This window comes from Flavihumibacter petaseus NBRC 106054, assembly GCF_000974785.1.
Lineage (GTDB): Bacteria > Bacteroidota > Bacteroidia > Chitinophagales > Chitinophagaceae > Flavihumibacter > Flavihumibacter petaseus.
In genome coordinates, this window is the sequence record NZ_BBWV01000002.1 from 692,060 (window position 1) to 749,730 (window position 57,671).

The window sequence follows — 57,671 nt, forward strand, 5'->3', positions numbered from 1 at the left end:
AACGACCCAGTCGTTTACGTTCTATCCCAGGCAGGGACGGTTCCGCGGCTTTTACAGTTGTAATTCCGGCAGCAACTTTGATCGCTCTGCCACCCGTGATGAACTGAAACCAATCAAACTCTACTGGAATGGATACGAAGACGAGTTCGGACAGGCGTGGCTCGTCACCCGCTTCGGACCCAATGACCCGGATACACAGGCGTCTTACTTCAGGCCAACCAGCTGGTGATAGATGGTAAATTCATGCAGTTGTTTGTTCCTCATTCATGCGTTGCAATGTGCTGTATATATGTTTTGTACCGGGACCTGTGCATTGGATAAAGCCAGAAGTATCCAGGGCGAAAAGAGATGCCGGTTTTTAAGTAGCTTAAAGGGCAAAACTGGCCGATGGAAAAGTTGACTGCAAAAGCCTTTATAACAGCATTGAAAGTGCTTCAATCTGATGACGAGCTGAAGAAGATCGGCCGGTATTTCAAAACAGGTAAAGGCGGTAATGCAGAAGGCGATAAGTTCATTGGTGTAAAGATGGGAGAGGTGTTTGCGCTGGCCAGGGCATATACGAAAATGCCACTGGCAGAAGTCGAACGCCTGCTGGAAAGTCCACTGCATGAGGCCCGTGTGGGCGCCGTCAGCATCATGGATTTTCAGGCCAGGGACAAAAAGACAAAAGAAGAGCAACGTAAAGCATTGTTTGATCTCTATATCCGGCGTCACGACCGGATCAACAACTGGGACCTGGTTGACCGGGCTGCTCCCCATGTGGTCGGATTGTACCTGGTTGATAAGCCCCGCAAGATCCTTTACACGCTTGCGAAATCTGCCAGCCCCTGGGAACGGCGCACTTCGATAGTAGCCACCTGGATGTTCATCCGCCAAAAGGAAACAGCCGATACTTTCAAACTCGCTGAAATTTTATTGAAAGACAGCGAGGAGACCATTCACAAGGCGATCGGCAGCTGGTTGCGCACCGCAGGTACAGTCGACAAGGCGGCATTGCAAACTTTTCTCAACACCCATGGCGCGGAAATGCCCAGGATTGCGTTGCGTTATGCCATTGAGCATTTTTCTCCAAAGGAGCGGGAGAAGTATCTCAATTTGTGAAGCGAATGGTATTGTAACGCCGTTTACACCCTGGTTTAAGCCGTTTACAGCAGCTTTCTTCGGGTTGCCTTCGGCTCAGGTCCGGCATTTCAGAGGAGTGCTTCGTTAAATTAACGAACGAGACCCGAACGAATCCCTTTCCAGACCCGCAGGTCGCAAAGCAACCTACCCATAAACCACAAAGAACTTACTTCAGCCGATATACCCCGGTAACGGCGAGAGGTAAACGCCAGCTGAATTAGAATTCAAAATTAGTACCAGTCTTTTATTTTTCGTCAGGATTGGGACGATGTTGCACTTTTCCTGGGACGAGGTAGCACTTTTGCCGGGATGAGGTTGCTCTTTTCCTGGGACGAGTCGGTGAAACCCTTGATTTGACCTCGGTTCACGGTCTATGTTCCCTATGTAGAACCTCGTGTTGACCTCGGAATCCGAGGTGTTCGCCTCTGTTTTAGAGGTAAACCCGAGTACCCCGCGTAGTAAATCTGAGGTCCAACTGAGGTTGAACAGAGGTAGCAAAGAGGTCGGGGAATAACTCAGAATAGTGCTCGGATCTTCCCGTTGGCCCTAAATTTTCCTGGCCTGAAAAAAGCTCAAAAATGGCCTTATCCTAGTGTCAACCCGGCCTCCTCCCCGGGTAAAGGCACCCCTTTACACGGGAATGACACTAGGATAAGGCCATTTTTAGACTTATTTGAAGCTGCCTTATGCCTGCCCTGAATAGCTATACAGGTTAAAGAATAAATCCTGATTTGGCTTGACACATTGTTTTGGTTCCTCTGCCAATCGGGAAGTTTTTGCGTACTTCCGGCCGCAGGCCGCCAAACTTATCGGGTACTGGATAACGACTACATTAGCTGAACGAAAACACGCCTGATACCAGGTAAGTTTTAATCTTTGCGGCTTGGCCCCTTTGCGTGCATTGCGCGAAATAAAAGTTCGCGTGAAAAACCTGCCCGCAAAAACACAACCAGCGTGAAAAACGGACCGGCACTATTAAAATTCGCGTGAACCTATGGCACAAGGATATCCTTCAGCAAAGCGTAAGACCGCTTCCTTGCTTCCTGGTCATAGAGATTGGTTGTCACCATGATCTCATCGAGTTTTGTCACTTTCAGAAAGTTATCGAACTGCGCTGCGAGCTTTTCCGGCCCGCCGACGAAGGAGTATGCCGTCATCTGCTTCACGGCTGCAGCCTCATGTGGTTCCCAGACTTCGTCGATATCTTCTACTGGCGGTTGCAATCCGCGGCGGTTGTTCCGGATAATTCCCAGGAACATCTGGTACACGCTGCTGGCCAGGAATTTTGCTTCTTCATCAGTCGGTGCGGCAACCACATTCACACAGGCCATTACATAGGGTTTGGCGAGGTGAACAGATGGTTGAAACCGTTGCCGGTAGATCTCGATTGCGGTAAGAAACTGTGCCGGTGCAAAATGTGAGGCAAAGGCGTAGGGAAGACCCATTTCGGCGGCCAGATACGCACTGTCGGTACTACTGCCCAGGATCCAGAACGGAACAGATAACCCTTCAGCGGGAAAAGCGCGCACACGGGTATCCGGACTGCTGTTGGTAAAATACCCTTCGAGTTCCTCAATATGCGCTTTAAAATCGTACAGGCCGTTGCCCAGGTGGCGGCGAAGGGCTGCTGCCGTTAGTTGATCCGTTCCCGGCGCGCGGCCCAGTCCGAGATCGATCCTGCCGGGGTACAGCGTTTCCAGGGTCCCGAACTGTTCAGCGATCACCAGCGGCGAGTGATTGGGTAGCATAATGCCGCCGGAACCCACGCGGATGGTGGAGGTAGCGCCTGCCACATGCCCGATCAATACGGCAGTTGCCGCACTGGCAATATTCGCCATGTTATGATGTTCAGCCAGCCAGAATCTTTCGTAGCCGAGTGTTTCCGTAAACCGGGCCAGGTCAACGGTGCGCTCCAAAGCAGTGGCGGCTGTTCCTCCCTGCGTGATTACCGCAAGGTCAAGCACTGAAATTTTGATGGGCTTCATGGTTAATGGAGTAACAGCAATTGGTATTTTTTGTTCGGTGTTACCTGTTCCTGCTGGCGGATTCATGGCTATCTTGGGCAACAAAATATCCGTTGCATGATAAACAGGATTTTACTGATTGCGCTGGTCTTCCTGGTCAAATGGACAGTTGCCCAGCAGGCAAGGCCCAATATCATTTTCATACTTTCTGATGATCACACCAGCCAGGCCATCAGCGCATATGGCAGCAAACTCACCGAGACGCCCAATATTGACCGCATTGCAAAAGAAGGCGCGCTTTTTCGGAATAATTTCATCACTAATTCCATCTGCGGACCGAGCCGCGCCTGTTTTCTGACTGGCCGTTACAGTCACCTTAACGGATACAAACTCAACGAAAAGACGTTTGATCCCAATCAGCCGGTATTTCCTGAAAAATTACAGGCTGCAGGTTACCAGACTGCATGGATTGGAAAAGTGCATTTAAAGCCGATGGCCAATGGCTTCAATTACTGGAAGGTGCTTGACAGCCAGGGCGACTACTATAACCCGGATTTTATTACCAAAGATTCCGGGCGCAGCACCGCACATGGTTATGTAACCGATCTGATCACGGAGTTTTCCCTGCAATGGCTCAGCAAGCGCGACAAGCAGGCGCCGTTTTTTCTTGTTGTGGGGGAGAAAGCTACACACCGGGAATGGTTGCCTTCCCTGGAAGACCTGGGTAGTTTTGACGATAAGACTTTTCCGATCCCGGAAAATTTTTATGATGATTATTCCGGACGGGAAGCTGCAGCAAAACAGGATATGTCGATTGACAAAACAATGGTGCTGAAAAGTGATCTTAAGATCCATGTCGACTATACTACGATGCGTGATTACAAGCGGATGGACAGTGCCCAGCGCAAAATATTTGCCGGTTATTATGAAGGAAAGGTATCCCGTGAATTTGATTCGCTGAAACTCAGCGGCCGTGCGCTGGTGGAATGGAAATACCAGCGCTACCTGCGCGATTACCTCGCCACCGCAAAATCAATGGACCGGAATATCGGTCGCATCCTGCAGTGGGTTGATCAGCAGGGCCTGACGAACAATACCATTGTCATCTATGCTTCCGACCAGGGATTTTATCTCGGTGAACACGGCTGGTTCGACAAGCGGTTTATGTATGAGGAATCCCTGCGGACGCCTTTTGTGATGCGCTATCCCGGCCATATTCGTCCTGGTACAGTGGTGAATGGCTTTACCCTCGGGATCGACTGGGGCCCCACTTTGCTCGAAATGGCGGGACTTGCCCGGGACACCGGAATGCAGGGTCGGTCCTTTTATCCACTTGTAAAACAGGATGCGAAAAAGTCAACCTGGCGGGAAGCGATCTATTATCACTACTATGAATTTCCGGAGCCCCATCACGTATATCCGCATTTTGGTATCAGGACCTCACGGTATAAACTGATGCGGTTCTATGGCGGTATCAATACCTGGGAATTATATGATCTGCAGCAGGACCCGCAGGAAATGAAAAACATCTATAACGATCCCGCACAGTCGAAGAATATAATCCGGCTGAAGGAGCAGCTGCGCAGGGAGATTGACCATTACCGCGACACCGAAGCGGCAGCCATCCTGCAGCAATAGACAATTCCTGCGGGAATAGACAATTCATGCAGGAAATATAGCAACTCAGTCGGCAGGGGATTTTATCGCAGCGTAAGGCAGGATAGTTTTGCTGTCAAACCTTAGCTATGATCAAGAAAATCCTCATCTGGGTAGTTGCCGTAATCGCTGTTCTCATAGGTGGCGTTACTGTGGCAACCGGCTTCCGGCAACACCTTACCTATGAAGCGCCGCTGCCGGCTATCAGGGCTTCAAAAGATTCAGCTGTTATTCAGCGCGGCCGTCACATCGTGCTGGGTCCCGGGCATTGCGCCGACTGCCACAGCACCACTCCGAACAAAGATTCCATCCTGATAGCAGGGGGTGATCCTGTGTTGTCAGGCGGTTATGCTTTTAACCTCCCGTTCGGTAATTTCTATACCCGCAACCTTACACCTGATAAGGAAACAGGCCTGGGCAACCGATCTGATGCCGAAGTAGCGCGGATCATCCGATATGGCGTGCATGCCAATGGCGAGATGGTGCTGCCCTTCATGCCTTTCCAGCAAATGACAGACAGCGACCTGGAAGCAGTGATCAGCTACCTGCGCAGTGTTCCGGCGGTGCACAACAAGGTGCATGATCATGAATACAATTCCATCGGAAAAGTATTGCGTGCCTTCGTGCTGAAACCTGTGGGACCGTCAGAAGCGGTTAAACCTTATATCAAACCGGATACCACAGCAGATTATGGCAGGTACCTCACCATGAATATTGCCAATTGCAATGAGTGTCATACCAAGCGCGACGGCACCGGCAATTTTGTAGGAGAGCCGCTCGCAGGCGGAAATCCTTTCGAAGAAGAGGGTCTTCCCCCGTTAACGCCCCCCAACCTTACCCCCGATAGCAGCAGCCGCCTTTTCGGATGGTCGCAGGAAATGTTCATTCAGCGTTTCCGCATGGGCAAACTGATCGCACACAGCCATATGCCATGGACAGCTTTTGGCAAAATGACTGATGATGAGTTGAAGGCAATCTATAAATACCTGCGTACGGTGAAGCCGGCAAAAACCGCGGTCAATTGATCTTTTTGCCTTCCTTCAGCGCTTTGATCACCTGCTCAACGTTGGATTTGTTGGCCGGGTCGGGTGCCTGGGCCAGTGCTTTCTCTGCATAACTGATGGCTTTTTTGTTGTCGCCCTCAGCAGCAGATGCCCTGACCATACCCATGTTGGTGGTGAAAGTATTGGGATATTTTTCGTAGTTCTTTTTGAATGCGCTGATCGCTTCCTTATTCTTGTCCTGTGCCAGCAGTTGCCTGGCATAGGCATGCACCTGGTTCATATTGCCCATTGGTAATGCCTGGGCCATGAGCTTGGAAGCCTCCTCAGAACGGCCAAGTTTTTCGAGTATGCCGGCCTTGGTACTCAGCGTTGCAAAATTGGGCTGGCCGATAAAAACACCGCTGATGGACATGTCCGCCCACTGCAGTGCTTCTTCCAGGTTCACATTGTGCTGCAGGCAGTATGCTGCAGCCTGGTGCCAGGACTGCCAGCCCGGACTGAAGCTTTTTTCGCTGCGCAGTTCATTGCGGAAGGACGCGAGTTGCAACGGTATCAGATCGACGGAAACGGTGAAGGGTATGCGCCAGTTTTCCCATTTCAGTCCCACTTCAGCGCTGCTGTCGGTCTCAGCCGAAAAATCGTATACGAGATATTCTGTAAGCGGCTGGCCGGTCTGTTGTTTTACATCGAGGCGGAGAACATCTTCTTTCGGATCGTAAAAGAAGGAACCCCAACTGGTGCTGTTCCGCGAAAAGATCAGGGTGCATTTGTCTTCATACACCGCGATGTGAAAACCATAAGTGCCTGCGGGAAGCGGATGTCCATTGATGGCGACATCCGTGGAAAAGGTAAATGTGGTGTTTTCATTGGCTCCTGCGCGCCAGGGTGCCTGTTTGCTGGTGCCGAAGCCCAGGTCCGTAAATCCATAGGGCACCAGTTTGCCCCAGATGGCGCCCTGCCTGCCGCGCACAGCAGGCCGGTCATAATGGATCGTGATATCCGTGATGCCGATCGTTTCTCCTACGAGGGCACGTTTATTGCCACCATCAGGGGCAGTTTTCAATTGTGCGAAAGCGGGCTGCAGCAGAACGGCAAGCAGCAGGGATGCTCCAAAACAACGAAGCAAGTGCATAGCAGTTGGTTTTGCCAGAAAGCTACAGATTGTAGAGAAATCAGGAAACGGAAAGGGACAGGTGTATTTCTGTAAGGATAAATGGTAACTTCAACAGACGAGTTCCCGTTATGAAAAGATTACTCATCCTTCATCTGGTACTTAATATGGCCTTTTCTGCCGATGCGCAAACTTCACTGGCTGGTGATTATTACCTCCAGGGCGTACACGAAGTTGCTTCTGCTTTCCGGCTGAAGCCTGATTCAACTTTTGAATTTTTTTTCTCCTATGGCGCGCTCGACCGGACAGGCACGGGGCGATGGTCAGTAGCTGGCGGCCGCATTGTTTTTCAGTCCAGGCCATGGCCCGGCAGCGATTTCCGGTTGCTGGGTACTGATACTGAAGTGCCGGACGGTAACGGGGGCGGCACTGGTAATGGAAGTGGCTCTGGCAATAGCAAGTCTGCCAGCCAGAAGACTGACAACAAAAAAGCACCTCCGGTGATCATTGTCAAAGTGGAGGAAAAGAATACCATGATTCTTCCTTTCATTGACTGTTACCTGAAAAAGGGAAATGAAGCAGTAGAAGGGAAGATGCGGCAGGATGGGATGGCCGTTTTCCCGGCAGAAAAATATGCGTCCGGGCTTCCCGACAGCCTTATTCTTCAATTCCGGTTTTGCCCGGAACGCTACAGCCGGTTTGCGATCACCGACCCGAAAATCACCCTTTACCGGTTTTCCATTGAAACGTGGATGCCGGAATATTTTTTCACTGGTTTCAGCCTGTTGCCGCTAGCCGATGGTTCCGCGCTGGAAGGTGGTCACCCTTTATTGGAAGGGCAGGCGTTTACCTGGGTGCGTGAAAAGGAGCAGTAACAGTCAGCTATTTCAATTGCCTTAAGTAAAGTTGGATCGTGTTCTCGTATCCATAATACAGCGCATCACAAACCAGTGCATGGCCGATAGAAACTTCTGCCAGGTGCGGTACGTTCCTGGCGAAGAATTGCAGGTTTTGCAGATCCAGGTCATGACCCGCATTGATGCCGAGACCCAGTTCATGGGCTCTTTTTGCGGCAGCGGTAAAGGGCGCGACCGCTGCTTCGCGATCCAGGGCAAAATGCACGGCATAAGGTTCGGTATACAGCTCTACGCGGTCAGTTCCTGTTTCCGCAGCGCCATTGATCATGTTGATCACGGGATCAACAAAGATGGATGTGCGGATACCAGCGGCTTTAAAGACACCGATGATCTCTCGCAGGTAATCCGCATGCCGGAGCGTATCCCAGCCGTGATTAGACGTAATCTGTCCGAGCGCATCCGGTACCAGTGTTACCTGGTGCGGTTTCACTTCAAGAACCAGGTCGATGAATTTTTGTTCCTGGCAGTTACCCTCAATATTAAACTCGGTAGTGATCAACGGCCGTATTGCCCGCACATCGGCATAACGGATATGCCTTTCATCCGGACGGGGATGTACTGTTACACCATTGGCGCCGAATGCCTCTGCATCCATGGCTGCTTTAACGACGTCAGGATTGCTTCCACCGCGGCTGTTGCGCAACGTGGCAAATTTGTTGATGTTCACGGAGAGCTTGGTCATGCTACAAAGATAATATGCTGCGCGTGTTTTTCACGCGAACCTGGGTGTCACGCAAGGTCTCAGTTTTCAGACATGGATGCCCGGTTTCGCGCAAAGATGCAAAGGTGCAAAGGTGCAAAGGAGAGAAAGATTAGCACCCGACAAAAATTTCAGGCAATGCGTGAGTGAACAAGTGGCCTGTTTTCCACGAAAAATGGTAACAGTAAAAGATGTCTGTTGAAACACTTTTTTGCTTACATCACCTTCAACTATTACTAATGCTGCATCTATGACTGCAACAATTAAATCGGCATTATACAACTACAAACACAACTACAAACCCTACTACTACAACAACAACAACTACTACTACTACTTTGCGCCTTTGCACCTTTGCGCCTTGGCGTGAAAAAAGTACACCTGCGTGAAAAAGCGCAGCGCCCAAAAACTTCAGCAAAAAAAATCGCGAGAAACGCGCCCACAGCTACAAAGCATTTCACCGCGTCTTTTCTTCTACCAGCGTGCAACCAGCTTGAGGTTCAGCAACCGTGGCGTGAGCCGGTTGGGGATAGCATAGGTAGTATTGGCAAAATCCTTGATGAGCAGGTAAGAGATCGTATTGGGGCGGTCGATCACGTTATAGACTTCCAGCGTCGCCCAGATATTGTCGAAATCCCGGAAAGGGCTGTGGCTGCGCCGTTTGCTGCGATCGCTCGTGAGAAGCAGGGCGCTGAAACCGAGGTCGATCCGAAGGTAAGGGTCGATGATCAGAGCGTTCCTGTATTTCGCTGAATTGGGAATATTATAGGGGAGGTTGGAACCATAGATCGTGTTGACGTAGATCTTGAAATTCTTATTGGTACTGAGATAGTCCTGGAAGAAAATGCCGACAGTGATCAGGCGGTCTGTTGGCCGGCGCAGCCAGCCGTGCTGGGTAAGGGTGCTGTCCACCGGCTGGTTGAGTGAGTCAAGGGTATAGTTATAGAAGTAATCGTCTTTGATGTCTTCCCGCGTGCGCATGAAACCAAGACTGAAATAACTCTCTGCATCCTTCACGATATCGCCGATGATTCTGGTTTCGATACCTGCAGCATAGGCTTTGGCATTGTTTTCACCGTAGTATCGCATGCGTACATTGTCGATGTCATACGGCACTACATCCCAGAGTGATTTGTAGTATGCTTCAGCGGTCCATTTCAACTGGCGGCCAAAGGCATTGAAGTTGTAATCGAATCCGCCGCTTACCTGCCAGCTCTTCTGGGCTTTCAGGTCATAATTGACTGTTCCGTCATACCGCCGCATTTCGCGGTAGAAGGGAGGTTGCTGGTAGATGCCGGCGCTTCCGCGAAAGATGATGTCGCGTTTCCAGTTCCTGGGTTTCCAGGAAATGCCTGCGCGGGGAGAAATGAGGAATTCGTTGTTGAGGTCATTGTAGTTGAACCGCACACCGGCCTGGAGACTGAATCCGGAGGAGTCACCCAAAGCGAAATTGTCCTGGATAAAGGCGCTGTAGCGGTTTACGCCGAAATCAGCGGTTGATTTCAGGCGCTTGTACAAAGGCAGTGCGCCAGGCTGATAGGGAAGGGAATAACCTGCTGAATCCTGGTATTCGAATTCATTGAGATGGTCATCCACGAGTTGCCGGTCATAGGAGAGTCCCCAGTTGACAAAATGGTTGCCCACATCCCAGTATCCCTTATGCGAAAAATTCCAGACATCGATTTTCAGATCATTCCGGGCATAGTTCTGGAAGACACCGGCGCCGAGCGGATTGACGATCTCCCCGAAGTCATGTTTGCTTTCATCAAAAGATCTTTCCCCGAAAAGATAAGCACCTGTAATATCGATGTTTTCGTTCTCGCGGTCGCGGTACCAGGAACCCATCCATTTCAACCGGAGATTTTTGTGCACCTGCTGTTGCAGGGAGATGCCGGCCATCTGGGTGCGGTAACGATCCTCTTCTCTTCCATTGAAATAGATGTCGAGGCCCAGGTTTGCGGAGTAATAGGGAGAGAATACTGCCGCGGAGGGCTGGCTGAAAGTGGGTTGCAGCAGGAATTTGTTTCCTGAAAAGTTCGTCAGCAATTCAGCAGTCCACCGCGGACTGACCTGCCAGGTGAAAAGGCTTTGAAAGTCGACGGCAGAAGGAACATAGTTTCCCTTGGTTTCCTGGCTGCTCAGCAGGTTGCGGTTGTTGCGGTGGCGGGCGCCTACGAGGTAGCTGAACCTGCTGTTTTTGGTGCTGCCTTCCAGTTCAAGACCCTGTTCGAGTAAGCCGATATAAGCTGATCCCCCGAAGGTTTTTGGTTTTTTATAGGCAATGTCAAGTACGGAAGAAAGCTTGTCGCCGTATTTCGCCTGGAAGCCACCTTCATAGAAATTGACAGACCGGGTCATTTCCGGGTTGATGAAACTCAGGCCCTCCTGCTGGCCGTTCCTTACCAGGTAAGGACGATATACTTCAAAATCATTGACGTAAATGAGGTTCTCATCATAACTGCCTCCACGAACATTATAGTTGGAGGTGAGCTCATTGTTGGAACCGACAAAAACCTTGATGAGACTTTCGATGCCGCCACCAGGTGTGGGAATGTTGATGGCTTGTTTGGGATTGATGGTAACGAGCCCGGCTTCCCGGCGGGTGCGTTCGTCCGTTACCGTGACTTCCGGAAGTGCCGTACTGCTGCGGGTCATCCGGAGGGTGATGGTTTCTTCTTCCTTGTTGTTGAGGAGAAAATTCCTTTGTTCGGTTTGATACCCGGTATAAGTGAAGACCAGCGCAACTGCTTTTTCTGCAACTACCTGGATCCGGAAGCGGCCGGAATCATTGGTGCTGGTACCTGCGGTTTTACCGAGCAGGGTGATGCTTACACCCGGAAGGGGGCGGTCGTCTTCATTGACCACGATGCCGGTGATCGTTGCTTTTTTTGCCTGTGCCCATACCATGCAGGGCATAAGAAGGATCCCTGAGACAAGGACAGCGATATAATGGCGTAAGGTCACTTTTGTCCGGTTTGCTTGAAAGCAGCAATGGCTGCAGCGGGATCCTTGGCGCGGAAAACAGAAGTACCGGCCACCAGCACATCTGCACCTGCATCGAGCAACTGGCGGGCGTTATCAAGATCCACGCCACCATCCACTTCGATCAGGGTGTTGAGTCCTTTTTTGTTGATGCGTTGTTTCAGTACACGGATCTTCTCATAAGTATGCGGAATGAATTGCTGCCCGCCGAACCCGGGATTCACGCTCATGATCAGTACGAGGTGAAGATCGGGGAGGATATCGTACAACAGTTCAACCGGTGTATGGGGATTGATCGCCACGCCGGCCGTCATACCCAGGTCACGGATCTGCTGTACATTCCTGTGGAGGTGCCGGCAGGCTTCCAGGTGTACGGTAAGGTTGTTGGCGCCGGCATCACGAAAGGCACTTGCAAATTTTTCGGGTTCTTCGATCATCAAATGCACGTCGAAGATCTTCTGGCTTGCTTTACGCAGCTGGCTGATTACCGGAAGGCCGTAACTGATATTGGGTACGAACCGGCCATCCATCACATCCAGGTGAAACCAGTCGGCCGCAGAATTGTTAAGCAGGTCGCAGGCTTTTTGCAGGTGAAGGAAGTCGGCAGCAAGTAAAGAAGGTGCTAGCAACATAGCTTTAAAAGTACAGTATTTGAATTATTTGCCACCCAGCTTTTCCGCGCGTTCGCGGGCTTCGGTGAACTCTTTGTCAAGAGCGTACGCGCGAACATAATTGGCAATGGCATCTTCCTTTTTACCCAGCGCTTCATAGCACCGGCCCTGCCAGAAATAGGCATCCGCAAAAGTGTTGGTCACGGTGGCTGCCAGTTTGAATTGCTGCAAGGCTTCATCCAGGTTTTTCTGACCGAAATAGATGATCCCCTTTTCAATATAGGCCTCCTGGAATTTCCAGTCCATCCGGATACACTGGTTAAAAGCTTCGAGTGCTTTGGCTGACTGACCGGTATTGGCGTAATAGATCCCCTTGATATAAACCGGGTCGATCAATTCTCCGGCGGAGTCTCTTCCGATAACTTCATCCGCCAGTGCTACCGCACGCGGATTTTTCTTTTCCGCATACAGATTTGCAAGGGAAATGGCAGCCAGCTGTGTGGGTTGCAGGGAAAATGACTTTTCGAGGTCGGTGATGGCGGCGGCGGTATCAGCTTTGTTCAGGTGGAGCGTAGCCCTTTCATAGTAGGCCTCAAAGTCGTTTGGGTCATTCGCAATGATGGTGTCATAAGCAGCAATTGCCTGGTCGTACTGACCATTCAGCAGGAGCGCTTCACCCATGCGGCGTTTGAGCAGGAGGCTTTCCGGGAACTGCTGTTGCAAAGCCTGAAGTTTTTTCATGGCCTCATCACTTTTGCCCTGCAGGAAAAGATTGTTGACCAGCTGAACGCCTAGAGCTTCAGTGGGCGATTTGTCCCACACCTTGCTCAGGTCGCGGTAAGCCAGTACATATTGCGCCTGCTGGGTAAGCAGATCGGCCCTGCGTAGATATAGGGAGAGATTATCCGGATACCTGCGGATACTGTCAGAAACGCCGGCGAATGGAGGCGCATCCAGTATGGCTTTGTTGTTCGGAGCAGCTTTACCACCGTTATCGGAATTGCAGCCGGCGACAGCCACCAGTACGGCCATTAATGCAGTTTTAACCCGGATATTCATTTTCCAAAGCTATGGATTTCGGCAGGAACGGGATTATCCAATACATTTGCGCTCGAACGCGAAACATGAAAAGCAGTTATATTTCCGCATTCCTGGTAACGGTAACACTGGTGATCGCCGGTATGCATACCGGGCGGGCACAAACGAAGGCAGAACATGCCCGTCCTGCAGACACCCTTCACTACCCGGAAGAAACCCATTTCAGGAATCTCCGGCAGCTGACCTTCGGAGGTGATAATGCCGAGGCGTATTTCAGCTATGACGGCCGTTACCTGATCTTCCAGCGCACCAACGCCAAAGAAGGTTTGCCCTGTGACCAGATCTTCATTGGTAAAGTGCCTCAGACTGCTGCAGAACCATTTCAGCCCAGGATGGTGAGTACGGGTAAGGGAAGGACCACCTGCCCTTATTTTCTGCCTGACGGCAAACATATCATCTATGCCTCCACGCACCTGGGCGGCGATAGTTGTCCCCCGGTTCCGGACCGTTCCAAATACGGTAACCGGTATATCTGGCCACTTTATGACAGCTATGATATCTTCCTGGCGGATACTTCCGGCAGGATTATCAAACAGCTGACCAACGCCAAAGGCTATGATGCTGAAGCTACCCTTTCTCCCGACGGCAAAACGATGATCTATACGAGCGACAAAGACGGTGATCTTGACCTCTATGCGATGGATCTGGCCACCGGTAAAGAAAAGAAACTGACGAATACGCTGGGATATGATGGTGGGGCGTGGTTCAGCCGCGATGGTAAGAAAATCATCTGGAGGGCCAGCCGTCCGCAGACACCGGAAGAGGTTACTGAATACAAGGAATTGCTGGCAGCGCACCTGGTGGCGCCTACCAGGATGGAGGTTTTCACGGCCAATGCCGACGGAAGCAATGTGCAGCAGGTGACCAGGCTGGGCAATGCCAACTGGGCACCGGTTTTCATGCCAGACAGCAGGCGCATCCTGTTTGCGTCGAACCATGAATACAAACGTGGTTTCCCCTTTAATCTCTATACCATTAATCCTGATGGTTCGGGATTACAGAAGATCAGCCGCGACAAAGGCTTTGATGCTTTTGCCATGTTCAGTTACGACGGAAAAAAACTGGTGTTCTGTTCCAACCGCAATAACGGTGGAACGCGTGATACCAATATCTTTGTTGCTGACTGGACCGAATAAACAATACAACAACTTTCCTGCTATGTATACCGGACTCTTACATCTCCATAGTTTCCTTCGCTGGGTAATTCTTGTACTGTTGATTATTGCCCTGGTGCGGCATTTCAATGGCATGATGGACAAGAATGCCTATACGAAAAAAGACCGCAAGACCGACCTGTTCCTGATGATCAGCGCGCATACGACATTCCTCATCGGATTGATCCAGTGGCTGATTGGCGATCTCGGATTGAAAAATATCATGAAGCTCGGTTTCGGAGAGGTGATGAAATCTGCACCTTACCGGTTTTTTGCCGTGGAGCATTTTGTGGGCATGCTGATCGCTATTGTGCTGATTACGATCGGAAGAGGCAAGGGGAAACCTGCCACTGCAGCCGGACCGCAGCACAAACAGGCTTTCTGGCTGTTCCTGATTGCACTGGTCGTTATTCTTGCCAGCATTCCGTGGCCATTCCGGGAAGCCATTGCGCGTCCCTGGTTCCCCGGCATGTAAGTGGGATTATTCGTCGGTGGTGATATGACCCGGGGCAACGCCCTGGCCACGTCGTCCCAATTCTACAACTGCGCAATCCCTGATCTGGTCGCCATCGATTACGAACTGAACCAGCGTTCGTACAGTATGCCAGCCCTGGTGACCAGCAGCACCGGGATTGATGTGCAGGCATTGCAGGGCAGCATCATACTGCACTTTCAGGATATGGGAATGTCCGCTGATAAACAGCCGGGCACCGGAAGCCGCGATTTCTTTTTTTACACCCGGGGCATAGCGCCCGGGATAACCTCCGATATGTTTCATCATTACCGGAACAGCTTCGCAGGTAAAATGCAGCACTTCCGGAAACACCGAACGAATAGCATAGCCATCGATATTGCCGTAAACTCCTTTGACAGGCTTACCGGTTTTTTCCAATGCTTCTGCTACGGCCTCATTGCCGAAGTCGCCGGCATGCCAGATCTCGTCGCAGTTGTCCAGCGCTTTGAGGATCTTGTCATCCATCCAGCTGTGTGTATCTGATATCAGTCCGATTTTTGTCATGACGGAATGCAAAATAGGATTTACTACCTTTAGGTGAATAACCTGCTATGCCATTCCACAGAAACTTCACCTGGTGGATCGACAAGCGTCGCTGGAAATACGTGTTCCTGTTAACGATGCTGGCGATGAGTGTGAGGAGTTGATTTTTCAACCCTGCATTTCATCCTTCTAAATCAATTTACATGGCACACTATCAGAAAGTGGGACAGGTTCCCCATAAAAGACATACCCAATACCGTCAGCCCGACGGCACCTTATATTCCGAACAATTATTTTCCACCGAGGGATTCAGTAACGATTACTCCATCCTGTATCACTGCCATCCGCCCACTGCGATCATCGCAACGGATGCACCCGTGAATGTTATGCCTGTGGCAGCAGAGGCCGCCATGCTGAAACACCGCAGTTTCGAGGGTTTCCATATCGCGCCTGAAGAGGATTACCTGGATAGCCGCAAGGCCATCCTCATCAATAATGACCTGCATATTTCCCTCGCTGCACCGCGCTCCGGTAACAGGGATTATTTCTTTAAGAATGCCGACGCCGACGAGCTGATTTTTATTCATGAGGGGAGCGGCACCTTGCGTACGCAGTATGGTGAGTTGCCATTTGCATATGGCGATTACCTGGTCATTCCGCGCGGAACGATCTACCAGGTCGAATTCGCGACCACGGCGAACCGGCTGTTTGTGGTCGAGTCCTTCAGTCCCATCCGCTTTCCGAAAAAGTACCTCAGCAAAAACGGGCAGTTGCTGGAGCATTCACCTTTCTGCGAAAGGGATATCCGTGTTCCCGGAAACCTGGAAACGATTAACGAGGCGGGTGATTTCCTGATCCGGACGAAAAAGAAGGGCATGTTGTATGGCCTGCATTACGGCCATCATCCTTTTGATGTGATCGGATGGGATGGCTGTTGTTATCCTTATGCCTTCAGCATTCATGATTTTGAACCCATTACCGGCAGGGTGCATCAGCCGCCGCCGGTGCACCAGACCTTCGAGGCCAACAATTTTGTGGTCTGTTCCTTTGTGCCACGGTTGTATGATTATCATCCGCAGGCTATCCCGGCACCTTATAACCACAGTAATATTGACAGTGATGAATTGCTTTATTATGTGGATGGTGATTTTATGAGCCGGAAAAATGTAACCCGGGGGATGATCACCCTGCATCCGGCGGGCATTCCGCATGGGCCGCATCCGGGGGCAGTGGAGAAGAGCCTGGGAAAGAAGGAGACCGGAGAACTGGCGGTGATGGTGGATACCTTTCATGCGCTGCAGCTTACGGAAGAAGCGTTGCGGATCGAGAACCAGGGGTATACGATGAGCTGGGCGGAGTGACCGGTCAGGTTTTAAACAGTCATTTAAATTAATATTCTTCTTAATTTGATCATAGGATAGGGTGTTGAGGTAAAATAATTTTCACTTATATTAGATTAACCATAAATGCATCGCCATATGATCAAATTCAATGAATTGCAACCGGGCGACTACGTTTACGCCCAATATGAAGGAGAGCGCTGGGAAGGCATTGTTAATGAGCTGAATAGCGAGGACAAGGAGGTCTGTGTGCAGACGGATGTGCAGGATTTCTGGTTCAAGCCGGAGGATTTGCTGCCGATTCCTCTGACCGAGGGGGAATTGTTCAAACTGAATTTTGAAAAGGAATTGAATGGTAACGGGTCGGTGAAGTACAAAAAGGGGCCATTCCGGATCATGCTGGACAAGGAGGACGGGTTTGGGGATTTTGAGATCTGGTATCGTGAGGACCGCCGGCATATTAAGCAACCGATCTCCGTGCACCAGCTTCAGAACCATTATTACCAGATGACCAAGGTGGAGCTGGGTCGTAATTAAAGGGAAAATACCGTTATATTTGTCGACAATTGGGGAGAATTCCCCAATTTTTTTATTATTTGAAGGATTTATCGTTATCTTTGCGCTCCCAAAATCTGTATGGCAAAACAAGCACTCATTAAACAGGATGGAATTATTGTGGAAGCCCTTTCGAATGCTATGTTCAAAGTAAAGCTCCAGAACGACCATGAAATACTGGCGACGATTTCCGGAAAGATGAGGATGCACTATATCAGAATCCTTCCTGGTGATAAGGTGGGAGTGGAGATGAGTCCATATGATTTGAGCAGGGGCAGGATAATTTTTAGATACAAATAATAAAGCGTCATGAAAGTTCGTGCATCCATCAAGAAGCGCAGCGCAGATTGCAAGATCGTGCGCAGGAAAGGGAAGCTCTATGTGATCAACAAGAAGAACCCGCGTTATAAGCAGCGCCAGGGTTAATTGCGTTGCAACAAGCAGTCATTTGTAAAATAGAAAATAGAATCAGATTATGGCTCGTATTGCCGGTGTTGATTTACCAAAAAACAAAAGAGGGGAGATAGGCCTGACCTATATCTACGGTATCGGTCGTTCTACCGCCCAGTACATTCTGACCAAGTCCAACATCAGTCTGGACAAGAAGGTTCACGAATGGAACGACGATGAACTGGCGGCTATCCGTAATACCATCAACGATGAGTTGAAGGTAGAAGGTCAGCTTCGCTCTGAGGTACAGATGAGCATCAAGCGTCTGCTTGATATCGCCTGCTACCGTGGTTTGCGTCACCGTAAAGGGTTGCCGTTGCGTGGTCAGCGTACCAAGACCAACAGCCGTACCCGGAAAGGTAAGCGCAAAACAGTTGCTGGTAAAAAGAAAGCTCCTAAGAAGTAAGACATAGTGCCCTACCGGATCCAGCTTAGGAGGGGGAGGGAAGGCACGGCCGGGGATTAATTTCCGGTAAATATTTTTAAAGATTACCTATTACTTGTAATGGCAAAACAACAACAAAGCGCTAAAGCTGGTGGCAAGGCCGCCGCGAAGAAGCGGATCGTGAAAGTGGATGCATACGGTGATGCGCATGTTTCCGCTAGTTTTAACAACATCATCATCAGCCTTACCAACAAGAGCGGACAGGTTATTTCCTGGTCTTCTGCCGGTAAAATGGGCTTCAAAGGTTCCAAGAAAAACACTCCCTACGCTGCACAGATGGCCGCTGCTGACGCTGCAAAGGCTGCTCTGGACGCAGGACTGAAAAGAGTAGATGTATATGTGAAAGGACCCGGCTCCGGCCGTGAGGGTGCTATCCGCTCCCTTTCACAAAACGGAATTGAGATCGTGATGATCAAAGACGTCACTCCGCTTCCGCACAACGGCTGCCGTCCTCCGAAGAAGCGCCGCGTTTAACATACTTGAACTGCCGGGACCCAAGGCCAGATGGCTTTGGGTTCCGGATTTTTCATCACTGGGTGCAGCATTGATTTTAAGATTTTTAAGGATGCTGCATCGTAACTAAAAAATCAAACCAGAAAATGGCACGTTACACAGGTCCAAAGACCAAAATCTCAAGAATTTTCGGGGAACCTATCCTCGGTAATGGCAAGTGGCTGAACAAGAACAGCAATCCTCCCGGTCAGCATGGTGCTGCCCGCAAGCGCAAGAGCCTGGGCGAATATGCCCTTCAGCTGCGTGAAAAACAAAAGGCTAAATACACTTACGGTGTACTGGAGCGTCAGTTCCGCCGCACGTTTGAGGAAGCTGCGCGTCGCAAAGGCGTTACCGGTGAGAACCTCATCAAACTGCTGGAAGCACGCCTGGACAATGCCGTATACCGTCTTGGTATCGCGCCTTCCCGTCCTGCTGCCCGTCAGCTCGTTAGCCACAAGCACGTTACCGTTAACGGTGAAGTGGTAAACGTACCTTCTTTCCAACTGAAACCCGGTGATATCATCGGCTTCAAACCAGGCAGTGACGCGAAAACAGGTCTCACCAGCCAGGTGCGTGGCAAGAACCAGAAATTCAATTGGCTGGATTGGAACGAAACTGAGATGAGAGGAACATTCATTGCTTATCCTGAGCGCGAAAGTGTTCCGGAGAACATCAAGGAGCAATTGATTGTTGAATTGTATTCTAAGTAATAGGGGATAGTCCCGACTTCCATCCACAAACACAAACAGTACATACAAATGGCCATTTTAAACTTTCAGAAACCCGACAAAATCGTATTGCAGAAAGCAAATGATTTTGAAGCACAATTCGAATTCCGTCCCCTGGAGCCCGGCTATGGTGTAACCATCGGTAACGCCCTGCGCCGTGTACTGCTCAGCTCCCTGGAAGGTTTCGCGATTGTAGGGATCAAAATTGAAGGGGCTGAACATGAATTTGCCACTATCAAGGGTGTAACGGAAGATCTTACCGATATCATCCTGAACCTGAAACAGGTTCGTTTCAAGAAAGTGGTGGACACTGAAGTATCCAATGAACGCATCGTTTTGCACATCAAGGGCAAAAGCGAATTCACTGCCGGTATGATCCAGGACGGTACCCAATCCTTCCAGATCATGAACCCCGAGCAACTGATCTGCACCATGGATCCTTCCTCCAAACTGGAAATCGAACTGACTATCGGCAAAGGCCGCGGTTATGTTCCCGCTGAAGAAAACAAGGTGAAAGACGCCCCCCTGGGCTTCATTCCGATCGACTCTATCTATACCCCTATCAAAAACGTTAAGTACAGCGTTGAAAATACCCGGGTAGAACAAAGAACCGACTTCGAAAAACTGATCATGGATGTTGCTACTGATGGCACGATCCACCCCGAAGAAGCTGTTAAACAGGCTTCCCGGATCCTGATCCAGCACCTGATGATCATCACTGACGAGAACATCACTTTCGACAACAAAGAGGAGAAAAAAGAAGACCTGGTAGACGAACAGACACTGCAACTCCGCAAGGTGCTGAAAACGCCGCTGGAAGATCTCGATCTCAGCGTTCGCGCTTTCAACTGTCTGAAGGCTGCCAAGATCAACTCCCTCAGCGAACTGGTTCAGTACGAGCAGGAAGACCTGATGAAGTTCCGCAACTTCGGTCAGAAATCCCTTGCTGAAATCGAGCAGGTGCTCCACGAGCGCGGCCTGAGCTTCGGAATGGATCTGGCGAAACTGGGAATTGATAAGGAAGACTAATAGTCTGAAGTCTGAAGATTGGGGTTTGATAGTTTTGAAACCCTGTTGAATAATTAACAAGTAGGCCGCAATTCCTGACACGGTGCGGCTGATTAAAACAACAAGTCATGCGTCACGGAGACAAAGTCAACAACCTGGGCCGTAAGAAAGCCCACCGCGAAGCCCTGATGGCCAACCTGACCATCAGCCTGATCGAACACAAAAGGATCGTTACCACCCTCGCCAAGGCGAAAGCGCTGCGCGTATTCGTGGAACCCCTGATTACCAAGGCGAAATCCAACGATACCCATAACCGCCGTGTGGTTTTCAGCTACCTACAGAACAAGGAAGCTGTTACCGAACTGTTCAGCACCATCGCTGAAAAAGTTGCCGGCCGTCCTGGTGGATATACCCGTATCATCAAACTCGGTGCACGGGTAGGTGATAACGCGGAACAGGCCCTTATCGAACTCGTTGATTTCAACGAAGTTTATGGCAAAGAAACAGCTGCCAAAGCTGAACCTGCCAAAAGGACCCGTCGTAGCGGTAGTGCGAAAAAAGCAGCTGCACCTGCAGAAGCTAAAACTGCACCTGCTGAAGGTACCCCTGCTGCTGAAGAAAAAGCAGGCGAATAATGATGGAATGATTGATTTTTTGATAAGGCAGAATGGATTTCCATTCTGCCTTTTTTTTGTGATATTTGCGAAAATTTTCCGCCTACAACATGTCGAATACCCCAGCAAAACAAGCCATCCTCCTCTTAGCAGATGGTTCGGTTTACTATGGCAAAGCATTTGGTGCAAACGGCACCACTACCGGTGAACTGTGCTTCAACACAGGGATGACGGGATACCAGGAGGTATTTACCGATCCCAGCTACTACGGTCAGGTCGTGATCATGAACAACGTTCATGTGGGCAACTATGGTGTTAAAGACGGCGATACGGAGTCCAGCTCCGTGAAGGTGAGGGGCATTATCGCCCGCAACCTGGAGGAGCAGTTCAGCCGCCGCCTTGCCAATGGCTCGCTGGATGAATACCTGAAGGCCAACAACATCGTAGCGATTGAAGGCGTAGACACCCGCGAACTGGTTACCCGCGTACGTACTGAAGGCGCGATGAACTGCATCATCTCATCCGAGGTAACCGATGTTGCCGAACTGAAGAAGATGCTGGCTGAAGTGCCCTCCATGGACGGACTGGAACTGGCTTCCCTGGTCAGCACGGAAGCTGCCTACGAAATGGGCGACCCCAACAGTGAGATCCGCATTGCGGTAATGGATTACGGCGTTAAACAGAATATTCTCCAGTGCATGGTTGACCGCGGCGCCTATGTGCGGGTACACCCTGCCAAGACCCCGGTGGAAACCGTGAAAGCGTTCAATGCCGACGGCTACTTCATTTCTAACGGTCCCGGTGACCCCGCAGCAATGCCCTACGCCATCGATACCGTTAAGCAACTGGTCAACGAAGAGAAGCCGGTATTCGGCATCTGCCTCGGTCACCAGCTGCTCGCCCTGGCGCACGATATTCCTACGTTTAAAATGCACCACGGCCATCGCGGACTCAACCACCCGGTAAAGAACCTGGTCACCGGAAAGTGTGAAATCACTACCCAGAATCATGGGTTTGGGGTAGATCCTGAAGCCGTGAAGAAGGCCAGCCATATTGAGATCACGCACCAGAATCTCAACGACAATTCCATCGAAGGCATCCGCATCAAGGGCAAACCTGCCTTTTCCGTGCAATATCACCCGGAAAGCACGCCTGGTCCGCATGACAGCAGGTATTTGTTCGATGACTTTATCGGGATGATAAGAGAGAGTAAAAAAGTTTAGTTGTTTAGGAGTTTGGTTGTTTAGCAGTTGGCGCCCCTTGGGGGAGGTCGTTCTGATAAATTAAAGGATATTACGCGTTAAAGCCCCGGCATAGCCGGGGTTTTTCCTTTGCCCACCGTAGCTTCAGCGAAGGTGGGTTTGCCCACCGTCTTTGACTGCTGAAGCGTTAGCGTAAGCAGTAGCTTTAGCGAAGGCCATCATACAACGGAGCCAACTACTAAACAACTAAACTTCTAAACACCTAAACTCTCCTTTCTTCTTACCCAGGCAATCCGGGCAACAAGCAGAACAGCATAGAGCATTGCCAATGCAACAAGATGCCACAAAGCGTCGGCCTGCAAGTGAAGCGGACTTCCCATTTGTACGATGGCAGTATTGATTTTCAGGAAGGGGGTTGTGGGTAACAAACTGGCGAATGCCTGTAGCGGGCGGGGCAGGTAGGCAAAGGGCCAGGAATAACCGGTTACCAGGAAAAACGGATAAGTGCTGAAAGCCATAAACTGCACTGTTGCAACCGTAGAACGGAACAAACTCCCGATAAACATCCCGAACAAAACCAGCACGGTCAGAAAAAGCAGTGTTGCCATCATCAGTTCAATGCGACTGCCCTTCACCGTTAGTCCCAATACGTGGTAGTTGACAACGGTGAAAAAAATAGCAAAGCAAGCGAACAGCAACACATAACATAAACCCTTTCCTGCAACTGCCGATCCGGTTCGTCCGCCACCAGCAGCCAGCCATTCACCGTATCGTCCCCGTGTCCATTCCTTACTGACACTTACACTGATCCCGATCAGGAGGGTCTGTTGTAAGATCAGTGCCAGCAATCCCGGCAATAGAAAAGCACCGTAGCTGCTGCTTTCATTGAAAAGCGGGCGGTAATCCAGGTTGACGGGCATCACCTGCTGCATTGCCGCTGCATTGGTCAATCCGCCGGATTTAAGGTATTGCAGCCGGACCCCGGCACCTGCCGTGAGGGCTATTTTTGTTACTGCTGCCAGAAGATCACTGGATGGCAGGAATCGTGCTGCATTTAAGGCAATCACGATATCAGCAGGCTTAAGTTTCAGGAGTTGTCCCTGCACGCCCCTGGGTACAAACAGGTAACCCTGTACTTCACCGGAAGCCAGCATCCCGCGGGCATCATCCAGATTGGCAACACTCACGAGCTGCACCACGGGAAGCGAATTCAGTTGCACGGCCAGGGTGCGGCTCAATTCACTGCCATCAGCATCCACATAGGCAAGAGGCACTGCCTGTTCCTCTTTATTGATATAAATGCTGCCATAGAAAAAAGCATACAGCAGGGGTGCGATCAGCACCGTGAGCAATAAGCTGTGATCGCTGCCGATGAACCGGATTTCGCGCAGCCAGACTGCCAGCAATCCCTTTTGATTGGTTTCGCTCATGATGCAAAGGCTATGGGTGAACGGTATCTCCGGGCAAGCACCAGTACGGCGACCGATAAGGGAGCAAAACAAAAGAGCAACAACATCAGCATTTCCATTATTCCGTATCGCAGCGGGCTGTTCATGGTGTAGGTCTTGATGTATGCATCCAGGAAATGCGTATACGGAAGCAGTTTCGCGTACACCTGGTCATACCAGGGCATTGCCCAGCGCGGGAAGGTAAATCCGCTGAATACAAAGGCCGGTGAGGTATAGAATAATGCCGCGTCGAGTGCCAGCATCACGTCGCGGAAAATCACCGACAGGAACAGGCCAAGGCCGGTACAGGCCAGTACCAGCAGGTTATGCAACAAAAAGAATTTTACCAGCGCGCCGGGTTGACCGAGGTGATGCAACGGATACAAAATGCCTGCAATCAGGATAAAATGAAACCAGGAAAAAATCACCTGTGCAAGCAATTTGCCCATCAGCAGCAGGGAGGGTGAAGCTCCGGCAATGCGCCAGGCTTCGGCAAAACTGCCTTCTTCCTCTTCCTTGTTGATGCCCAGTGCACTGACCATGATGAAAAGCATTTGTAAAGCAACGGTGACCAGGCCCGGCACCAGGTAGTACCGGTAGTTGAATGTCGGGTTGTACAGGGTATAGGCTGTTACCTTAACCGGTTGTACCAGCGCCATGGCTTTTTCCGTTGCCATTCCCGACCGGAGATATTGCTGGAGCAACACACCGGAACCAGCCGTGATGATCACCCTTGCAGCATCTTTATATAGTAGTTTGGCAGGTACCAGCGCCGCCGCATTGGTATAGACTGTTACTGTCACCGGGTGCTTGCTTTTCACGGCTGCTTCCATGCCGCGCGGAAAATGAATCGCGCCGCTGATTTCGCCTGACATGATCTTGTTTTGCAGTACGGCCTGATCAGTCACACTGGTAGTAATATGGATCGAGGGTGTCTGTTCGAGGAGAAACTGAATCCTCCGGGAAATATCCGACTGATCTTCATCCCAGATGGCGACAGGAAGATCACGGATCTCCTGCTCCTGGTATATCCAAGCATAAAAAAAGAAAAGTATTACCGGGATGATCAGCAGCATCCGCCGCAGGTAGGGAAGGAGCAGGTATCGCTTCCATTCCCGCCATATGATATGAAAAAGCCGGTTCATGGTGTTGTTGCCGCTATTGCCTTTCCGGTGAAATTTCGAGTGATGCAGTCATGCCCGGCCGCAAACCTTTTACGGATACCACGGGTACGCCCTTTATGGTAAAAGTGCGCAGCTCGAATTGTCCCTGTTCCTTAACCGGGACCCAGTTCGCAAATTCAAGGGATGGTGACACCTCGGTTATCTTCAGATTGAAATTTTTCGGTTCTGCTCCCGGAACGGAAACAGGCGCAATCGTACCTGCCTGCAGGCTGCCGGCCTTATCCTGCCGCACATTGAATTGAATATACAATCCACCATGTTCACGGATGGTCATCATCGGGTAGCCGATCGCGACCACTTCGCCCTGTTTGATCACCACCTGGCTTACCACCCCTGATTCCGGCGCATATACCCGGGTGTTATCCTTGAGGTTTTTTGTCAGCGCATATCCTTCTTCCGCCTGCCGGAGTATTGCTTTGGCGGACTGGATCAAAGCCGGGTTAGCGCCCTGTTGCAACATTTCCAGGTTCAGTTTGGCTGTTTCCATTTCTTTCTGTGCAGCCTGGTAACGAAAATAGACAATATCTTTCTCCTGCCCGCTGACCACTTCATCATTGTAAAGGCGCTGCATGCGTGCATAGGTCTTATCAAACAGTTCGTACTGGTCCTGCGCGATCCGGTAAATGTTTTCAGCCGATTTGATCAGTTGTGGCCTTGCGCCCTGCTGCAGCAAGGTCAGCTGCCCGCGCGCGGCATCCACTGCAGCCAGCGCCTGTTGCTGTACGGTACTGATCTCCGACGAATGCAAAACTGCCAGCAGTTGCCCCTTTTGAATGGTATCTCCTTCACGTACCAGCAGGCTGTCAAGCCTTCCCGGAAAAGAAGCGGCAACATCAACTGATTCAGCTTCCACCATACCGATTACGGTTTCCGGTGCAGGTTTCGACGCAGACCGGGTCCAGACCCAGAGCGCAATAATCAGTACCAGCAGGGGTATCAATAGGGCCCAATAATTCCTGATCCATTTCATGGCTGGAGGTATGAGGTGATCTGTTCAGGTTTTCCCAACAGGCGGAAATAGTCCGCCAATACGCCGTAATATCCGAGCAGCGCAGTATAGTAGGCTTTGGCCAGGGTTTCTTCCAGCAACAACGCTTCGTTCACATCCTTGGGGGAGGACAACAGGTTTTCCATGCGTTCCCGGATCATGCGGGTCGTCATGGCAGCCTGTTGCCGGCTGCTGTCCAGCACGGCTATTTCTTCCCGGAAACTATTCAGTTTATTGCGCAGCACCGATTGCGACAGGGTGAGATCTGCGGCTGTGTTGTCATTCAGCTGTTTTGCCGCTGTGTAGGCTTCTTTCGCTGCCTTTATACGCCTTTCCTTCTGAAAGCCGTCAAAGATGTTCCATTGCAGTTCAACGCCTACCATCCATGGTGGCATGAGCACAGGCAGTGCGCCCTGGTACAACTGCAGGTTACCAATAGCAAACAGGTTGGGCAGGCGGAAACTGCGGGCCAGTTTTTCATTGGTCGCTGCATAGGCGGTTTTTGTGGAGACAAAACGGTAAAGCGGGTTGTTTTCCTGGTTTCCTGATACCCGGCTGTCCGTTGCCGTTAGTTCAGTAAAAACAGGCAGGGAATCCGTAACCTGCAGCAGGCTGTCGGGAGAAAGCGATAGTAACCGGTTCAGTTCGAGCAGTGCATTGGTTTTGTCACCCGTAAGTGTCTGCTTTCGGGAACGAGCCTGTTGCAGCGCGATTTGCGCCCAGTTTCGCTGGTAGGGGGGAAGAATCTCATTTTTCACCAACGATGTGGCATAGTCGAGATTTTTTCCCAACGCATCCACAACTTTCTCTTGTGACTGTAACATGCTGTTGATGTAAAGGATCCGCAACCAGGCAAGGATTACCTGGAAACTGGCTTCATTGCCGGCAAGGGAAAGATTGGCTTCACCCGAGGCTACCTCTTTTTCGGCAAGTTCACGCGTGTTCTTCAGTTTGCCGCCGAGATACAGGGGTTGCCGGAGAAAAAGTCCTGCCACGAAATACTGCTGGTCCGCCAGCGCGGGATTGTAATTGGGATAAAATGTATTGAGAATGTTCTGGCTGCGGGAGTAAATACGGTCCTGCGCTTCCTGGCTCAGGGGATTGCCCGTGATTTCCTGGTAAAGATCATTTGCCAGGGCAACATTCTGTTCAGAAGTGCCATTGACTACCCCGGTTTTAAGTTGCTGCAGGTTGATCTCCAGTGGTTTGCTCAGGTAGTTGTAACTGGCCAGCAGGTCAAGTTTCGGCAGATACCGCACTTCTTCCGCTGCAAGTTGCAGGCGCCTGGCAGACACATCATGCTGCAGGGCCCTGATGGTGGGGTTCTGAAGCTGCACCTGGTGCAGCAGATCGGATAACAGTACCTGCGCGGATGGCATCTGCGGGAGCGCGCAGATCATTGCAAAGGAAATCAGGAACGTCAGCACGATGCGAAGCATAAAGGAAATCCTTTATATGAAAATAAGGTTTATTCCCTGATTGCATCCTGCTTTATTATTTTTACGCGAATGAAAATAGCCATCATCAACGGACCAAATCTCAACCTGCTTGGGCAGCGGGAGCCGGGAATCTACGGGGATTCTGCATTTGAGCCTTTTCTTGACCAGCTGCGCATCGATTTTCCGGAAGCTGAGTTTTCCTATTATCAGAGTAATGTAGAAGGTGAACTGATCAACTACCTGCATCAGGTAGGCTTCGACGTTAGCGGTATCGTCATGAATCCCGGTGGTTATACCCATACCTCTGTAGCGATCGGCGACGCCATAGCCGCCATACCGGCGCCGGTGGTGGAAGTGCATATCAGCAATGTTCACGCAAGGGAGGCTTTCCGGCATATTTCCCACGTGTCTGCCAAGGCTGCCGGCACCATCTGTGGCCTGGGCCTTGAAGGCTATGCCCTGGCTGTCCGCTACCTGTTAAAACAATAAAAGCTGCCGGTTCCGGCATATTTGTTGGAGCTTTACGTTATCGTACCAAACAGCACCATATGCGTTATTTGTTCATCCTCCTCCTGCTAAGTTCCCTTTCCGGTTACGGGCAGCTGAAATCCTACCTGATCAGCGTGAAGGGAGATACAATTAACCGGGTGGATGCCAATGGCAAAAAGCAGGGCCCCTGGGTCAACCACATTGATCCGCTGCGGGGAGAACCCGGTTATGAAGAAGAAGGCGTGTATAAGGACGATCGAAAGGAAGGCACCTGGCGTAATTTCAACCTGACCGGCGACCTGTTTGCGATCGAGAACTACCGGTGGGGCTTTAAAGATGGCGCCAGCCAGTATTTCAATATCTCCGGCGGACTGACCCGCGAAGAAAGCTGGAGGGCATTTAATCCTGACAAGGAATACGATTCCGTGGATGTAGAAGATGTGAACAGTCCCGGCAATTATACCATCGTAGTGGTGAAAAATGAAGGCGCTGCCGTAAAACACGGTACCTGGAAATTCTATGACGGGGATGGTTTTATCACAAAAACCGAATTCTGGACCCTGGGCAAGCCTGATAAAAGTCTTCAGCCGCCAACCCTCGCCAGGGATACCATGACGACGGCTAAAAAGTCGGCCAAGCCCAAGGAAGTGCTCGATTACGAAAAGAAAAATTCAGGCAAGAAAAAGGTCAGGGTACGCGATGGGACCGTCAGTTACTGATCAATACCCTTTTCATTTTACCGCCCATTCCCGGGCTGCAGTCGGTTGCTCCGGTGAATTATTTTCTGCATTGTCCCAGTAATTTCGGAAGAACAGTAACTGGAACCGGATGGCATTCTGCCAGTATTCCCATTCATGTTTTCCCGGCCTTTCCGTGTAGTCATGCGGGATTCCCAGGTCCAGTAGTTTCTGATGTGCGGTGCGGTTGGCTGCCAGCAGGTAATCTTTTGTGCCGCATTCCATGGCGAGTGCCACCTTTTCCGGGGTTGCAAATGCATTCCACCGGATCCGGCAACAGGTGGTATCCTTTCTGCCCAGGGTGCTGTATTGCGCCAGGGCGTCAACATTCAATGCACCGCTCATACTTCCCGCAGCGCCGAAAAGGTCAGCGTGCCGGCTGGCCAGGTAAAAGGCGCCGAATCCGCCCATACTGAGTCCGCTGATCGCCCGGAACTGCCGGTCGCGCCGTACCGGATAATGCGACTCCACCCATGGCATCAGCTCGCGGATAAAATGCGTTTCGAACTGGTAGGTAGTATCGAAAGGATTGTCAAAATACAAAGTGGTACGGCCGCCATCCGGACAAACAATAATACAGCCATATTTATCGCACAGATCCTGTAACTGGGGCACTTTATTGATCCAGAGGGCATAATTGCCGCCAAAGCCATGTAGCAGGTATAGAATAGGAAAACCTTCATCAGGGGCTTTCGCCCGTGGCTGGATCACGACGGCAGGGATGTTCCGGTTCAACGCATGGCTGTACACTCGGACCGTATCCACCGGCGCTGCGGTGGCGAGCAATGACCAGAACACCAGCATCAGGGTAATGCCGGAAGAAAAACGGGGTAAACACATGCATTAAAAATAATTCATTTGAGGCATCCAACCTTTTCCCTAGATTTGATATCATAATAATATCAAAATAAAATTATGGAACGCCTCCTCAAACCTGTCCCGGGATACCTTGCACTGGTAATCTCCCTGCTGCTGCTTTGCCTCTCCATCTATCTTTTCGTCAATAACCATAACAATGGCTGGATCATCACCGGCGGCGTGGTGGCCATTATTGGCTGCATGTTCCTGCTTGCCGGACTGATTGTGGTGCCGCCCAACCACAGCCGTGTACTTACCTTTTTCGGAAAATATGTGGGCACTACCCGCGAGAACGGTCTGCAGTTTGTAAATCCTTTGTATTCCAAACAGAAAATATCCCTGCGTGCTGCCAACCTGGAAAGTTCAAAACTCAAGGTGAATGACAAAATGGGTAACCCCATTGAAATTGCCGCGGTGATCGTCTGGAGGGTTTCGGATACTTTCCGTGCTGCCTTTGAAGTGGACAATTACGAAAATTATGTAAAGGTGCAGAGTGAAGCCGCCATCCGCCACCTGGCCACCAGTTTTGCCTACGATCATATGGAAGATGACCAGACCGGCATAACGCTGCGGAGTGGCGGAGATACGGTCAACGAACTGCTCGAAAAAGAACTGAATGAAAGGCTTTCTCCTGCCGGCATCGAGATCAGGGAAGCCAGGATCAGCCACCTTGCCTATGCATCCGAAATCGCCGGTGCCATGCTGCAACGGCAGCAGGCAACTGCAATCGTTTCTGCCCGTTTCAAGATTGTTGAAGGCGCCGTTGGCATGGTGGAACTTGCCCTGGCGGAATTGTCCAAGAAGGAGATTGTTAACCTTGACGAAGAGCGGAAGGCAGCCATGGTCAGCAACCTGATGGTGGTGTTGTGCGGCGAGAAAGCTGCAACCCCGATCCTGAATACAGGCACGCTTTATCAATAAGATCCGATAGCGCCAAAAAAAATGTTTTGAGCGACAAGAAATCATTTGTCCTTCGGCTCGATGCCGATATGTACAAGCTGCTGGAAAAGTGGGCGGCGGATGAATTCCGCAGTGTCAACGGGCAACTGGAATGGATCATACGGCAACAACTGATCCAGTCCGGCAGGTGGAAAGAACAGCCGCCAAAAGAGAAACCGCCTAAAAAGAAAGGCCCGGCATAGCAAGGATAAGAAATATTATAGTATTCCAATATATTTGGCGGACTAACCCACCCATTATGAGAATACTGTTCCTGGTCTTACTCACAGGATGTGCTGTGTTATGTGGTTATGCCCAGCAAAAGGACATCAGCGGACTTGAAAATGGCAGAGACACCATTACCAACTTTTCGGAGTACAAGCGCGGCGTCACCTTTGGCGGCCTCCTGCAAACGCGGTTTGTCGCTTCCCTTACCCGGAATGTTGATGTGAGCGGCAAGAATTTTCCGGATACCGTAAAGGGGGTTACCAATACTTTCAACCTGAAAAGGGTACGGGTGCAGGTAAAGGCAAATGTCAATGATCATTTCAGCGCAGGGATCCTGTTTAACCTGGCAGAATTTTCCAGTGATCCCATCAACAAAGTGCTGGAGAATGCCTATATCCGCTATTCCCTGAATAAATATTTCAACCTGCAGGCGGGACAGTTCCGCCCCTTTTTCGGGATAGAAGATGCGTTGCCGGTTGACATTATCCGTACACTGGACTACAGCAACCAGTATTATGCTTTCGGGGCCAACGGCTGGCAGAGTTTCCAGGTGGGATTATCTGTTTTCGGAGAGATCCTTTCCCGCAATGACTTTACCCTGAAATATTATGCCGGCGCCTATAACGGTAATAACCGCAACCAGCCGGCTGACAACAACAATACGAAAAACTTTTACGGCCGGCTCGAGTTGCTTCCCGGGAAGAACCTCACCGTCGGGGTCAATGCAGCGAGCGGGAGCCTCGGTGGCAACGCCGGTACCGGAAGTGCGTGGGGAGCAGATTTCCTGGGACAAATAGATCTCAGTGAAAAGTGGGCAATCCTGTTCAGCGCTGAATTCAAGAACGGCACCAGTTTCACCAACTTCAACAGTTCCTCCGCTGTTCCCAAACCGCCGTTGAGCGACTTCCGCATGAAAGGCTTTTACCTGTTTCCCATTCTTCGCTTCGAATACAAGCGGCCAAGAGTGAGGGCGATGGAACTCAGCGCCAGGTATGAATACCTGGAAGACAACTATAAGCTGACAGATAATCCCCGGCAAACCATTACGCCGAACCTGTCGCTCATCTTTGCAGACAATTTCTTCGCCACCATTCAGACCGGCGTCAACATAGACCTGTTCAGGAACGACATACCCCTTACAACAACCTATTCCCACAGCCTTGCTTATGTACAGCTGCAGATACGATATTAACACAACTGCTAACCAGAACCATTAACCGAAATCATCTTTATGAAAGAGATACGCCCTAAAATGCTAGCCATCACGGTGGCCATTGCGCTGATCATCTGGTTCCTCCCTGCGCCGGAAGGCGTGGCGCCGAATGCCTGGCATCTGCTGGCAATTTTTCTTGCTACCATTATCGGCATCATCCTGAAAACTGCATCGATGGGTACGATGGCCATGCTGGGCATAACGGCCTGCGCGGCCACGCAGGTACTGGCACCGGGTGATCCGGTAAAGGCCGTTGCCAATGCATTGAGTGGATTTGGCAACGCAACGATCTGGCTGATCGGTCTTGCTTTTTTTATTGCAAGAGGATTTATCAAGACCGGCCTGGGCACCAGGCTCGCCTACTATTTCATCCGGATCTTCGGGAAGAGTTCACTGGGACTATCCTACGGACTGAACACCGCTGACCTGATACTTGCCCCGGCCATCCCGAGCAATACCGCCAGGGCGGGAGGGGTGATCTTTCCCATCATGAAATCGATCGCCGTGAACATGGGCTCCACGCCGGAAGACGCTGCATCGCACCGGAAAATCGGTGCCTTTCTTACCCTCAGCAGCTATAATGCGAATATGGTCACTTCTGTGATGTTCCTGACGGCAACGGCCAGCAATCCCATGGCCCAGAAATTTGCCAAAGACCTGGGTATTACCATCACCTGGGGATCCTGGGCAATCGCTGCCCTCGTGCCGGGATTGGCCTGTTTTCTCGCCCTGCCCTGGTTCCTGTATAAATTCTATCCGCCACAGCTTAAAAAGACTACCGATGCACCGGCAATGGCTGCGGCCAAATTAAAAGAGATGGGTCCGATCTCGGTACAGGAATGGCTGATGGTGGCCACTTTCATTGTGCTGCTGGTGTTGTGGATCTTTGGAAATCTGTTTCACATCGATGCCACTACCGGCGCCCTGATCGGATTGTGCATTTTGCTGTTAAGCGGTGTGCTGACGTGGGAAGATGTGAAGGCGGAAAAAGGTGCCTGGGATACTATTGTCTGGTTCTCTTCGCTGGTGATGATGGGATCCTATCTCAACAGTCTTGGTTTCATCGGATGGTTCGGCGGCAAGGTAAGCAACCAGATGGCTCATCTCAGCTGGCAGACTGCATTTCCGATCATCGTGCTGGTGTATTCCTATTGTCACTACATGTTTGCCTCCGCCACCGCGCAGGCCGCAGCCATGTATGCTGTTTTCCTGTCTGTCGGTATCCAGGTGGGTGTACCTGGCGAGATGCTGGCGGTGTTTCTCGGTGCCAGTGCAACCCTGATGGGATGCCTCACACATTACGGCCATGGTCCCGCGCCGATATTTTTTGGCAGCACCTATGTTGATATGCACGACTGGTGGAAACACGGCTTCTATATCTCGGTGCTGTTTCTCGCGATCTGGTTCGGTATCGGTGGGCTCTGGTGGAAGGTGCTGGGTCTCTGGTGAGGAAAAGCGCGCAATTGCTTTTTCACGCAAGTTAGGTTGTGCTTATTTGATTTGGTCGCTTCGCTCCGGCTTACCTGATTGCTGTTTTTTTTCACGCAAAGCACGCTAAGGTGCAAAGGCGCAAAGGTTTGCTTCTGGTAAAGTGTTGTTGTGATGGTAACAGATTCAAGGTTGACATGAATAAAGATGCCTTGCGTGCAACCATAAAGCGTGTCATATTCCTGGCGCCCGAAAAGTTACTTTCTTTTATTTCTGCTTCACCAGGACGTAACCATCGACTGACGGTATACTTATAGGCGTCCCCACCATTGCTGTCACCAACTCATTTTTGCTGCCTTAATTAAAAATTCTTCTTTGCGCCTTTGCACCTTAGCGTGCTTTGCGTGAAAAGCTTGCGTGAAAAAAAACTGCGTGAAACCGGAGTTGACGCTACAGGGCTTGTTCGTCTTCGCACCACTTTTGGTCGTCCTGCAGCTGCTTCGCAAAGGTGTCGAGATTGAGCATCGACTGGTCGAACCTGGCTTCCAGGAAGGCCCGTTGTTTGCGGCTGCTGTAGCGTGCCCACCAGCCGCGGGGAATATAATAATCAATTCTTAAACGGGTATGGTTTTCCGAGATCTTCTGGATGGTATAGTAAATGAGGTTGCCGGTTGATGATTCCGATTCAGTAAACTCGATCAGCTTGTCTTCAAAATGATAGCTGCTGCTGGTGTATTCCACTTCCTCACCATTATCAAAAACGCAGCGGCAGCGCATACCGATCCGCGGAAGAAAATGGTTGAGTTCTTCCACCCTGGTTACATTTTCCATCCAGCTGCTGCGCAGGTTGAAATCGCCGGTTGCATGAAAGAGGGGGATGAGTGCAACGGAATAATCGCGGGTAAGGGAAAATGCCAGCTGTTTTTTGCTGAGGTCCGGCGGTGGGGGTTCATCCGGGTGCAGGTTATCTTTCAGGCTGGTCAGCCGCGTATAGTGGTAACGGACATCACCTGCATCACTGTTTTGCCTGTCTTCATTCCAGGTCATCCAGTTCGCCAGGTGCGCTGGTTCACCGGTCGGGGATAAGGCATCCGTGACCAGCCAGTATTCATGATCGGGAATATCGTTTTTCAGGAGCCGGTGCGCAACGATGATGTCTTTCCCGATAAGCTTATAAAAGTGCTGCACATTGTAGCCGGTAAATTCGCCGTAATGGGTGATCACCTTGAGCGTCAGCTTGCCGGCAGATTTACAGGCAGTGCACTGACAATAGCGGCGGTTGTCGTAGGCAATAAGATTCTGGTGGAAGGCGCGGAACATTTTCTCTACCTGGCGGTAGACTTCGTTCAGTGTCGGTGGCGCACCAAACCGGTAAAACAGGATGGCATCGCCTTCGATCTCGGAAATCTGCAGGCCGCCTTCATTGGCGTTGATCAGCACTTCCAGAAGTTCCTGGATGATCAGGCGGCTGTGGTCCAGTTCCGTAGCATTGACGAACTGGGTAAAGCCGCTGATATCCGGCAGAAATATCAGTCCCTGATTGCTCATCCTGATGCGAAGGTAGCCGAATTTAACGCTCGCGATCAGGGTAATTAATTCCAATATTCTGATAAAACTTAATAACCCGTCGTTGTTGAAATAACTGTACTTTCATTATGGTGATTGCTGATTTGCTGACTGCTTAATACGATTGCATGCGTACGAACGATAATTGGCGGGATAATCTTTTTGAACGCATTTCAAAAGGTGACACCAGTGCTTTCAGGGAGTTTTATGAGAGTACTGTCTCCCGGGTTTATGCCTATCATCATTTCCTTACCAGGTCTGCGTTTCATGCAGAAGAACTGACGCAGGAACTCTTTATAAAAATCTGGTCCAAACGCGAACAACTGGCTGATATTCAGGAGCCCGATGCGTGGCTGAAAGTGGTGATGCGCAACCAGGCGTATAATTACCTGAAAAAACTGGCGTTGGAGAAAAAGAACGGCCTGAGTCTGGTCAATGTCCTGCCGGAAACTGGCACCGAAACCAATAATCTTTTACTGGATAAAGAATACCATCACCTTTTTGAACAGGCGGTGAGCCGGTTACCACCACAACAGAAAAATGTTTTCCTGCTCAGCCGCAACAGTGGTATGAAGCATGTGGAAATTGCCGCATCGTTGGGCATCAGCATCCATTCAGTCAAGAATCACATGAAAGCTGCATTGCAGTCGATCCGCATATTCTTAAAAGGCCAGATTTTCCTGCTGGTCATCCTGCTCCAAAAATTATTTTTTTAAAGCGACTAGCCCTTCCACAGGGCTGACTTGTCTATTTATCAGCGCCTATGTCAGAAAAGGAGATTTTCGACCTGTTGCACCGCTATGCCTCGGGCAATTATGCACCGGAGGATGCCGTGAAGATCCGCCAGTTAATGGCTGATTCCCGCTATCATGCTGTCATCCTGGATTTTATGGATGCATTTTGGGAAAAACTGGAAGACCGTGCAGAGAATTCGCCGCCTGTTTCCCGGGATCAGAAGGACCTGATATTTCAGCGGATTGCCGGTAAGATGGAGCCTACGATCGCACCTGTTCCGAAAAGCCGCAACATAGTCAGGATATGGACACTGGCGGGAGCCGCGGCAGCACTGGTATTATTTATATCAGTATTGCTGTCCAGGAAAGCTGCCGATAGTCCGGTAGTGCAACGGGATGTGCCTATTGCTGCTGTTACGGATATTGCTGCCCCCGCAGCGACTTACGCTTATCTGCAAACGGACAATGGATTGAAACTGGGTTTGAAGGAGCTTGGAACATTGCCGGGATCACCGGCACTGATTACTGAAAATGGCAGTGTGATGGTTCGTTATATCAGCCAACAGAATAATGTGCCCAGGCAGTCACAGTGGCACGAACTGGTAAATCCGCGCGGCAGTAAGAAAATCAACCTTACCCTGTCAGATGGTACGCTGGTGAGTCTCAACGCCGGCAGTACGATCCGGTATCCGGCCGGTTTCACCGGTGCCATAAGAGTAGTAGAGTTGAAGGGCGAGGCCTATTTCGAAGTGGCCAAAGACAAAAAACATCCCTTTACGGTGCATACCGGTTCCGGGGATGTTGAGGTACTGGGTACCCACTTCAATGTCAATACTTCACGGTTCGACAGTGTCATGCAGGTGACGCTGCTGGAAGGTTCAGTAAAAGTTAGTCACAATGGAAGATCGGATGTGTTGCATCCGGGTGAACAGGCCGTTGTGGGAGATGTTATAGACGTTTCCCGAGCTGTCGAGTCGAAACAGGTACTGGCATGGACAAACGAAGAATTCAATTTTACCGGGATGGATCTGCGTGAAATCCTGAAGGAAATAGAACGGTGGTATGATGTGGACATTACCATTGCTCAGAATGTTCCTGAAATGCGGCTCTCGGGAATTCTCAGCAGAAATCTTTCCGTCAGGCAGGTGCTTGACATTGTTTCACTCAGCAGCGGCATTCAATTTACCATCAACAATAAAATTATTATGGTGACAGCCGGGGAATAAAAAAGGCAGGATGTGCTCGAACCACAGCCTGCCGGTAATGCCTGGCTAAAAACAAGTCTTTCGGAGAATTATTTATTAACCAAAACAAAGCAAATGTATGGATTTTAGGCCTACGGGGTCCTATTTCCGGTCAGGACCGGAAATGCCAAAAAAACTGCTATTTTATATGAGGTTGACTGCCATTTTGTTCCTGGCCGCCGTATTGCAGGTTTCTGCCAGGGGATTCGGTCAGGAAGTTTCCGTATCGAAGAAGAAAATCGGGCTGGAAAGGTTTTTTCGGGAAGTCAACAAGCAGACAGGGTACAATTTTATCTATAACGAAGAACTGGTGAGCCGCACCAGGTCGTTTTCCCTCAACATCACCAAAATGCCGCTTCGCCAGGCGCTGGACCTGGTATTGCGGGATAAGCCGATCAGTTACCGGATCGTGGATAAAACCATCATTCTACGTCCGGGTGTACAGGTTACGGATGAAGCGAAATTCAGAATAGTTACCATTCCGGTAAAAGGAAGGGTACTGGATGCTTCCGGAAACCCGCTGTCCGGGGTCAGTATTGTTCAGAAGGGGAAACCCACCGGTACATCAACAGATGAGAGTGGTTATTTTTCGCTGGAAGTGGAAGAGAATTCGACCATCGAAATTTCGATCGTCGGGTATATGACCAAAGCTATCCGGGTCGGAAAAGATACTGAACTGAATAATATTACCCTCGACAAACTTGCCAATGACCTTGGGGAGGTAATCGTAATCGGTTACGGTACTACCACCAAGGGAAAAAATATTACGGCTGTATCAACCCTTAAGGCGGAAAAAATCCAAAACCTGGGAGCGACATCAGTTGGTGAAGCGCTGGCCGGGCGCGTGCCGGGTGTGCTGGTGAATTCAAGCGGCGGTGGCCCTGGCAAAAAACCCCAGATTTCCATCCGGGGCGGAGGCACGCCGCTCTATGTTATCGACGACATCATTTCTACAGAGTTTCAGTTCCAGACCCTGAACATCAATGATATCGACAACATATCCTTTCTGAAGGATGGTCCCGCCACGGCCATTTATGGTGTGGCCGCCGGTAATGGTATCGTTTTGGTTACCACCAAGAGAGGTGGCAAAGGCAAGGTTTCGGTAAACTACAATTACGGGCATGACTGGGTACAGCCAACCATTCTGCCAAATAAAATCAGCTCTTACGAAATTGCCACGTTAACCAATAGTGTTGATGAAATGGAAGGTAATCCGGGCCGTTATGCCCCGGAAGATGTGCAGAAATATAAGGACCAGTCCGACCCGCTGAATTTTCCCAATACCGACTGGCAATCCACTGTGCTGAAAAAATTTGCGCCACAGAACCGGCATAACCTGTCTGTAGCAGGCGGCGGAAAACAATCACAGTATTATGCATCATTGGGATACCTGGACCAGGGCACGCTTTACCGGGAGAACACCAACTGGCTCAAGCGGTATAACTACCGGGTAAGTGTCAGCAGCGATTTTGAAAAGATCGGACTGAAGACAACGATTGCTTTGTATGGTACAACAGAATCTCAACGCAATCCCAACAGTTCCTATGGCAGCGGCTATTATTATGTATGGGGACATATCCAGAATTCAAGTCCCATGGAGAAAGCTTTTGCGGATCTCGAACATACCCGCTATTCCAACAAGGGAGATCATCCATTGGTAGAAATTTCTCCTGAAAGTGGCTATGCCAGGAATGAAGACCGCGACATCAATGGCAATGTGGTGCTGCAGTGGAGTGTGCCTGGTGTAAAAGGACTCAGCCTTAAAGGCAATGCCAATTACCGCCAGTTCAATTCCAGTGGCAGAAGCTGGAATGCAACAGCACCGCAATACAGTATCGGCAGTGATGTGCCGGTGGCAACCAACAAACCCAATCTTTCGCTGGTGAACACCAACGGGTACAACTATGTGCTCCAGGGATTTGGTACGTACGACAGAGCCTTTGGAGATCACAGTATCTCGGCGATGTTCGGTTACGAACAAGCCTATGTTTATGGTGAGACCAGTACTACCGGAAGAAATTCATTTGACTTCAATTTCGACCAGATCAATTACGGTCCCCAGGCCAATGTATTTAACAATGGGAGCATGTCGGAGAGCGTCCGGAATGCGTTCCTGGGTCGCTTAAGCTACAATTTCCGCAATACCTATTTCCTGGAAGCCAGCTTCCGGGATGACGGCAGTGACCTTTTCCCGGAAGGCAACCGCCGCGGTTTCTTTCCCGGTGTGGCGCTTGGCTGGGTGATATCAAATGAAAAATTCATGCTGGGGCTTAACCAGAAAAATATCCTGAATTATCTCAAGTACCGGATTTCCTATGGTGAAGTGGGACAAAACACGGTGGATGGCCTGACGCCGTTTGCCTATGTACCTGGATACACACTTGGGTCGGGATACGTGGTGAATGGTGTATTACAGCCTTCCCTCAACATGCCGGCCATCCCCAGCCCGGATATCACCTGGTATAAGATGAATACCTTCAATACCGGTTTTGAATTTGCAACACTATCCAATCACCTGAGTGGATCACTTGACTATTTCTACCTGCGTACCACCAACTACCTGGCTTCTGCTTCCGGACAACGATATACGGATCCCCTGGGTACGCCTTTGCCCTTCCGCCTGTCAAATGGTGCCAAACGCCGGGCAGGATGGGACGGTTCATTGAAATACAGCAATGTTGCCGGTAAACTATCATATTCCGTAGGAGCGAACTACACTTACTTCAATGAGTTGTGGGAAGTAAATCCGAATGAGGATAGTGCCACGCTTAAGAACCCCTACACGACCTCCTACAACCAGACTGCTTACCTGCAGACAGCGCTGCTTAACAGTGGCCTTTATCAGAACGCCGCTGATATTATCAATAATCCGCGTCGGTTGTCTTCCGTACTGGCACCTGGTGATATCATGTATGTGGATGCCAATGGTGATGGAAAGATAGACAACGCAGACCTGCGCCGGGCTGGAAGTGCTACATTCCCAAGGTCCATTTTCGGCCTCACGGCTGACTTGCGTTATGGCAGCTGGTATTTCAGCATGCTCTGGCAGGGCAGTGGCAAGCGGAGCATGTACCTGGGCGATGTATTCCGCAGCAACTATGTCGGAAATATCCGGTACGATTTCCAGACGGAGGATCACTGGACTCCCGGAGCCGGCAACACGCAGTTTCCGAGACTGGTATCCGGCAGTGGTGTGAATGGCGGCAACAATGAACAGACTTCGGATTTCTGGATTATCGATGCCGGGTATGTTCGTCTCAAAGCTCTCCAGGTGGGATATGATTTCAAACCACTGGTGGGCAACAAGCTGAACTTCCTCACCGACCTGCGGGTTACCCTGAGCGGCACCAACCTCCTGACTTTTTCTCAACTGAAGAAATATGGTCTGGATGCAGAAACCGGCAGTACCAACAACTATGACTATCCCACGTCGCGGGTGTATTCCATTAACGTGAACATCGGGTTCTGATTCCCGCAAAACGCTTCATTATGAAAAAGAAATTCATCAATATATTTCTGATAGCCGTCAGTCTCATGCTGACCGGTATCTCCTGCAAAAAGCTGGATGAAACCCAGCCATACGATAAAATCACCGAAGATGAAGTATGGTCATCCAAAGACAATGCCATGAAGTTTGTGTACAATGCGTACAGCAATGTAGTCGGACTTTATACAAACATGGTGGGTGATGAGGTATGGACCAACAACATCATCGCCAGTGATGGCAATGCATTTACCCGCGACCAGATTTCCCGCGACGAAGACTATGGTTTCAATAAGTTCGCCCAGGTGCGGATGTGTAACCTGATTATAGAAAAGGCCAATAGCTCACTGCTGGCGGACGTTGATAAGGCTGAACTGGTAGCGCATGGCAAATTCCTTCGTGCGATGACCTACTATTGGCTGGCCCGCCGGTTCGGCAGGGTTATCTATGTAGACAGGGTGCTTACCGAAGATGAGGAAACCTACTCGCTCCCGCAAACAGCCAGTGTTGCGGAAACCTATTCGCTGATCATGAAAGACATCAACGAAGCCATTCCCGGCCTCCCCGATGTTGCCGCAACTTCTCTTGCCGGAAAAACAGCGGGTTACGCCCTCAAATCGGAAGTTGCCCTGCAGGCAGCAGCCTACACCGGGGACGATACCTATTACCAGCAATCCGTTGACGCAGCGGATGCGGTAATTCAATCCGGCAGGCATGCCCTCGAACCTGATTATGAAGGCATGTTCAATGCACGCAAGAGCAGTACCACGGAAATCATCCTCGCGTTTTACCGCGACAAATCCAATACCGTGGTGTCCAATATTACCGACATGCAATTGTCCATTCCCAACGTCAACAATGATGACGTTACCAGGGAGGGTGCCACACCGCATTTTAAGCAGGACAAGGTGTTTGAGGACTGGGGCAAATATTCGCCCACCCAGAACCTGATCGATGACTACCTCGTAATTGATGACAATGATCCCACCAAAGCTGTTCGCTGGGACCAGTCTTCCCAATTCATGGCTAACCTGTCACACCGCAATTCATCTTTTGCTGACAGTGCCGTAGTAACCGGTGCAGGCAGTGTGAACTCCGTGATCTACCGCAACAGGGATCTGCGTTTCGCAGCTTCAGTAGTATATGATTCAACACAGTGGTATGGTGAAACGGTGACTACTAACCGGAACGGTAACCTCAACCGCATGATCAAAGGTTCACTGGGATCGGGATGCTGTACGCCCATCACCAATACCTTTCACCGCAAAGGCATTTATGATGACCTCGTTCCCCGCGCTTTTTACAATACCCCCACCAACTATCACTGGGTGGTGTTCCGCCTCGGAAGGGTAATACTCAACAAGGCAGAAGCGCTCCTTCGCCAGGGCAAGGTAGCCGAAGCAGTGGCCACGTTCAACCAGACAAGAACCTTTCATGGTGGATTGCCGCCTTCCACCGCGGCTGGCGCTGCGGATGCGTGGACGGATTACAAACGGGAAAGAAGGGTAGAACTGTTCAAGGAACTGGATTATTACTGGACCCTTTTGCGCTGGGGAAAATATGGCGGCGATGCCAACCACAACCTGGCGCCCGGTGGCACCATTCCGGAACTGGAAACACCGCCTACTTTTATGGAGATCAATATTCCCAGGGACGGATACCGGGTGGAAGTACTGAAGTGGAACCAGAATGAAGTGCGTGTATTCGATGAATCACGTCGTTACCTGCTGCCCATCCAGCAATCCCAGGTAGACCGGCATGGCAGTCTTCAACAAAACCCCAACTGGTAACGCAAAAACTAATTTTATGAAACGCTACATACCATTATTCGGATTTCTCCTGCTGGCCTTCTCTTCCTGCCTGAAATCAGGACTGGATGAAAACCTGCCAAAATTCAAGGATGCGCAGATTACCGATGTTTTTATGGAATACCGTTTTGAAGATCCGAACAGTACTTCCGGTGGAAGCCCCGTCGTTCGGGTGGTTACGCTTAATCTGACCAATAAGCAGTTTCTCAAAATTGAAGACCATCCCGGTGCGTCAACGGATTCCGTGGTATTCGATGTGACGGTACCGCCGGCCAGTGGTTCCTTCACCGAAGCAGAACGAGCCAAAGTGAGTACCACCAACCTGGTCTTTATGAGCAATATCTCTACGGCAGCAACTATGTCTGCAGTCGGCAGTGCGCCACGACCAGGGGCCCCGGGAGACTTTACGCAACCGCAACAATATCTCGTCACTGCTGCTGATGGCAGTACACGAACCTGGACTATCCGAATCGCCAATTTCATCAAGTAGTCTTAGCTGCAGCATTAGCAGTTAGGTTTGGTTAGAAACCGGCTGTTTTTACAGCCGGTTATTTTTTTACCTAAACGGACCATGGATGCGTCAGGTGCTTTTTCCTGCCTTGCTCTTTCTGTTACTGGCCTGTGGCCAGGTAAAACATCAGCAGGTATTTTCCGTGCTCGATACCAAAGTAAGCAAGGTGCTGTTTGAAAACAGGATTGATCCGTTTGCGAAGGTCAATATTTTCGACTACCTGTATTATTATAACGGTGGCGGCGTTGCCGCAGGTGACATTAACAATGATGGCCTGGACGACCTCTTCTTTGTATCCAACCAGGGGGAGAACAAACTGTATCTCAATAAAGGTGGGCTGCTATTTGATGATATCAGTGTTACGGCAGGTATACAGGGCAAGGCCAACTGGAAAACAGGTGTTACGCTTGCTGATGTAAACCAGGATGGCTGGTTGGATATTTATGTCAGCGCTGTAGGAAGTTATGCCGGTTTCGCAGGGAAGAACGAATTGTTCATCAACCAGGGCAACCTGCATTTTGAAGAGGCCTCCAGCACCTATGGCCTCGATATAGAAGGCTTCAATACCCAGTCCACATTTTTTGATTATGACCACGACGGAGACCTGGACATGTTCCTGGTTAATCATTCCGTTCATTCCAATGCTACCCTGCAGGATTCTTCTTTTCGTCATAGAACGGATGCCCGTTCGGGTGACAAACTCTTTCGTTGCGATAAAACAGGAAACGGTATTTACTATACCGATGTTACCGCGGGTGCAGGTATTTTCAGCAGTGCCCTGGGATATGGATTAAATGCCATGGTCGCTGATCTCAACAACGACGGCTGGGAAGATATCTATGTGAGCAATGACTTTCACGAGGAAGATTATTATTACCTCAATCAGCAGAACGGACAGTTTAAAGAGATCAATAAATCGGCTTTTGCCCACGAAAGCAGGTTTTCGATGGGCAGCGATATCGCCGATCTCAATAATGATGGCTGGTTGGATATTGTGACGGCGGATATGCTTCCGGATGAGGAGAAAGTATTGAAGTCTTCCATGAGTGACGAGCCGTTGTCCACCTACGCTATCAAACAGCAACGCTGGGGTTACCACCCGCAGTTTTCCCGGAATTGTCTTCAGCTGAACACGGGCGGCGGCATGTTGTTCAGCGATATCGGGCTGATTGCCGGAGTTGCGGCAAGCGACTGGAGCTGGTCGCCGCTGATCGCAGATTTCAATAACGATGGCATTAAGGATCTTTTCATTTCCAATGGGATTCTGAAAAGACCCAATGACCTCGACTTCCTCAAATTTGCTTCCGCGCAGGCAAGGGCTGCTTCCGCAGCTACACTGCGCGATACTGACCGTGAAAAGCTGGAGAAGATGCCGGACGGTGCCGCCATCAACAGGATGTTTGCTGGCAGCGGAGGGAACAGTTTTACGGATGTGTCTGCAGACTGGGGCTTTCAGGAGCCCGGGTTTTCCAACGGGGCTGCGTATGCCGATCTTGACAACGACGGCGACCTCGAGATCATTGTCAATAACATCAATGCTCCGGCAACCATCTATCAGAATCATTCCAGCGACCACAAATCGTCAAATTCTTTTTCACTTCGGCTGAAAGGTGATATGGCCAATGCATTTGGCTATGGTGCAGCCATAAAGATTACAACAGCCGGTGGTGATCAGTACGCACAGGTGACTGCCACCCGCGGATTTGAAAGTGCATCAACTGTTCAGCTTCATTTTGGTACAGGTGCTGATACTGTTGTTCGTCAGTTGGTCATTCAATGGCCCGGGGGCGGAACACAGGTGCTGCAGAATCTGGCCTGCAACAGCATTCATGTGGTAACGCGTCCTGGGAAATTGCTCATGCAGGTGGATCATTCCTGGCCGGTCAGCCGGGGCAATGATCCCTGGTTGCTTGATGTGACGAAAAGCAGCCGGGTTGATTTTGTACACCGGGAAAATTCATTTAACGATTTTGACCTGCAGGAACTGATGCCGCAGCAGCTATCTATTGAGGGACCCCGGCTGGCAGTCGCTGATGTTGACGGAGACGGCCTGGAAGATCTGTTTGCCGGTGGTGCAAAAGGGCAACCCGCTGCATTGTTCCGGCAAACCGTTTCGGGCACTTTCATGAAGATGCCGGTGGAAGCTTTTGAACAGGATAACCTGCAGGAAGCAACAGGTGCCTGCTTCTTTGACGCGGATGGTGATGGAGACCAGGATCTTTATGTAGTAAGTGGCGGTGGTGAATATTTCGAAGGCGCAAAGCCCTTGCTCGACCGGCTATACCTGAATAATGGCAAGGGGAAATTCTCCAGGTCGCAGGGACTACCGCAGATCGCGACGAATAAGTCTGCAGTAGCCGCTGCTGATTTCGATAAGGATGGCGACATAGATTTGTTCGTGGGCGGCAGGTCGGTAGCCGGACAATATGGTACTCCAGCGCCATCTTATCTTTTGTTGAACAACAGTAAGGGATCATTCACGGAAGCGCCACCGGAAACACTGCCGCAGCTGCGTTTGATGGGAATGGTGACCAGTGCAGCCTGGCTCGACTACAACTCAGATGGCTGGCCCGACCTGGTAGTTGCCGGCGACTGGATGCGCATTCGCTTCTTCCGGAACCAGCAGGGGAAGTTTACTGAAACTACCGACAGCCTTATTGCACAGCCATTATCAGGATTCTGGAAAACATTGCAGGTGGCAGATGTTAATGGTGACGGTCATTCCGATCTGCTGGCCGGCAACCTCGGCTGCAATTCCAAATTGAAAGCGTCTCGGGAATTTCCATTGCGATTGTATTGCGGCGATATTGCCGGTATGGGCAGCTTTGACCAGGTGCTTGCCTTATCGACAACGGGAAAATATTATCCTTTTCTGAACAAGGAAGAAATGGAGAAGAGAATGCCGCTGATCATGCGCAAACAATTTGCTGACTACAGCAGCATGGCGGGGCTCGGTATCGATGAGATTTTCGGCGACAGGCTGCGCGGGGCGAAACAACTGGAGATAAACACACTTGCTTCTGTTGTACTGATGGGCGATGGAAAGCATGGCTTCACCGTTCATCCGTTACCTGCCGAAGCACAATGGTCGGCGCTTTATGCGTTCGCCTGTGCCGATTTTACAGGTGACCGGATAATTGATATCCTTTGCGGTGGCAATTTCTATGGCGTGACACCTTATGAAGGATTTTATGATGCCAGTGTTGGATTAATACTTGAAGGCGAGGGGAAGAACAACTGGTTGCCGCGCCTGCCCTGGCAAACAGGGTTGGCCATAAGTGGCCAGGTCAGGGACCTTAAAATAATCCGTGGAAGCGGAGGGCGTGCCATGATCGCCGTGGCCAGGAACAATGCCTCCCTCATCCTGCTTCAACAAACACTAAAAAAATAATTTTCTCCTATGCAGTTGCGTTGGATACTTTTTGTATTGGTGGTCGTACACACTTCCGCCAGCGGTCAGCAGACACGCTGGAACCATCGTTATGATCAGACCCTGGTCATGAAAATCGCCTGTGCCATCCCTGACAACAAAAAAGGGTCCGTTGTGCTGGCTACTTTTAAAGAAGTGCTGGACCTTGTTCGCAGAACGGATCAGATTACGCTGGAAGCGCCCAAAATCCTGTACCTGGTCGGTTGGCAATACAATGGCCATGACGATAAGTACCCGGCTTTCTTTGCAGTCAATGAACACCTGAAGCGGCCGGAGGATGCCAATGCCAGGGAAAGCCTGCTCTGGCTGATGCGTGAGGCAAAAAAATTCCACACTACCATCAGCCTGCACATCAATATGACCGATGCCTACGATGACAGCCCTTTATGGGATACCTATGTTAAGGAAGATATGCTATCGAAAAATGAAGATGGCACCCTGATGGTTGTAGGCGAGTACAATGGAAAAAAGGCCTACCAGGTCAACTACCAGCGGGAATGGGAAAAAGGCTATGCGCAAAAACGCATCGACAGTCTCCTCCACCTGTTGCCAGCTTTAAAGGAAGCAGGAACTATTCACCTGGATGCCTGGATTGCACGAGACAGCAAGGGGCACCGGGAATCTGCCATCCAGGAAGCAGCCTATCAGCAGAAAGTCGGTCGCTACTGGTTAAGCAGGGGAATAGAACCAACGTCTGAATGGGTAATGGACTATATGGAAGGAATCATTCCCTTTTACTGGCATTTTAATGCGCGCACCACAGATCAGTATCTCCGGCAACCGGCATCCGTGGTTACCGGGGGGCATTTTAATCCCGATCTGAAGCGATCCGACTTCGGACTTGAATTTCTGTTCGGTACCAGTATGTACGGGGAGAACCATTTTCCCGGATGGCAGCGCTACCGGAACAAACAATTTGATGGCAATTGGGAAACCGGGTTTATGAAAGATTTCTTCCTGCAGTTTCCGCAATATGCTTTTCTGAACCGGCTGCAACGACTTTCGGTAACCGGAAAGGGTGAAAACAGGATGGCTGCTTTTTCTGATAGTGTAGTGGTTTCGCTGAAGGACAGCATTATCAAACGCGGCAACTTTGTTTTCAGAAATCACAACCAGGTCCTGTTTCCGCTGACCTGGCGTTATGATGCCAGTTATATCGCCTATAGTACGCAGGCTACTATGATCGACAGGCCTGTGCCGCAGCAATGGAAGGGTAAAACAACCCTGGGACTGTTCGTGCTGAACAAATCGGGTTGGCAAAAGGAAAAGGAGATCCCGCTGCGCAATGGACGGATGCAATTTACCCTGGAAGCAGAAAAACCCGTTTTGCTCGTACCGGCGGGTGCAGCTGCTGTACGGGCAACGGCGCGGGCCGGGGATACGACCTTTATTCATCACGAAGTTGTTACCAAAATTCCGCAGCGGTTTGCCTATCACCAGACCCTTACGTACAAACTGATGCTGGCGGAAGCTGGTTTCGATGGAAAATTCAGGCGGCGGGACAATGGTGTCAATAAAAATTACCTCAATGCAGAACAGGCGCTGGCCGTTATCGGGAGACTCGATAAAATAACCCTGGGCATGCCTAAAATTGTTTACCTGGTGGGTTGGCAATACAATGGGCACGATTCTAAGTATCCTGCACTGTTTGAAGGCAATCCGGCCATAAAAAGGTCACAGGATAAAGATGCGCTGGAAAGCATCCGCTGGCTCATGAAAGAAGCCAGGAAGTACAACACGGTGGTCAGCCTGCACATCAACCTGTTTGATGCCTATGAAGACAGTCCGCTCTGGGATACTTATGTCAACAACAATATTATTGCCCGGCGACAAGACGGCAGCCTGATGGGCGGTGAATGCGGCTATCCCATCAGTTATGCGCAGGAGTGGAAGACAGGCTTCCTGCAGAAGCGTATCGACAGTTTATGTTCGTTGTTGCCGCTTGGTGAAGCGGGTACGATACATGTGGATGCCTTTCATACCTGGCCACCGAAACCAATTCAACAGGCTGACGGCAGCTGGAGAATCAGTCTTGACAAATCAATCACCAGTCCGTTCCTGGGGTTCACCCCCGAAGACGAAACAAAAACACAGGAGAAGATCTATGAATACTTCGGGTCGAAGGGGATCGATGTCACTTCTGAAGGAGTGGATTTTCTTCGCGAACAATCCTTTGTCCAATGGCAATCCATGGCCTGGTGGTACAATAACAGGGAGCAATACCTGAAATGGCCGGCATCCGTGTATTGCGGCGGAGAAGACCGCTCCGACTGGGGGAAACTTTTTGGTACGAGCATGCATGTGGAAGAAGAAGCCAGGATTGATCCGGTTGGATTGCCCGGTGTGAAAGCGGCTTTTTGCCAGAAGACTTTGATCTGGTATTACCTGAACCGGTTAGATCGTCTGTTCCTGGTCGACCGGGATGGCTATCGCATGGTGCAGTTTTCCGGAGGGGTAAAAACGGAGATAGGGCAGGGGGTGTTCCGGTTATATGAAGGGAATGCCCTGCTGGCCGAAGGCAGCGATGTTTGTATGCCGGCCTCCTGGATCGACAGCAAAAGCATGATTGCGTATAGTCGTGATGGTTATGAGAAGCGGACCTGGCGGCTTCCGGCTGCATTCCGGAAGGCAACGCAGGCGGAAATTTTCGTGGTAACTGCCAACGGGACAGAAAAGAAAGGCAGTACAAAAATTTCAAAGGGACAACTGAGGCTTCAATTGTCGCCGGATGAGATGGTGTGGATCAAAATCAAATAATAATGATGAATCGTTTAGTCATTTTAGTCATTGCCCTGTTACTGCTTACCAGCAATGTTTTTTCCCGGCAGCACAAGCAACAAAAAGCTGAAAACCCGGACTATCCCTATACTGTTGCAGCGTCTCCCTGGCAGGAGGAGTTGGGCAATCACCGGGTGGAATTTAAAGTGCGCCAGGTTGCCGCTCATATAAGCGTCAAAGTTCAATGGCGCCGGCGGGATGTTGACGCTGCTGCAAAAGGTATCATCGTCCAGGATGCAGCAGGAAACACAGTCGCCAATGTTTATAGAATAAGTTTTGATCGTGAGAAAGCAGAATTGGCCATCGGCCCGGTTACGCATCCCGGTACCTATTACCTCTACTACCTGCCGGTAACGGGCAAAAAGAATATTGGCTGGTGGGAAGGCCGGTATAATAGTCCCGAAGCATCTCCTTCGGCAGCATGGCTGCAACAATGGAAAACAGACAGCCTTGCCGGGAAAAAATCCCTGGTTGCCGAAGTAGTTGGCATGCAAAGCCGCACCGCTTTCGACAGCTTTTTCCCCATGGAAGTTTGTGCATCGGCAGCTGAAGCAAATCAATTGCGGCAACGGTTTCCGCAACCTTTCCTGGTATTCCCGGAGAGTCGTGAATTTGCGGTGCGCATGAAAGATGATCTGCCGTTGCGCTGGATCCGGAACGGTCCATCCGGCCGCTTCAGGGGACGGGCGCTGCGAAATGAATATTATGTCTTCCAGCTTGCAGTTTATGCAGCCCGGGATTCGATTGCCGATCTGCAGGTTGCACCCGGAAGTCACCTGGTCACCAGTTTTAATTCGGGTGGTATCAATGCCCGGGGACAATCCTTCAAAAATAAAATTTCCATACCCCGCCGGCAGGTACAGGCATTGTGGTTTGGGGTGGATGTACCCAGGGACACCAATGTGCGCCAGTTGAAATTTCCGGTTATACTGACCGCCAATGGCGTGGATAAGAAAATTGAAGTGGTATTGGATTTGTCTGATTCCGTTTTGCAGGATCGTGGTGATGGAGAACCATGGAGACTATCCAGGCTGCGCTGGCTGAACTCCACCCTGGGCATCGACGATCTGCCGGTTGCTCCCTATGCTGCTTTGGCAAGGCAGGATCGGGTCATTAAAAGCACTTCTGCTACCCTGGAAGTAGCAGGCAACGGCCTGCCGGGCTCGCTGCTTGCAGGAAACCGGTCACTATTGGCAGCACCTATGGAGCTGGAGGTTGAGGACGCTGATGGGCTGCTGAAATTTACCGGCAACAGACCTTTGTTTGAATTTGAAGCGCCGGGAAAAATCAGCTGGGTCGCAATAACTCAAGCGTCAACGCTACAGATGACCAGCAGGGGGAGGATGGAGTTTGATGGCACCATCCAGTACCGGGTTGTGCTGAAGGCACTACGTGATGTCAACCTGAAAGATATTCGCCTGGATATACCGGTGCAGCGTTCTACCGCGCAATATTTTATGGGGATGGGGAGACCGGGGGGATTTTGTCCGGAGCTATATGAATGGAAATGGAAAGGGCCGCAGGATGCCTGGTGGATCGGAGCTCCCCATGCCGGATTGCATGTGGAACTGCAGGGTGCCAGCTATACCGGCCCTTTGCTGAACCTGTACAAGCCTTCGCCCCCGCCATCCTGGTACAACAACGACAAGGGAGGATTTTCGGTCAGGCATCTGGGTGATACCGTCCATTGTGTAAGTTACTCCGGCGCAAGAACTTTAGCTGTTGGGGATAGTGTCTGCTTTGACTTTAAACTCCTCGTGACGCCGGTGAAACAACTGAATACCCATGATCAGTTTGCCGATCGTTATTTTCATAACGGAAATTTTCCCAATCCATCGATGGAAGATCTTCGCACGGGCATTAAGATCGTCAACCTGCATCATGCCAATCCTTATAACCCTTACATCAATTATCCATTTCTGACCCTTGATTCCCTCCGCTACTTCATCCGTAAATGGCATGCGCAACAGCTCAAAGTAAAATTGTATTACACGATCCGTGAAATTACCAACCAGCTGCCGGAAATCTGGGCCTTGCGAAGCCTTGGTGATGAAATACTCGCAGACGGTAAGGGAGGCGGGTTTCCCTGGCTCCGCGAACATCTTGGTAGCCACTACGATGTGCAATGGTTTACGCCCATCAACGGCTACCAGGAAAGCGATGCCGCCATCAGGACCAGCGGTGAGTCGCGCTGGTACAACTACTATACGGAGGGCTTACGATGGCTCGTTGCCAACACCGATATTGATGGCCTCTACCTGGATGATGTGGCATTTGACCGGTTCCTCCTGCAAAGGATGCGCAAGGTAATGGATGCCACAAAGCCAGGATGCCTGCTGGACCTGCATTCCAATACCGGGTTCTCCAAAGGACCGGCTACGCAGTATACCGAGTTTTTCCCCTATATCAATAAGCTCTGGTTCGGGGAGAGTTTTCAGTATGATAAAATGCCGGCAGACAACTGGCTGGTGGAAGTGAGCGGCATTCCTTTCGGGCTGATGGGTGATATGCTGCAGGGCGGTGGTAATCCCTGGAGAGGAATGGTTTACGGGATGACCGTCCGGTATCCCTGGTCTACTGAAGGCGTTTATTGCGATCCGCGGGATATCTGGAAGATCTGGGACAGCTTCAATATTGCCGCCGCAAAAATGATCGGGTATTGGGAAAAGGATTGTCCGGTCACCACCAGTGACAGTTCTATCCTGGCCACTGTTTATGTGCAAAAAAATGCTCTCCTGGTAGCAATCGGTTCATGGGCGGAAAAGGAGAAGTCAATTACCCTCAATATCAACTGGAAGGCTTTGAGTATGGATAGTACAGGCAGAAAACTGGTACAATCCGCGATACCCAATTTTCAGGAACAGGGACAATATCGTCCGGGTGAGGCGATAATTGTGAAGCCGGGAAAGGGGTTGCTGCTGGAAATCAGGTAACCTGATATCGTATCCGGCGGGAAATTGGTAAATTTCATTAAACGACTGCCATGATTGACCGGACCTTCCTGCTGCGTTTTCCTGTCATCATCATCCTGCTGGTACACAGCGTACCGGGGATGTTCGATAACGGGATCAATGATTTCGGAAACCTTTACCTGAACGAGATCGGCTTTGCCCCTTTCGGCGTTACGATCGCCTGGCTGATCAAATTGTCGCATGTGGCCGCGGCACTCTGCCTGCTGTTCAACCGCTATATCAAAATCGCCGGCTTTGTTACCATTTTTGTACTGGTGATGGGGATCATTATGGTGCACTACAAGGAGGGCTGGTTTGTGGTAGGCGGCGGAAGGAATGGCGTGGAGTTTAATTTCCTGCTGATATTTGTACTGTTCTATATTATGTATCCGGATCTTTTTAGTAATACGGGGAAAGTAGACGTCAACACAAAGCACGACGCTTCTGTTTAGGGGTTTATTTGTTTATCAGTTTAAAAGTTCCTCTACTGATTGCTATAGGACTTGCCTGGTCAAAATACTTTCGCATGACGACGAATCATCCGGGTGCTACACATTGAGGTTCCAACTACTAAACATCTAAACTAATAAACTACTAAACAGTTACTTTATCTTCTTCAACCTCTTCTCATCCTTGCCGATCCGCTTCTTCACCTTCTTCATCTTCTTCTCAATATCATCCGCCTCACCCTGGCTCTTCCTCACCTTCTTTGCATCGTCTTTGGCCTGTTGGGCTGCACTATGCGCACGCTTTGACCGCTTCTTGCTGGTGGCGTCATCTTTTAGTTTTGTGGCGGCGCTGTGATAATCGCTGGCGGATTTGTCCGCCTGCTGCTGAAGCTTTTTTGTCTCGGTATTTTTGGTATCGAGCGACTGCTGCAACTCGGCCAGCTGCTTCCGGTCTGTATCCAGTTTTTCTTCCAGCTTTTTCTTCTCTTCCTGCTTTTTGAACAGGGCAACGGAATCTTTATGATGCAATTCCTGTGATTGGGCCAGGGTGGGAAGGGCGGTCATTAAATACAAGAGACAAAGTAAACAGGAGAGGTGATGCAGCTGCTTCATACTTCGGATCAGTTTGGATAAAGGTAGGGAATCCGATGAACTGCATAATCAATACCTTTAATGCATAATACTTTAGCTATGAGCCAGGATCATCCCACTTTTGGCAATGGTAAAATCTGTTACCTGGAAATCCCGTCCAGGGATGCGTTGGAGTCGGCGGACTTTTATGAAAAAGTTTTAGGCTGGCATATCCGGAAAAGAGGTGACGGCGAAATCTCTTTTGACGACAGCGTAATGGAAGTGAGCGGTACCTGGCGAACGGATCGGAAACCAGTTTCTGGTTTGGGCTTGTTGGTTCATTTTATGGTAGTTGATATCGGCGCGACGATGGCGTTGGTGGAAGTGAATGGCGGAAAGATCGTGCAGCCAGTCGACGTCGAAGCACCAGAAATTACCGCAAGGTTTACCGATCCTTCCGGCAACCTGTTCGGCCTTTACCAGCACGGCGGGTAACGGGAAAAATCAGCCCCTTTTCTTGCAGCAAACGGGGCAACAATACCGCAAGGCAAAACTGGTCTCGCTTGCAGGCTTAGATGTTCCGTGGTTGTGTGGCTGGCACTCGTTTTGAATATCATGTAGTACAGAGATTCTCCCGATTACCCAATACAATTTCTTGTTGCAGGTAAAAAGGAAATCACCAGAAACCCCCGCCCACGCGGGGGTTTCAATTTTAAGAAATGCCAGACCATCATCAACAATTCAATTATTGTTTATGGGATTTGACCAGTACCACGAACCACCTGGGGAACTGCCACAGGAAATACGGACCTTTGCAAGGATGATCAAATCACTGATCGAGGAAGCAGAAGCGATCGACTGGTATGAACAGCGCCTGGCAGTGGAAAAGGATGAGGAAGCGAAAAAGATCATGGAACACACCCAGCAGGAAGAATTCATTCATTTCGGAATGGACCTCGAATTCCTGCTGCGGCGAAAACCAGTCTGGAAACTGATCCTCCAAAACATCCTTTTTAAAAAAGGCGACATCATCGAGAATGCTGAAAAAGCCGAAGAGGCAGCGGAGGACTGATCATGAAAACGCTCATATTGATGGAGCCCTGGCCCGATACCAGGGAAAAATTGAAAGAGATCGAAAATCACCTGACAGATGAAGATCTCGACTATGAACCTGGTCATGAAGACGACCTGCTGAAGCGACTCGCCGCAATCCTGAATAAAGACATGGAGGCAGTCAAAGTGTGGATAGAGAGTGTGAGTGCGAATAAGGCGAAGGCGTCTTAAGTTGTTAGGGGGTTTGACGACCTAATTTCCGCCACTGAGTGGAGGGTGTCCTGTTTTTTGAAATAGAGCATTTTATATTATTGAATGAAATGAGCAACCAGGCTGCGTTTGATAACCGTATGCGTAATATCCGTTTATGATAGTATGCTGCTAAAAGTAAATTATTTGAATGATTTGGATGAAATGCCAAAGAGGCTATAGGAGGAAAGATATTCCAGTGCCTGGTTGTTACGCAGGCCTGGTTTGAATACGTACAAATAGCCGTCTACAACGAATATGTTTGTGAAACGCAGTCTGGTGGCTCATTTCACTCGATTTTGGAAATTGGGCGTTTTCAAAAAACAACAACCCCATGGCCGCAAGCGTCAAACCGCGAAACAGATTTCACTCCTTTCTTCCCCCAGGCAAAAAGATCACGTCTTTCAACTTTCCTTTTTGTAATAGCTCCACCTGGTCGGTGAAATGCGCGCTTCGCGGATCTTCCGCATGGCCGCCGGTGAAGGATGACCAGGCACGAAGCGGCTTACTAAAATGTACGAGTGCTACAAAGCTGTTGCCCGCTATACCGTAACCTTTTTTAGTGCCCTGCCAGGTGGTTTCAAAGGCGGGCAGGCAACCGAATAGTCCTGGCGCAAAGGGAACGGCCACGCTCGGCTGATCATCCAGGAATGGCTCTCCGCGGGGTTGCCGTTGAAAACGGTTAATGCTTCCCCATTGAATTTTCCAGGTGCCAAAATGCCGCTGCAGGAAACTGATGACTTCTTCCAGCTTCTTTAGTTGTGTTTCAGGGGGTATGGTCTGTTCCAGCAGGCGGTACAAGGCTTCCTGGTCGTAAAAAGCATTGGCCGGTTGCGGCAATAAATTGAAAAGTATGCCCGCCCATTCAATCGCGATGGTGGTGGCTACAGAATTGGTATCGGCTTCGCGGTTCCACCGGCGCAGGCTATCGATCGCTTCGGCAACGGATAAATCAAAAGTTTTGTTGCCTGCGGATGAATCTGGTTGCCTTCCTCCTGCGCCGCTTTTGTTCCTGGCATCCCAGGCCTGAAACAGCGGTGGCAACAGGCTGTCGAATGCCGATAGCCTCCTGTCAAATCCAATGTGCTGAAAAGTTTCCGGACCGCCGGTTGTTACTGCCTGGAGCAATTGCTGCAAGTGTAGTGACCGGAAGTTTTCTCCCTCGGTGGACATATAACCGGGAAATGCGGAGGAGGATAACCCTGGCCTGCCCGCAGCCGTAAAGCCACTGGAATTACAGTTCTGCAGCCAGCCTCCCGGAGGATTGAGAAAATGGATGAGCTCGTTGAGCTCATGCTGTCCCTTCCATTCCGTGGCTGCGATACTGCCATCTATCGGTGATGACCAGTCGAATTCCGGGTCGCGCCGTGCAATGCCGTTGCCATGCCAGTACGCGATATTGCCGCTATCATCTGCATAGACCGTGTTGGTACTGGTGTTGGTGCGCAGGTTCAATACCGTGGTGAAGCTTTTAAGTCCATCCGCCTTCATCCGCAACCAGCTTTGGGCAAGTGCTTTCAGTCCCTGTTCAGGCATCCGGAGACTTAACCATTTTCCATTCCGGGCGCCTACTACGGGTCCGTGGTGGGTGCGGAAGGTGCGTACAACAGTCTCTTTGATGTCTTTCTTTTCGCGGTAGCGCAATACAATTTTCTTTTCGGCAACCGGCCGGGTTTGCCTGTCGTACCGGTAAACAAATTCACTGCCTGAAGGGGTAACCGCCTCCGCGTAGAGGTCTGCCGCGTCTGCCTGTGAGCTGGTATGCATCCAGCCGCAATGCCGGTTGAACCCCTGGTAAACAAAGAATTGCCCCCAGGTAACGGCGCCATAGGCATTCAGTCCCTCACCGCTGGCTACCTGCGCTTCCGTGCGGTAGTAAAAGGAAGTATGGGGATTGATGAATAACATGGCAGCACCATCAATCGTTTTTTTCCCATTTACGGCGAAACCATTGGAGCCCGTTGGAATATTATCTGTCCAGCGCAGCGGCGATAACTGTGCAGATCCGGCCACTTCCGGCAGCGGGTACAAACTACGGATGTCGTTTACCGTTAGTCCACCGCTTGGGGCGCCGGTATAACTGCCATCCGGGAAGAGCAGCGGATACCAGGGTTCAAAATGGCTGAGTAATTGCGCCTGCACCGTATCCTGGCTGCCGAGATAGTCATTTACGGCTGCTGCAAATGCATCGAGCAATTGCTTCATTTCCGGGGGCGCCTGCTGGTAGTCCCGCTGGGCATCAGTGCTGTCATATTGCAGGCGGATCAGCAGGTCGGCATACAGCCATTCCTTTCCATACACCTCACTCTGACGACCGAGCCTTTCGATATAATGTTCTTCCAGGGAAGCAAAATCATCCTGGCATTGCGACCAGATCAGACCATACACCGCAGCAGCATCAGTTTCGCCGTACACGTGCTGAATGCCCCACTTGTCGCGGTAGATTTCGGCGCGGGACTGTCCGCCATCTGCCCGGGTTACAAGGCTGTCGCCAGCCCCGGAACCAGTACCAGTTCCGTGGTTGCCGGAGCCGCCTGAACAACCCAGGAAAACCAGTATAATGCCCGTCCAGCGTATCATATGATTAAAAATACTTGTAAGAATCGGGATTTAATCGTAGTTTCTACCACACCCACCAACTTACCGCCATGATTTTCCCCTTATCCGAAGGACCGGAGACAAGATTGTCGCCCGGACCGCAGCGAACGCCATTCCCCTTTATCATTGGAGTAAGCCTGCTTTTTTTATGGTTCACGGCAGCCTGGGAAACCGGCGGCTTTACCAGCAATCTTCAGAAATGGCTGCTGCAGTCTTCAAAGGGATGGGGTTACCGCGCGTATGGCGCTGCTGAGATCCTGCTCCGGTACAAGATGGAGGGCCTTTTGTTTTTGGTAGCAGGCGCGGGATTGTATGTGTTCCTGCATGATGCGCGGAAGAAAGATGGCAAACTGAACATAGACCTCCTGATCCGCCGGCAGATCTGGCTGATCCTGCTGGGGGTGATCAATGCTTTTGTTTTCCTGTTCAGCGGTGATATCCTTTTCCTGCTGGGAGTAGCCGGGATACTGTTTTTTTCCTTCGCAGCGCTGCAACCCAAACACCTTTTGTTGTTGTCCATTTTCTGTTGTGTTGCCTGGATGGGCAAAAACTACTGGGATTATGCCGATCACAAGGACGCGCACAACAAATACCTCGCTGCTATCGCGGTAGAGAAAAAATGGCCGAAGGATTCAACGGCCCGGGCGAAATCCGATACGCTGACCGCCGATCAGAAAAGTGAAAAGGAAGCCTGGGAAGGGATAGCGAAAGGTGTCAAATATAATAAGGATGCCGATAAGGAAAGAACCAAAGGGGTACAGAAAGTGTCCTATGCAGAGAATTCCAAAACCCTGATGCCGGCGAACCAGCAACGGCAAAGCAGTTTTATTTACTCGAAGGGCATCTGGGGGGCGGGCATGTTCCTGCTGCTGGGCATGGCCCTGTATGGCGGCGGATTTTTTCATTGGCAGCGTTCGAGAAGTACATTATTGTTGATCGCCGTGGGTACGCTTACTGCGGGTGTTTTGCTCGCCTGGTGGCGATTGCACCAGCAACAGGTAGCCATGAAAGATTACGGCAATTATATCGGGAAACATGCCCTTCCTTTCCATTTCTTTCAACCCCTTGAACAGTTGCTGATGGTTACCGGGTATGCCTGCAAACTGATGTGGGTGTTTACGGGAACCTGGTGGCGAAAACTC

At 50.4% G+C, this 57,671-nt stretch carries 51 protein-coding genes (2 of these 51 running past the window's edge); 36 read left to right on the top strand and 15 right to left on the bottom strand.

The genetic code is table 11. The features are described 5' to 3' along the window. Both FPE01S_RS12820 and FPE01S_RS12825 read left to right on the top strand, forming a co-directional pair. On the top strand, positions 1–229 hold the 3' portion of the coding sequence (locus FPE01S_RS12820) for a hypothetical protein (RefSeq protein ID WP_157474016.1). 320 nt of this gene lie to the left of the window's left edge; 229 of the gene's 549 nt are visible here — the last part of the coding sequence; the start codon falls outside the window, past its left edge; its stop codon occupies positions 227–229. 158 nt (positions 230–387) lie between these two features. Continuing rightward, a complete protein-coding gene (locus FPE01S_RS12825; protein WP_046369358.1) occupies positions 388–1,101 on the top strand; it encodes a DNA alkylation repair protein in 714 nt (237 codons plus the stop codon). 1,013 nt (positions 1,102–2,114) lie between these two features. Here the strand turns inward: FPE01S_RS12825 and FPE01S_RS12830 are convergent. Continuing rightward, positions 2,115–3,107, bottom strand: a complete 993-nt coding sequence (locus FPE01S_RS12830) for an LLM class flavin-dependent oxidoreductase (protein ID WP_046369879.1) — start codon at positions 3,105–3,107, stop codon at positions 2,115–2,117. A 96-nt stretch (positions 3,108–3,203) separates the two neighbouring features. Between FPE01S_RS12830 and FPE01S_RS12835 the strand changes: the two genes are divergently transcribed. Both FPE01S_RS12835 and FPE01S_RS12840 read left to right on the top strand, forming a co-directional pair. Next, positions 3,204–4,724 carry a sulfatase family protein gene (locus FPE01S_RS12835; protein ID WP_046369359.1) on the top strand — a complete coding sequence of 507 codons (1,521 nt, stop codon included), beginning with the start codon at positions 3,204–3,206 and terminating at the stop codon, positions 4,722–4,724. 107 nt (positions 4,725–4,831) lie between these two features. Then, complete coding sequence (locus FPE01S_RS12840) at positions 4,832–5,767, top strand: c-type cytochrome (protein WP_046369360.1); 936 nt, start codon at positions 4,832–4,834, stop codon at positions 5,765–5,767. Here the strand turns inward: FPE01S_RS12840 and FPE01S_RS12845 are convergent. After that, positions 5,760–6,878, bottom strand: a complete 1,119-nt coding sequence (locus FPE01S_RS12845; RefSeq protein ID WP_046369361.1) for a DUF2911 domain-containing protein — start codon at positions 6,876–6,878, stop codon at positions 5,760–5,762. The two genes, FPE01S_RS12840 and FPE01S_RS12845, sit on opposite strands and share 8 nt — an antisense overlap. A 110-nt stretch (positions 6,879–6,988) precedes the next feature. Here FPE01S_RS12845 and FPE01S_RS24915 point away from each other — a divergent pair, with 110 nt between their 5' ends. Further along, the gene (locus FPE01S_RS24915) at positions 6,989–7,732 is read left to right on the top strand and encodes a hypothetical protein (protein WP_052955751.1); all 744 of its coding nucleotides are present in this window, start codon (positions 6,989–6,991) and stop codon (positions 7,730–7,732) included. Positions 7,733–7,739: 7 nt separating this feature from the next. Here FPE01S_RS24915 and FPE01S_RS12855 read toward each other — a convergent pair whose 3' ends face one another. The 4 genes from FPE01S_RS12855 to FPE01S_RS12870 all read right to left on the bottom strand — a co-directional run bounded on the left by FPE01S_RS12855 (position 7,740) and on the right by FPE01S_RS12870 (position 13,099). Then, positions 7,740–8,456: a pyridoxine 5'-phosphate synthase gene (locus FPE01S_RS12855; protein WP_046369362.1), complete on the bottom strand. Its 717-nt coding sequence runs from the start codon at positions 8,454–8,456 to the stop codon at positions 7,740–7,742. A 492-nt stretch (positions 8,457–8,948) separates the two neighbouring features. Continuing rightward, a complete protein-coding gene (locus FPE01S_RS12860) occupies positions 8,949–11,381 on the bottom strand; it encodes a TonB-dependent receptor (protein ID WP_245623996.1) in 2,433 nt (810 codons plus the stop codon). Between the two features lie 53 nt (positions 11,382–11,434). Further along, the gene (rpe, locus tag FPE01S_RS12865) at positions 11,435–12,088 is read right to left on the bottom strand and encodes a ribulose-phosphate 3-epimerase (RefSeq protein ID WP_046369364.1); all 654 of its coding nucleotides are present in this window, start codon (positions 12,086–12,088) and stop codon (positions 11,435–11,437) included. Positions 12,089–12,112: 24 nt separating this feature from the next. Next, positions 12,113–13,099 (bottom strand): tetratricopeptide repeat protein, encoded by a 987-nt coding sequence (locus FPE01S_RS12870; RefSeq protein WP_169749164.1) that lies wholly within the window; start codon positions 13,097–13,099, stop codon positions 12,113–12,115. A gap of 92 nt (positions 13,100–13,191) precedes the next feature. On the opposite strand from FPE01S_RS12870, the gene FPE01S_RS12875 reads away from it, so the two are divergent. Together FPE01S_RS12875 and FPE01S_RS12880 are read left to right on the top strand one after the other, a co-directional pair. Next, entirely contained in the window at positions 13,192–14,301 is a 1,110-nt protein-coding gene (locus tag FPE01S_RS12875) for a TolB family protein (RefSeq protein ID WP_052955752.1), read from the top strand. Between the two features lie 22 nt (positions 14,302–14,323). Next, on the top strand, positions 14,324–14,794 hold the full coding sequence (locus tag FPE01S_RS12880; protein ID WP_046369366.1) for a hypothetical protein: 471 nt from the start codon (positions 14,324–14,326) through the stop codon (positions 14,792–14,794). A 6-nt stretch (positions 14,795–14,800) separates the two neighbouring features. On the opposite strand, the gene FPE01S_RS12885 is transcribed toward FPE01S_RS12880, so the two are convergent. Beyond that, on the bottom strand, positions 14,801–15,337 hold the full coding sequence (locus tag FPE01S_RS12885) for a metallophosphoesterase family protein (protein ID WP_046369367.1): 537 nt from the start codon (positions 15,335–15,337) through the stop codon (positions 14,801–14,803). 182 nt (positions 15,338–15,519) lie between these two features. Here FPE01S_RS12885 and FPE01S_RS12890 point away from each other — a divergent pair, with 182 nt between their 5' ends. From FPE01S_RS12890 to carA, 10 genes are all read left to right on the top strand, one after another. Further along, positions 15,520–16,677 (top strand): homogentisate 1,2-dioxygenase, encoded by a 1,158-nt coding sequence (locus FPE01S_RS12890; protein WP_046369368.1) that lies wholly within the window; start codon positions 15,520–15,522, stop codon positions 16,675–16,677. 117 nt (positions 16,678–16,794) lie between these two features. After that, the gene (locus tag FPE01S_RS12895; protein WP_046369369.1) at positions 16,795–17,193 is read left to right on the top strand and encodes a hypothetical protein; all 399 of its coding nucleotides are present in this window, start codon (positions 16,795–16,797) and stop codon (positions 17,191–17,193) included. Positions 17,194–17,292: 99 nt separating this feature from the next. Next, positions 17,293–17,511, top strand: a complete 219-nt coding sequence (infA, locus tag FPE01S_RS12900; protein WP_046369370.1) for a translation initiation factor IF-1 — start codon at positions 17,293–17,295, stop codon at positions 17,509–17,511. Between the two features lie 9 nt (positions 17,512–17,520). Continuing rightward, positions 17,521–17,637 carry a type B 50S ribosomal protein L36 gene (ykgO, locus tag FPE01S_RS12905; protein WP_046369371.1) on the top strand — a complete coding sequence of 39 codons (117 nt, stop codon included), beginning with the start codon at positions 17,521–17,523 and terminating at the stop codon, positions 17,635–17,637. Positions 17,638–17,686: 49 nt separating this feature from the next. Continuing rightward, positions 17,687–18,067 carry a 30S ribosomal protein S13 gene (gene rpsM, locus FPE01S_RS12910; RefSeq protein WP_046369372.1) on the top strand — a complete coding sequence of 127 codons (381 nt, stop codon included), beginning with the start codon at positions 17,687–17,689 and terminating at the stop codon, positions 18,065–18,067. 99 nt (positions 18,068–18,166) lie between these two features. Beyond that, positions 18,167–18,580, top strand: a complete 414-nt coding sequence (rpsK, locus tag FPE01S_RS12915; protein WP_046369373.1) for a 30S ribosomal protein S11 — start codon at positions 18,167–18,169, stop codon at positions 18,578–18,580. A 125-nt stretch (positions 18,581–18,705) separates the two neighbouring features. Beyond that, on the top strand, positions 18,706–19,311 hold the full coding sequence (gene rpsD / locus FPE01S_RS12920; protein WP_046369374.1) for a 30S ribosomal protein S4: 606 nt from the start codon (positions 18,706–18,708) through the stop codon (positions 19,309–19,311). 48 nt (positions 19,312–19,359) lie between these two features. Beyond that, positions 19,360–20,358, top strand: coding sequence for a DNA-directed RNA polymerase subunit alpha (locus FPE01S_RS12925; RefSeq protein ID WP_046369375.1), 999 nt, complete (start codon positions 19,360–19,362; stop codon positions 20,356–20,358). 107 nt (positions 20,359–20,465) lie between these two features. After that, the gene (gene rplQ, locus FPE01S_RS12930) at positions 20,466–20,972 is read left to right on the top strand and encodes a 50S ribosomal protein L17 (protein WP_046369376.1); all 507 of its coding nucleotides are present in this window, start codon (positions 20,466–20,468) and stop codon (positions 20,970–20,972) included. Between the two features lie 89 nt (positions 20,973–21,061). Further along, positions 21,062–22,174, top strand: a complete 1,113-nt coding sequence (gene carA, locus FPE01S_RS12935) for a glutamine-hydrolyzing carbamoyl-phosphate synthase small subunit (protein ID WP_046369377.1) — start codon at positions 21,062–21,064, stop codon at positions 22,172–22,174. A 233-nt stretch (positions 22,175–22,407) separates the two neighbouring features. On the opposite strand, the gene FPE01S_RS12940 is transcribed toward carA, so the two are convergent. From FPE01S_RS12940 to FPE01S_RS12955, 4 genes are read right to left on the bottom strand one after another with little or no spacing between them, the layout of a single operon-like run. Further along, entirely contained in the window at positions 22,408–23,583 is a 1,176-nt protein-coding gene (locus tag FPE01S_RS12940; RefSeq protein WP_046369378.1) for an ABC transporter permease, read from the bottom strand. After that, positions 23,580–24,746 (bottom strand): ABC transporter permease, encoded by a 1,167-nt coding sequence (locus tag FPE01S_RS12945; RefSeq protein ID WP_046369379.1) that lies wholly within the window; start codon positions 24,744–24,746, stop codon positions 23,580–23,582. The genes FPE01S_RS12940 and FPE01S_RS12945 overlap by 4 nt, the downstream gene beginning before the upstream one ends. 13 nt (positions 24,747–24,759) lie before the next feature. Beyond that, the gene (locus FPE01S_RS12950; RefSeq protein ID WP_046369380.1) at positions 24,760–25,755 is read right to left on the bottom strand and encodes an HlyD family secretion protein; all 996 of its coding nucleotides are present in this window, start codon (positions 25,753–25,755) and stop codon (positions 24,760–24,762) included. Then, positions 25,752–27,212, bottom strand: a complete 1,461-nt coding sequence (locus FPE01S_RS12955) for a TolC family protein (protein WP_052955753.1) — start codon at positions 27,210–27,212, stop codon at positions 25,752–25,754. Before FPE01S_RS12955 ends, FPE01S_RS12950 begins: the two co-directional genes overlap by 4 nt. Before the next feature lie 69 nt (positions 27,213–27,281). Here FPE01S_RS12955 and aroQ point away from each other — a divergent pair, with 69 nt between their 5' ends. Then, positions 27,282–27,701, top strand: a complete 420-nt coding sequence (gene aroQ, locus FPE01S_RS12960) for a type II 3-dehydroquinate dehydratase (protein WP_046369381.1) — start codon at positions 27,282–27,284, stop codon at positions 27,699–27,701. A 59-nt stretch (positions 27,702–27,760) separates the two neighbouring features. Then, positions 27,761–28,420: a toxin-antitoxin system YwqK family antitoxin gene (locus FPE01S_RS12965; RefSeq protein ID WP_046369382.1), complete on the top strand. Its 660-nt coding sequence runs from the start codon at positions 27,761–27,763 to the stop codon at positions 28,418–28,420. A 12-nt stretch (positions 28,421–28,432) separates the two neighbouring features. Here FPE01S_RS12965 and FPE01S_RS12970 read toward each other — a convergent pair whose 3' ends face one another. Next, positions 28,433–29,278, bottom strand: coding sequence for an alpha/beta hydrolase (locus FPE01S_RS12970; protein ID WP_052955754.1), 846 nt, complete (start codon positions 29,276–29,278; stop codon positions 28,433–28,435). Positions 29,279–29,353: 75 nt separating this feature from the next. On the opposite strand from FPE01S_RS12970, the gene FPE01S_RS12975 reads away from it, so the two are divergent. Genes FPE01S_RS12975 through FPE01S_RS12990 form a run of 4 tightly spaced genes read left to right on the top strand, consistent with a single transcriptional unit; the run spans position 29,354 to position 33,125 of the window. Further along, positions 29,354–30,217 carry an SPFH domain-containing protein gene (locus FPE01S_RS12975; protein WP_046369383.1) on the top strand — a complete coding sequence of 288 codons (864 nt, stop codon included), beginning with the start codon at positions 29,354–29,356 and terminating at the stop codon, positions 30,215–30,217. Between the two features lie 26 nt (positions 30,218–30,243). Next, a complete protein-coding gene (locus FPE01S_RS12980; protein ID WP_046369384.1) occupies positions 30,244–30,438 on the top strand; it encodes a type II toxin-antitoxin system antitoxin in 195 nt (64 codons plus the stop codon). A 56-nt stretch (positions 30,439–30,494) separates the two neighbouring features. Then, entirely contained in the window at positions 30,495–31,655 is a 1,161-nt protein-coding gene (locus FPE01S_RS12985) for a porin (protein ID WP_046369385.1), read from the top strand. Between the two features lie 39 nt (positions 31,656–31,694). Next, positions 31,695–33,125: an anion permease gene (locus FPE01S_RS12990; RefSeq protein ID WP_046369386.1), complete on the top strand. Its 1,431-nt coding sequence runs from the start codon at positions 31,695–31,697 to the stop codon at positions 33,123–33,125. Between the two features lie 429 nt (positions 33,126–33,554). On the opposite strand, the gene FPE01S_RS12995 is transcribed toward FPE01S_RS12990, so the two are convergent. After that, positions 33,555–34,706 carry a DUF2652 domain-containing protein gene (locus FPE01S_RS12995; protein WP_245623997.1) on the bottom strand — a complete coding sequence of 384 codons (1,152 nt, stop codon included), beginning with the start codon at positions 34,704–34,706 and terminating at the stop codon, positions 33,555–33,557. Positions 34,707–34,798: 92 nt separating this feature from the next. Between FPE01S_RS12995 and FPE01S_RS13000 the strand changes: the two genes are divergently transcribed. From FPE01S_RS13000 to FPE01S_RS13045, 9 genes are all read left to right on the top strand, one after another. Then, the gene (locus FPE01S_RS13000) at positions 34,799–35,386 is read left to right on the top strand and encodes an RNA polymerase sigma factor (protein WP_046369388.1); all 588 of its coding nucleotides are present in this window, start codon (positions 34,799–34,801) and stop codon (positions 35,384–35,386) included. Between the two features lie 47 nt (positions 35,387–35,433). Then, positions 35,434–36,630, top strand: a complete 1,197-nt coding sequence (locus tag FPE01S_RS24920; protein ID WP_052955755.1) for a FecR family protein — start codon at positions 35,434–35,436, stop codon at positions 36,628–36,630. A gap of 166 nt (positions 36,631–36,796) precedes the next feature. Further along, positions 36,797–40,117: a SusC/RagA family TonB-linked outer membrane protein gene (locus FPE01S_RS13010; RefSeq protein ID WP_169749165.1), complete on the top strand. Its 3,321-nt coding sequence runs from the start codon at positions 36,797–36,799 to the stop codon at positions 40,115–40,117. A 20-nt stretch (positions 40,118–40,137) separates the two neighbouring features. Then, entirely contained in the window at positions 40,138–41,922 is a 1,785-nt protein-coding gene (locus FPE01S_RS13015) for a RagB/SusD family nutrient uptake outer membrane protein (protein ID WP_046369389.1), read from the top strand. 16 nt (positions 41,923–41,938) lie between these two features. Next, positions 41,939–42,430, top strand: a complete 492-nt coding sequence (locus tag FPE01S_RS13020) for a DUF5018-related domain-containing protein (RefSeq protein WP_046369390.1) — start codon at positions 41,939–41,941, stop codon at positions 42,428–42,430. Positions 42,431–42,515: 85 nt separating this feature from the next. After that, on the top strand, positions 42,516–45,842 hold the full coding sequence (locus FPE01S_RS13025) for a VCBS repeat-containing protein (protein WP_046369391.1): 3,327 nt from the start codon (positions 42,516–42,518) through the stop codon (positions 45,840–45,842). Positions 45,843–45,851: 9 nt separating this feature from the next. Further along, complete coding sequence (locus FPE01S_RS24925) at positions 45,852–48,638, top strand: endo-alpha-N-acetylgalactosaminidase family protein (protein ID WP_052955757.1); 2,787 nt, start codon at positions 45,852–45,854, stop codon at positions 48,636–48,638. A gap of 2 nt (positions 48,639–48,640) precedes the next feature. Continuing rightward, positions 48,641–51,592 carry a glycoside hydrolase domain-containing protein gene (locus tag FPE01S_RS13040; protein WP_052955758.1) on the top strand — a complete coding sequence of 984 codons (2,952 nt, stop codon included), beginning with the start codon at positions 48,641–48,643 and terminating at the stop codon, positions 51,590–51,592. A 50-nt stretch (positions 51,593–51,642) separates the two neighbouring features. Next, positions 51,643–52,062 (top strand): DoxX family protein, encoded by a 420-nt coding sequence (locus FPE01S_RS13045; protein WP_046369392.1) that lies wholly within the window; start codon positions 51,643–51,645, stop codon positions 52,060–52,062. A 150-nt stretch (positions 52,063–52,212) separates the two neighbouring features. Here the strand turns inward: FPE01S_RS13045 and FPE01S_RS13050 are convergent, their stop codons facing one another. Then, positions 52,213–52,671: a hypothetical protein gene (locus FPE01S_RS13050; RefSeq protein WP_157474017.1), complete on the bottom strand. Its 459-nt coding sequence runs from the start codon at positions 52,669–52,671 to the stop codon at positions 52,213–52,215. A 60-nt stretch (positions 52,672–52,731) separates the two neighbouring features. On the opposite strand from FPE01S_RS13050, the gene FPE01S_RS13055 reads away from it, so the two are divergent. The 3 genes from FPE01S_RS13055 (at position 52,732) to FPE01S_RS13065 (ending at position 53,913) form a co-directional block, all read left to right on the top strand. Beyond that, entirely contained in the window at positions 52,732–53,124 is a 393-nt protein-coding gene (locus FPE01S_RS13055) for a VOC family protein (RefSeq protein WP_245623998.1), read from the top strand. A gap of 259 nt (positions 53,125–53,383) precedes the next feature. Beyond that, entirely contained in the window at positions 53,384–53,701 is a 318-nt protein-coding gene (locus tag FPE01S_RS13060) for a ferritin family protein (protein WP_046369395.1), read from the top strand. Positions 53,702–53,703: 2 nt separating this feature from the next. Next, positions 53,704–53,913: a hypothetical protein gene (locus FPE01S_RS13065; RefSeq protein WP_046369396.1), complete on the top strand. Its 210-nt coding sequence runs from the start codon at positions 53,704–53,706 to the stop codon at positions 53,911–53,913. Positions 53,914–54,297: 384 nt separating this feature from the next. On the opposite strand, the gene FPE01S_RS13070 is transcribed toward FPE01S_RS13065, so the two are convergent. Next, positions 54,298–56,511: a penicillin acylase family protein gene (locus FPE01S_RS13070; RefSeq protein WP_052955759.1), complete on the bottom strand. Its 2,214-nt coding sequence runs from the start codon at positions 56,509–56,511 to the stop codon at positions 54,298–54,300. 68 nt (positions 56,512–56,579) lie between these two features. On the opposite strand from FPE01S_RS13070, the gene FPE01S_RS13075 reads away from it, so the two are divergent. Beyond that, positions 56,580–57,671, top strand: the 5' portion of a protein-coding gene (locus FPE01S_RS13075) for a DUF418 domain-containing protein (protein ID WP_046369397.1). The gene runs 297 nt beyond the window's last position; 1,092 of the gene's 1,389 nt are visible here — the first part of the coding sequence; its start codon is at positions 56,580–56,582; its stop codon lies off the right edge, out of view.

What these genes read in the sequence shown, in the direction of transcription:
- FPE01S_RS12825 (WP_046369358.1), top strand. Translation starts at nt 388, where the DNA reads ATGGAAAAGTTGACTGCAAAAGCCTTTATAACAGCATTGAAAGTGCTT.
- FPE01S_RS12830 (WP_046369879.1), bottom strand. Translation starts at nt 3,107, where the DNA reads ATGAAGCCCATCAAAATTTCAGTGCTTGACCTTGCGGTAATCACGCAG.
- FPE01S_RS12835 (WP_046369359.1), top strand. Translation starts at nt 3,204, where the DNA reads ATGATAAACAGGATTTTACTGATTGCGCTGGTCTTCCTGGTCAAATGG.
- FPE01S_RS12840 (WP_046369360.1), top strand. Translation starts at nt 4,832, where the DNA reads ATGATCAAGAAAATCCTCATCTGGGTAGTTGCCGTAATCGCTGTTCTC.
- FPE01S_RS12845 (WP_046369361.1), bottom strand. Translation starts at nt 6,878, where the DNA reads ATGCACTTGCTTCGTTGTTTTGGAGCATCCCTGCTGCTTGCCGTTCTG.
- FPE01S_RS24915 (WP_052955751.1), top strand. Translation starts at nt 6,989, where the DNA reads ATGAAAAGATTACTCATCCTTCATCTGGTACTTAATATGGCCTTTTCT.
- FPE01S_RS12855 (WP_046369362.1), bottom strand. Translation starts at nt 8,456, where the DNA reads ATGACCAAGCTCTCCGTGAACATCAACAAATTTGCCACGTTGCGCAAC.
- FPE01S_RS12860 (WP_245623996.1), bottom strand. Translation starts at nt 11,381, where the DNA reads ATGGTATGGGCACAGGCAAAAAAAGCAACGATCACCGGCATCGTGGTC.
- rpe (WP_046369364.1), bottom strand. Translation starts at nt 12,088, where the DNA reads ATGTTGCTAGCACCTTCTTTACTTGCTGCCGACTTCCTTCACCTGCAA.
- FPE01S_RS12870 (WP_169749164.1), bottom strand. Translation starts at nt 13,099, where the DNA reads ATGGCCGTACTGGTGGCTGTCGCCGGCTGCAATTCCGATAACGGTGGT.
- FPE01S_RS12875 (WP_052955752.1), top strand. Translation starts at nt 13,192, where the DNA reads ATGAAAAGCAGTTATATTTCCGCATTCCTGGTAACGGTAACACTGGTG.
- FPE01S_RS12880 (WP_046369366.1), top strand. Translation starts at nt 14,324, where the DNA reads ATGTATACCGGACTCTTACATCTCCATAGTTTCCTTCGCTGGGTAATT.
- FPE01S_RS12885 (WP_046369367.1), bottom strand. Translation starts at nt 15,337, where the DNA reads ATGACAAAAATCGGACTGATATCAGATACACACAGCTGGATGGATGAC.
- FPE01S_RS12890 (WP_046369368.1), top strand. Translation starts at nt 15,520, where the DNA reads ATGGCACACTATCAGAAAGTGGGACAGGTTCCCCATAAAAGACATACC.
- FPE01S_RS12895 (WP_046369369.1), top strand. Translation starts at nt 16,795, where the DNA reads ATGATCAAATTCAATGAATTGCAACCGGGCGACTACGTTTACGCCCAA.
- infA (WP_046369370.1), top strand. Translation starts at nt 17,293, where the DNA reads ATGGCAAAACAAGCACTCATTAAACAGGATGGAATTATTGTGGAAGCC.
- ykgO (WP_046369371.1), top strand. Translation starts at nt 17,521, where the DNA reads ATGAAAGTTCGTGCATCCATCAAGAAGCGCAGCGCAGATTGCAAGATC.
- rpsM (WP_046369372.1), top strand. Translation starts at nt 17,687, where the DNA reads ATGGCTCGTATTGCCGGTGTTGATTTACCAAAAAACAAAAGAGGGGAG.
- rpsK (WP_046369373.1), top strand. Translation starts at nt 18,167, where the DNA reads ATGGCAAAACAACAACAAAGCGCTAAAGCTGGTGGCAAGGCCGCCGCG.
- rpsD (WP_046369374.1), top strand. Translation starts at nt 18,706, where the DNA reads ATGGCACGTTACACAGGTCCAAAGACCAAAATCTCAAGAATTTTCGGG.
- FPE01S_RS12925 (WP_046369375.1), top strand. Translation starts at nt 19,360, where the DNA reads ATGGCCATTTTAAACTTTCAGAAACCCGACAAAATCGTATTGCAGAAA.
- rplQ (WP_046369376.1), top strand. Translation starts at nt 20,466, where the DNA reads ATGCGTCACGGAGACAAAGTCAACAACCTGGGCCGTAAGAAAGCCCAC.
- carA (WP_046369377.1), top strand. Translation starts at nt 21,062, where the DNA reads ATGTCGAATACCCCAGCAAAACAAGCCATCCTCCTCTTAGCAGATGGT.
- FPE01S_RS12940 (WP_046369378.1), bottom strand. Translation starts at nt 23,583, where the DNA reads ATGAGCGAAACCAATCAAAAGGGATTGCTGGCAGTCTGGCTGCGCGAA.
- FPE01S_RS12945 (WP_046369379.1), bottom strand. Translation starts at nt 24,746, where the DNA reads ATGAACCGGCTTTTTCATATCATATGGCGGGAATGGAAGCGATACCTG.
- FPE01S_RS12950 (WP_046369380.1), bottom strand. Translation starts at nt 25,755, where the DNA reads ATGAAATGGATCAGGAATTATTGGGCCCTATTGATACCCCTGCTGGTA.
- FPE01S_RS12955 (WP_052955753.1), bottom strand. Translation starts at nt 27,212, where the DNA reads ATGCTTCGCATCGTGCTGACGTTCCTGATTTCCTTTGCAATGATCTGC.
- aroQ (WP_046369381.1), top strand. Translation starts at nt 27,282, where the DNA reads ATGAAAATAGCCATCATCAACGGACCAAATCTCAACCTGCTTGGGCAG.
- FPE01S_RS12965 (WP_046369382.1), top strand. Translation starts at nt 27,761, where the DNA reads ATGCGTTATTTGTTCATCCTCCTCCTGCTAAGTTCCCTTTCCGGTTAC.
- FPE01S_RS12970 (WP_052955754.1), bottom strand. Translation starts at nt 29,278, where the DNA reads ATGTGTTTACCCCGTTTTTCTTCCGGCATTACCCTGATGCTGGTGTTC.
- FPE01S_RS12975 (WP_046369383.1), top strand. Translation starts at nt 29,354, where the DNA reads ATGGAACGCCTCCTCAAACCTGTCCCGGGATACCTTGCACTGGTAATC.
- FPE01S_RS12985 (WP_046369385.1), top strand. Translation starts at nt 30,495, where the DNA reads ATGAGAATACTGTTCCTGGTCTTACTCACAGGATGTGCTGTGTTATGT.
- FPE01S_RS12990 (WP_046369386.1), top strand. Translation starts at nt 31,695, where the DNA reads ATGAAAGAGATACGCCCTAAAATGCTAGCCATCACGGTGGCCATTGCG.
- FPE01S_RS13000 (WP_046369388.1), top strand. Translation starts at nt 34,799, where the DNA reads ATGCGTACGAACGATAATTGGCGGGATAATCTTTTTGAACGCATTTCA.
- FPE01S_RS24920 (WP_052955755.1), top strand. Translation starts at nt 35,434, where the DNA reads ATGTCAGAAAAGGAGATTTTCGACCTGTTGCACCGCTATGCCTCGGGC.
- FPE01S_RS13010 (WP_169749165.1), top strand. Translation starts at nt 36,797, where the DNA reads ATGAGGTTGACTGCCATTTTGTTCCTGGCCGCCGTATTGCAGGTTTCT.
- FPE01S_RS13015 (WP_046369389.1), top strand. Translation starts at nt 40,138, where the DNA reads ATGAAAAAGAAATTCATCAATATATTTCTGATAGCCGTCAGTCTCATG.
- FPE01S_RS13020 (WP_046369390.1), top strand. Translation starts at nt 41,939, where the DNA reads ATGAAACGCTACATACCATTATTCGGATTTCTCCTGCTGGCCTTCTCT.
- FPE01S_RS13025 (WP_046369391.1), top strand. Translation starts at nt 42,516, where the DNA reads ATGCGTCAGGTGCTTTTTCCTGCCTTGCTCTTTCTGTTACTGGCCTGT.
- FPE01S_RS24925 (WP_052955757.1), top strand. Translation starts at nt 45,852, where the DNA reads ATGCAGTTGCGTTGGATACTTTTTGTATTGGTGGTCGTACACACTTCC.
- FPE01S_RS13040 (WP_052955758.1), top strand. Translation starts at nt 48,641, where the DNA reads ATGATGAATCGTTTAGTCATTTTAGTCATTGCCCTGTTACTGCTTACC.
- FPE01S_RS13045 (WP_046369392.1), top strand. Translation starts at nt 51,643, where the DNA reads ATGATTGACCGGACCTTCCTGCTGCGTTTTCCTGTCATCATCATCCTG.
- FPE01S_RS13050 (WP_157474017.1), bottom strand. Translation starts at nt 52,671, where the DNA reads ATGAAGCAGCTGCATCACCTCTCCTGTTTACTTTGTCTCTTGTATTTA.
- FPE01S_RS13055 (WP_245623998.1), top strand. Translation starts at nt 52,732, where the DNA reads ATGCATAATACTTTAGCTATGAGCCAGGATCATCCCACTTTTGGCAAT.
- FPE01S_RS13060 (WP_046369395.1), top strand. Translation starts at nt 53,384, where the DNA reads ATGGGATTTGACCAGTACCACGAACCACCTGGGGAACTGCCACAGGAA.
- FPE01S_RS13065 (WP_046369396.1), top strand. Translation starts at nt 53,704, where the DNA reads ATGAAAACGCTCATATTGATGGAGCCCTGGCCCGATACCAGGGAAAAA.
- FPE01S_RS13070 (WP_052955759.1), bottom strand. Translation starts at nt 56,511, where the DNA reads ATGATACGCTGGACGGGCATTATACTGGTTTTCCTGGGTTGTTCAGGC.